Genomic DNA, 52,203 nt, shown 5'->3' with positions numbered 1-52,203 from the left:
AACCATCTCTCCCATGGCGCCGGGGGACGGAGCAGTCAGGAGACGGCGTGCGGGATATGACGGCGGGAAGTTGACCAGAATAAACGTTTCGGGGGGAGGGGGTACGGGGGAGGGGGACCTTTTCAAAGGTCACCTTCCCCCGCAAAACCCGGCCCCTTCCCCCTCCAGGGAGAGAAAAGACATATGCGTATCAAGTTTTGCGGCATGCGGCGTCAGGAGGATATAGAGGCGGCGGCCGGGCTGGGGGCGGACATGGTGGGTTTCGTTTTTCATGCGGCGAGCCCGCGCGGCTGCGGGCCGGAGCAGGCGGTGGCGTTATCTGCGCCGGGGCTTGCGCGGGTGGGCGTTTTTGTGGAACAGAAAGAGGAGGAGATAGCCCGCATCATGGCGGCGGCGCGGCTGGATGTGGCCCAGCTCCACGGGAGTCAGGACACGGCGGCCTGTGCGCGCCGGCTGGGGGCGGAGCGGCTGTGGCGGGTCGTCTGGCCGCAGCGGTATGCGGATATGGTGGCCTTGCAGGCGGAGCTGGAACGGGAGGCCCCGTATTGCGCGGCGTTTCTGGTGGATGCCGGCAAAGGGGGCGGCGGCAGCGGGCGCGTGCTGGACTGGGGAGCGTTGGGGCGTGTGCGCTGGCCGCGTCCGTGGTGGCTGGCCGGAGGGCTTGGGCCGGACAATGTGGCGGAGGCCCTGCGGCAGTGCGGGCCGGACGGAGTGGATGTCAATTCCGGTGTGGAAGACGCGCCGGGCGTGAAGAATCGGGAAAAGATGGCGGCGGTCGTGCAGGCCGTGCGTCAGGCGACGGCGGAGCCGTTGCGGGAGGAAGAATGAAAAAGGGCTATTTCGGCGAATTCGGCGGCTGCTTCGTGCCGGAGCTGCTCATGCCGCCGCTGCTGGAAGTGGAAGCGGCCATGCAGTCCATCCTGCCTACGGAGCGTTTTCAGGCGGAACTGCGGGATCTGCTGCACAATTTTGCCGGGCGTCCCACGCCGTTGACGTTCTGCCCGCGTCTTTCCGAGGAGCTGGGCATCGAGCTTTGGCTCAAGCGGGAGGACCTGCTGCATTCCGGGGCACACAAGATCAACAATACGCTGGGGCAGGCGCTGCTGGCCAGGTATATGGGCAAGACGGCGCTGGTGGCCGAGACCGGAGCCGGACAACACGGGGTGGCCACGGCCGTGGCGGCGGCCCGGCTGGGCATGCGCTGCACGGTGTACATGGGCGCGGAGGACGTGGAACGGCAGGCTCCCAATGTCATGCGCATGCGTTTGCTCGGGGCGACGGTCATCCCGGTGGAAAGCGGCACGCGTACGCTCAAGGACGCCATCAATGAGGCTCTGCGGGCCTGGATAGCCCAGCAGCAGACCACGCATTACTGTTTCGGCACGGCGGCCGGGCCGCATCCCTTCCCCACGCTGGTACGGATGTTCCAGCAGGTCATCGGGGAGGAGACGCGCGAGCAGATGCGGGAGCGGGCGGGCAAACTGCCGGATGCCGTGGTGGCCTGCGTGGGCGGCGGCTCCAATGCCATCGGCATGTTCCATCCTTTTCTGGACGAGCCGGGCGTGAAGCTCATCGGTGTGGAGGCCGCGGGCTCGGGCGAGCCGGGTTGCTTCAATTCCGCGCCGCTCAGTCTGGGGGTGCCGGGGGTGCTGCACGGCAGCCTGACCATGCTGCTCCAGAATGACGACGGGCAGATTGAGCCCTCCCAGTCCATTTCCGCCGGTCTGGATTATCCCGGCGTCGGGCCGGAACACGCCTATCTGCACAAGAGCGGCCGGGTGCGGTATGTGATGGTGCGGGATCAGCGCGCGCTGGCGGCCTTTGAACGGCTTTGCCGGGCCGAGGGCATTTTGCCCGCGCTGGAATCCTCGCATGCGCTGGCCTGGGCGCTGGACCATGCCGAGGAATTCGCGCCGGGCAGCAAGGTGGTGGTCAACTTGTCCGGACGGGGCGACAAGGATCTGGGCATCGTGCGCAAGGCGCTGGGCTTGCAGGCCGTGGGCGAGTTTTGCTGAAGGAGGGTGGAGTCATGCATATTTTGGAAGAGAAGATCCGCGCTGCGCGTGAGGCCGGACGAACGGCCCTTATCCCCTTTGTGACGGCCGGTTTCCCTGATGAGGGCAGCTTCTGGCCCGCCGTGCGGGAACTGGACGAGGGCGGCGCGGACATCATCGAGATCGGCATCCCGTTCTCCGACCCTGTGGCTGACGGGCCTGTGGTGGAAGAGGCTTCCCGCCGGGTGCTCAGCGACGGCATGAGCCTGGCTCGTCTGTTGAGCGAACTGGAAGCGCGCAAGGATTTTTTCCATTGCGGCATGGTGCTCATGGGCTATTACAATCCCATCATGCAGTACGGGCTGGAAAAGTTTGCCGAGGATGCGGCCCGTGCGGGCGTTCATGGCGTCATCGTGCCGGATCTGCCGTATGAGGAAGCCGGCGAGCTGCGTGCCCTGCTGGCTACGCGGGGGATCGCCCTGATCGCGCTGGTGGGGCCCAATACGGATGAAGAGCGCATGCGGCGTTACGCGGAAGTCAGTCTGGGATACGTCTATGTGGTCTCGACGATGGGCACCACGGGCCAGCGTTCGTTGCTCGTGCCGCAGGTGGCGGCCACCATGCGCCGGGCGCGTACGGTATTCTCCCTGCCGCTGGCGCTGGGCTTCGGCCTTTCCGAACCCGCGCAGATAGAGGACTTGCCGCCGGACGCCCGGCCTGATGCCGCGGTTTTCGGCAGCGCCCTGCTGCGCCATCTGGACGAAGGCGGCAGCGCCGCGACCTTTATCGCCCGCTGGAAATAGAGCGTTTCGCCTTTGAAAAAGGAGGGCCGCGAGGCGGCGGCACAGTGCCGCCGCCCGGCCGAAACCAAACGGAAAAAACCGCATTTTTTCCGCGAAACGACGGGCCGTATGGTGTGAAACGCGAAGCGTTTCGCACTGAAAATGATTTAGATCCTGGATACGGAAAAGAAGCGCAGGGGCTGCCGTGGCGTCACGGCAGCCCCTGCTTTTGTGAGAGGGTGGGGGGGAGTGCGGCGGCCTCAGACTGGCCGGGCCGCCGGGAGGTTGTGCTTAGATCTCGCTTTCAGCGATGCCGCAGGCTCGCGCCACGCCCGCGCCGTAGGCCGGGTCCGCCTTGGCGCAGTTGCGGATGTGGCGCAGCTTGATCTCCTTGGGGGCGTCACCAAGGGCGCGGGCCGTGTTGCCGAAGAGAGCTTCCTGCTGCTCGGGCGTCATGAGCCGGAAGAGGCGGCCGGGCTGCTCGAAGTAGTCGGCATCATCGCAGGGGTAGTCCCAGCGGGCCGCATCGCCGCTGATCTTCAGGGGCGGTTCCGTGAAGTCCGGCTGTTCCTTCCAGGCGCCTTCGCTGTTGGGCTCATAGCTCGTATAGCTGCCGTGGTTGCCGTCCACGCGCATCTGGCCGTCGCGATGGAAGCTGTGGAAGGGGCAGCGGGGCCGGTTGACCGGGATCAAGTGATGATTGACGCCGAGACGGTAACGCTGGGCGTCCCCGTAGGAGAACAGACGCCCTTGCAGCATCTTGTCAGGCGACACGCCGATACCGGGAACGAGGTTGGCGGGATTGAAGGCGGCCTGCTCCACTTCGGCAAAGTAGTTTTCCGGGTTGCGGTTCAGTTCCAGCACGCCCACCTCGATGAGCGGATAGTCGGAGTGGTACCAGACCTTGGTCAGGTCAAAGGGATGGTAGGGCAGCTTTTCGGCGTCCTCTTCGGGCATGACCTGGAAATAGAGCGTCCAGCGGGGATAGTCGCCCTTTTCGATGTGCTCATAGAGGTCGCGCTGATGGCTGTCGCGGTCGCGGCCGATGAGTTCCTGCGCTTCGGCGTCGGTCAGGTTCTTGATGCCCTGCTGGCTCTTGAAGTGGAACTTGACCCAGAAACGCTTGTTTTCCGCATTGATCAGGCTGTAGGTATGACTGCCGAAACCGTGCATGTGACGGTAAGTGGCCGGAATGCCGCGATCGCTCATGACCACGGTGATCTGGTGCAGCGCTTCGGGGAGCAGCGTCCAGAAATCCCAGTTGTCCTTGGCGCTGTGCATGTTGGTGCGCGGATTGCGCTTCACCACATGGTTCAGATCCGGGAATTTCAGCGGATCGCGCAGGAAGAACACCGGCGTATTGTTGCCCACCATGTCCCAGTTGCCCTGATCCGTGTAAAATTTGACGGCAAAACCGCGGATGTCACGCTCGGCATCCGCCGCGCCGCGCTCGCCCGCCACCGTGGAGAAGCGGACAAAAACATCGGTCTTCTTGCCGATCTCGGCAAAGAGCGAAGCCCGGGTGTAGGCGGTCACGTCGTGCGTGACCGTAAAGGTGCCGTAGGCCCCGGAACCCTTGGCGTGCATGCGGCGCTCGGGGATGACTTCGCGGTCGAAATGGGCAAGCTTCTCCTGAAACCAGACGTCCTGCATGAGCATGGGCCCGCGCGGTCCGGCGGTGAGGGCATGATTGTTGTTGGGGACGGGCGCGCCGGCGTTGGTGGTGAGAAGATCCTTGTTGTCTGCCATGATGTGCTCTCCTTGCGGGTTGATCGTTGAAGGGGAAGCGAACTAACGGCCTGTTGCGCCGTTGCTGAAGTCAACATGGCAAAGAACAGGTGAAAAGTAAATAGTAATAATTACTATTATCATTAAAAAGTACTTAACCCCCTAAGATTTCAGAAAATAAATTTCAAATTAGGCTTTTGTCAGCTGAAACCTGAAGGAAGGGTAAGTAAATGTGCATGAAAGTTCAGCGATGTCCCACGGAGAAAGCGCGCGGGGGAGGGGTAGGGGAGTTTGAGGGGGAGGGGGACCCCGCCCGCGCGAGGCGCGGGGTCCCCCTCTCCCTCAAAAAAGAGGCACGCCCGGCATATGTCAGGCCCGCAGGCGACGCAGCACAGGGACCAGCAGCGCAATGGACAGGCCCAGCGCGATGATGGGGCAGAAAGCCCAGCGCAGACTGCCTGCGGCGTGGGAGAGGAAGCCGATGAGTGGCGGGCAGCCCAGGAAGCCCAAAAAGCTCACGCTGGACACAAGGGAGATGCCTACGCGCGCGGGGACTCTGGTGGATTTGCCTGCGAGACTGTAGCAAAGCGGCACGACCGAGGCCATGCCGTAACCCACAAGCCCAAGGCCCAAGGTGGCCGGGACAAGAGAGGGGAAGAGAACAGCCAGACTCAGCCCCGCTGCGATGGAAAGCCCGCTCAGACGCAGCACCAGCGCAACGCCGAAACGATTGACCAGGCCGTCCGCGGTAAGGCGGCCCAGCACCATGCAGGCCATGCAGACCACATAGCCTACGCGGACGAGGGCCTCGCCGGGCTGAACGACATCGGCAAAATAGACCGAACTCCAGTCGTACATGGCGCCCTCCGTCGCCATGCTGCCCAGGGCGATGAATCCCAGTACCAGCAGGTAGGCGTCCATGCGGAAACGCCCGGAAGTTTTCGCTTTCTGGCGTCCACCGATGCGTACGGCACGCGGCAGCGTCCAGTGCCGCAGGCTGAACAGCGTGAGCAGCACCAGACAGAGGACGGCGCAGAAGTGCGGCAGCGGCGCGATGCCCTGCGGGGCGATGGCGGCTCCCAGGAGACCTCCCACAAGGCCGCCAAGGCTCCACATGCCGTGAAAGGTGGCCATGATGCTGCGGCTGTAGAGGATCTCCACATCGACCGCCTGCGTGTTGAGGGCGATATTGAGCATATTGTTGGCAAAGCCGAAGCAGAGCAGTGCGGCAAACAGCAGCGCGGGCGACGGGGCGAGGCCCAGCAGCACAAGACAGACGGGCATGAGCAGCAGGGCGCAGTCGATGCCGTGACGGCTGCCGATACGCCCAAGCAGCCAGGCGGTGGGCGCGATGGCCAGCATCTCGCCCAGGGGCGCGGCCAGCAGGATGCTGCCCAGGGCGGCATCCCCCAGCGAGAGGCGTGCCTTGATGTCGGGGATGCGGATGGCCCATGAGGCGAAGACGAGGCCCATGACAAAAAAGAAGGCCATGAGCGCGGTGCGGTAGTAGCGGCGTGGAGAGAAATGACCGGCGGCAGGAGAAGGCATGGCAAGGATCCAGGTAAGAGTTACAGGGGGAAGGCCGTAAGGCAGAAGCAGTCTGCACTGAAGCTCTTCAGGATGCAAGAGCTGACCGATATACTGTCTGCACAGTCTTGATCTGCGTGTCCAGGCGGCCAGCACCACCTTTTCCTTCCTCTGGCGGGAAGAAAACCGGCCGTACGCTGGCTGGTGCTTCCGCCATTTTTTTTGCATCCGCGTCGGTACGGCATGCCACACGGTTTAGGTGCAGGCGGTGGCGTTGCGCTTGGGCCGGCATGCGGCGGGACGGCCTCAGCGGGAGGAGGGCAATGAAAGAGGCCCTGACCGGGGGGATACCCGGCCGGGCCTCATGATGGCGTGTCCGGCCTGTCATGCAGGCTGGGGCAGACGTTGCGGCATGTCCGCTACTTTATCTGCTTGAGATAGGCATTGGTCGCGTACTTGCCGTCGGCGACCTTCTTGGCTTCATCCGCCGTGATGCGGCCAATGCTGCTGAAATACGCGGCGATGTCGGCCTGCCACTGCTGCACCTGACTCGGCCCCTTGCTGTCGTCAAAGAGGGCGAGCTGCTGTTGCAGATCGTAGACGGGATGGTACTGCAGGTCCTTGAGCGCCAGGGTCGCGTCATAATCCTTGCCCACGAATTCGCGGTGGAAACGCTGGTACTCGCCGACAAGCATCTCCGGAGTGGTTTCCTTGAACATCTTGACGGCGCGCAGATAGACGCTCAGGAAACGCGCCGTGACGTCAGGATTTTTTTCCGCATAGCGCGTGTCGGCCACCAGCACGATGGGATTGCCCTTGCCCAGCGTCTTCATGTCGGCGGCGAGAACGGCTCCCTTGTCCATGGCCACGAACATGTGCGGGGCCCAGAGGCCCACGCCGTCGCCGATGTTGTTTTCAAAGGCGGCAAGGGCCTGCGCCTGATCCATGTTCTTGATGGCGATGTCGCTGTCGGTCAGCCCAAGGGTCTCCAGCCAGGCGCTGAGGGCATAGTGGGCCGAGGAGACCGTGGTGACCAGAAAGGTCTTGCCGCGCACCGTCGCGGGGCTGCCCAGAACGGCGGGATGCTCCTTGTTCCAGCCCTTGACTTTGGCGATGGGGCTGTCAGGCCGCACCAGCACCGCATTGCAGCGGGATTCGTCATTGCCCAGGGCGATGATGGACGTGCCGTAGCGCAGGTTGCCCAGCATAGCCGGCACGGCCCCCATGCCGGCATACACCCATTTGCCGGAAGGAAGCGCGTTCAGGATATCCGCGCCCGAGCTGAAAAGCTGCATCTTGATCTTCAGCCCGGCCTCAACGTCCCAGCCCTTTTCCACCGCATACCACATGAGGAACGTCTCGTGCTCGTCAAGCCAGGCCGTGGGAACTTCCACAAGCTCGGCGGCCGATGCCGGACGGATGCCCGTGCTCAGCAGCATGAAGGCGGCAAGAGCCATACAAAGAAGTTTTTTCAGCATACACGTCTCTCCAAAAGATGTTGTCGGCAGGCAGGATGGTGGGGGATGTCCCCGGGGTGATGCTTCTGGCGGACAGTGCGTACCGTGCCGCCGTATTCTTTCAGCATACGCTGTCCTGACGCGGGCCGCAAGTGTACGAATGCCCTGAAAAAGCGGTAAATGCCGCAGGAGGCAAAAGTACGGTATGCGCTGAGGAGGAAAGAGGCGGCAGGCTGTCCAGGCGGAAAGACGGGATCGCTATCCCGGCGGGGGGAGACTGCCCGTCCGCAGGTAAAAAAAGCGCCCTCCGTTTGCACAGAGGGCGCTTGACGTTGCCGTCATACCGTCCGTTGCCTGCGAGCAGGCGGGACAGTGCGTGCCGAATGCTTACTTCAGCAGGTCGGCGGCGGGCACGTAGGGCAGACCGAAGGCGTCGGCCACACCCTTGAAGGTGCATTTGCCGTTGACGGTGTTCAGGCCGCGAGCCAGCGCGATGTTGTCGGCGCAAGCCTTCTTCCAGCCCTTGTCGGCCAGCTGCAGAGCGAAGGGCAGGGTGGCGTTGGTCAGGGCGTAGGTGGAGGCGATCGGCACAGCGCCGGGGATGTTGGCCACGGAGTAGTGGACGACGTCGTGCTTCACGAAGGTCGGGTTTTCGTGGGTGGTCGGATGGCCGGCGGTGGTTTCCACAGCGCCGCCCTGGTCAATGGCCACGTCCACCACGGCGGAACCGGGGCGCATGGTCTTGATCATTTCTTCGGTCACCAGCTGCGGGCACTTGGCGCCGGGGATGAGCACGGAACCGATCACGAGGTCGGCGTCCTTCACGGCGGCGGCGATGTTGTGGCTGTTGGAAGCCATGGTCTGCACGCGAGCGCCGAAGATGTCGTCGAGGTAACGCAGACGGTTCAGGTTGTTGTCGAGGATGGTCACTTCGGCGCCGAGACCGATGGCCATCTTGGCAGCGTTGGTACCCACGATACCGCCGCCCACGATCACGACTTTACCGCGCTGCACGCCAGGCACGCCACCCAGCAGCACGCCGCAACCGCCGGCATGCTTGGTCAGGATGTTGGCGCCCACCTGGATGGACATGCGGCCGGCCACTTCGGACATGGGGGCCAGCAGGGGCAGGGTGCGGTCTTCGGGCTGCACGGTTTCGTAGGCAAGGCCCACCACGCCGGAGTTCAGCAGGGCGTCGGTCTGGGGCTTGTCGGCGGCCAGGTGCAGGTAGGTGAAGAGCAGCAGGCCTTCACGGAAGTACTTGTATTCGCTCTGCAGAGGCTCCTTGACCTTCATGATCATGTCGGCCTTGGCCCACACGTCGGCCACGGGCAGCATGGTGGCGCCAGCGGCTTTGTATTCGTCGTCGGAGATGCGGCTGCCGAGACCGGCGCCCACTTCGATCATGACGTCGTGGCCGTGGTCTTTCAGAGCTTTGACGCCGGCAGGGGTGATACCCACGCGATGTTCATTGGCCTTGATTTCTTTAGTAACGCCGATAAGCATTTGAAGCCCTCCTGAAAGGCTGCAAGTGAATGATGAAAAATTCCGTACATGACGGACATACCCTTTCGCAAACGGACTTGGGGCAACCGTGCTGATCAGCCGAAACGGCCGGATCTTTCAGGTAGGGTATTGCTCCAAGGCTTGCGGCGCCTGCCGATGCGGTTGGGCCTTCGTGTCTCATCGGGGCACGTGCTCATTTCTGCATCATTGAACAGACAAACAGGTCCGCTCCGCAGCTCGCGAAAAGACCCTAGCCCTTTTCCGTTGCAACAGCAAGAGGATTGCACGGGGTTTTCACGAAAAAAAAATTTCTTTCACGAACTGGCCGGAGACGGCATCCGTCAGGCTGAGGTCGGCGCTTGCCGATCCCCCGGCAGAGCGGCAAGCGTCGACCTCAGCGGCAATTGCACAGCGTTCCCTGGCGCAGCGAAGGCAGACGGATGGCCTGGCGCTCGAGCTCACGGCGCAGTTCCGTCAGGCGGCTCGCAAGGCGAGGCGGCAGCTTGTTCCCTTCCCCTGCGGCGAAGCTGCGAAGGTCGGTGATGCCGACCCCCTTGTCCGCCAGCGTGTAGGTGACGATATCCCCGCCGCGGAAATTCCCCCGCACATGGCTGGAGACGATCTCGTAGACGGCGCGGTCTCCCTGCTTGAGGATGGAGGTGAGCACCTGGCCGGGGCGCAGCCTGTCCTGATCTTCGGCCATTCCTATGGCCAGCGCCTGCTGGCCGGCCAGCACGTCCAGCGCGGCAAGTCCCGCGCTGCCTGCCGCCAGCACCACGATATCCGCGCCTTCCGCGAGCAGTTCGCGACAGCCGGCCTGTGCCCGCTGCGTGTCCTCGAAAGAGTCAAGGCTGCGGTGGACGATGCGTATCTCCGGGTCGATCAGCCGGGCGCCTTCCAGAAAGCCGTTGAGCATGGTGACGATGGGGCCGGTCTCCTTGCCGGAGAGCCAGCCCAGGGTCTTCTGCGGGTTCATGCCCCGGCTGTCCGAGACCGTCAGCATGGCGGCAGCCGCCCCGGCCAGAAAGGCCGCCTGCTCGTCGGCAAAGGTGACGGACATGATATTGGCGGCCCGGACCCCGGTATCTATGCAGCCGAAATGCACCTTGCGGAAGTTGCCTGCATTGTTGCGGAGCACTTCGTGCAGACTGTCGTCGGCAACGAGCACAAGGTCGGACCGGGCGGCCTCCTCTCGGAAAATGGCCTGCTGATCGCTGTCCGCCGGGGCGGCGACCACCCGGGCCGTGATGCCGAAATCTTTTTCGGCGCGGGCAAGGCCGGCCCGGAGCTGATCGTGCCAGCCCTTGTCGGGCGTCAGACTTTCCAGCAGCAGACAGACCGTGCCTGCCGTGGCGGGCTGCGCCGCGTGGACAGGCAGCGAGGACAGACACAGAAAAAGACAGAGCGCCAGACAGGCGAGCGTGCCCGGCAGGCGGCGGGACAGGGGCCGGGACAAAGTACGGCACAGGGACGGGGACGGGAAACGGCGCGGCGGCATGGGCATGGCGAGGTCTCGCGAGGGAAGGGGAATAAAAAGACGGGGCCAGTCCGGCGGCAGCCCCATGGGACAAAAAAAGGGGGGCCGAAGCCCCCCTTGTCGTCAGTGTGCGTGCCGATTAGGCAGACACCTTGGCCAGAGCCTTGTCGATGGCATTGACCAGTTCGTCAATGTCGGCCTGAGTGGAGATCAGGGCCGGGCTGAGGCAGATGGTGTTGTTGAACTCGCGGAAGCTGCGCGAGGTCTTGCCGATGATGACGCCCTGCTTGAAGCAGTCGCCCACCACGGCGCCGGCCACGGATTCGTCCACCGGTTCCTTGGTGGTGCGGTCCTTGACCAGTTCCAGACCGGCGAAGAGGCCCTTGCCGCGCACGTCGCCGATGATCTGGTACTTGTCCTTCAGCTCGAGCAGGCGGCCCATGAGGTATTCGCCCTGTTTCACGACGTTGTCGAGCAGGTGTTCTTCTTCGATGATTTCCATGTTGGCGATAGCCGCGGCGGGGCCGGAGGTGCAGCCGCCGAAGGTGGAAATATCGCGGAAGTAGGCGTCGCGGTCATTGGGATCGTTGATGAAGTCCTGGAAGACTTCTTCCGTGGTCACGGTGCAGGAGATGGGCGCGTAGCCGCTGGCCACACCCTTGGCCATGGTGACGATGTCGGGCTTCACGCCGAAGTGCTGGTAGCCGAACCACTTGCCGGTACGACCAAGGCCGCACACCACTTCGTCGATGATCAGGAGCACGCCGTACTTCTTGCAGATTTCCTGCACGGTCTCGAAGTAGCCGTCCGGGGGCACGATGACGCCGCCGCCGGCGGTGATGGGCTCGAGGATCAGGCCGCCCACGGTATCAGGATCTTCCTTCTGGATGACTTCTTCGATCTGCTTGGCGAATTTCTTGCCGAGATCGGCGCAATCACCGAAGGGCGAACGATACGCGCAGCAGTGGGGCACTTCCACGAAACCAGGGGTGAAGGGGCCGAACTGGTTGCGGCGCTCGTACTGACCGCAGGCGCTCAGCGTGGTGATGGTGGTGCCGTGGTAGTCACGGTCACGGTACAGGATCTTGCTCTTTTTGCCGCCGTGCTTCAGAGCGGAGATCTGGCGGACGATCTTGAAGGCCTTTTCGTTGGCTTCGGAACCGGAGTTGGAGATGTACACGCGGCTCATGCCGGGCATCTTCTCAATGAGCTTCTTGGAGAATTCGATGGTCGGGATGTTGCCGTAGGAGTTGGCGAAGTAGCACAGCTTCATCAGCTGATCGGCCACAGCCTTGACGATCTTTTCACGACCGAAGCCCACGTTGACGGTCCACACGCCACCGGACACGGCATCAAGATATTCCTTGCCGTTGATGTCCTTCACGCGGTTGCCCTTGGCTTCCACGAAGACGGTCGGGTCGGCATGTTCATACACTTTGTGCTGGGTCAGATGGTGCCACACATATTTCTTGTCGGTGGCGATCAGATCGGCGGGATTGCACTGAGCCATGGTAGCCTCCAAAATCATTTAGGTGTCTAGGGCTCATTTCTACGGTGGCGCCGCACGCGCCGTCGCAAGCCAGGGCCCTTTCGGAACGTGGTTCACATTGGCTAACAGGACAAATAGGAGTTTTAAAAACCCTTGTCAACCGCAAGCGATTTTTTTTCGTATTCACCTGGAATGAAACATAAAAAAATGCCTCCTCCCTGCTTTTTTTCTTGAGGTCGGGCGCTTTTCCGGCACGGGAGCGCCTCGGAGCCGTCCCCAAGGGCAAAAAAAGGCGCTTTTTCGTATCATTACTGTTTTAACTTTTTATTTTAGATGGTTATTGCATATTATGCCGGTATGGCCGCAAAGGGGGCAGGCCGGAGGCTGTGAAAAAAATCTCTCGCTTTTCGACCGTCCCGCTGCTATGGTCGATGATGTGCCCCGCAGGGTAAGCCGGGGCCGCCATGCGTGCATGTCGGCCCTTCCGGCCAGACCCGGGCCGAGTCCGGAACGTCTTTAGCTCATTAGCTCATTTGAGGAAGAAATCATGCCGAATTTTACCCTCCCGTCCTGGCTGGATGTGCGTGCCATCGAGGAAGCGCTGGCCTGTGCCGTGGCGCCCGATGCCTCCCGGCTGAAAGGCATTCTTGACAAGTCCCGCGCACTTCGTCCCCTGACGCTGGCGGAAACGGCGACGCTCATGTGCGTGACCTCGCCGGACGGCCTGCTGGCCATCATGCGGACTGCCGACGAGGTGAAGCAGAAGGTCTACGGGGACCGCATCGTCCTTTCGGCGCCGCTGCACCTCACCAATCACTGCGGCAGCGAATGTCTCTACTGCGCCAACCGCAAGGGCAACGACATGGTGCAGCGCAAGTACATGACCTCGCCCGAGATCAGCGAAGCCGGCCGCAAGCTCATCCGGCAGGGGCACAAGCGCGTCTTTCTGGTCAGCGGGCAGCTGCCCAACGCCGATGTGGAATACCTGGCGGAAGCGGTGAGCATCCTCTATACGCTGTATGAAGGCGATGGCGAGATCCGCCGGGTCAACGTGAACGTGGGGCCGCTGGCCGCCGATCAGTACGATGTCCTGCGTGCGGCCGACGTGGGCTCCGTCCTCCTGTATCAGGACACCTACCATCCCGAGCACTATCAGGCCGTGCACAAGGCCGGCCCCAAGGCCAATTACGAGCGGCGCGTCAACGCCGCCGACGAGGCCCTGAGCGCGGGCATGGGGGATGTGGGCCTGGGCCTGCTGCTGGGGCTTGCCCCGTGGCAGTTCGATGTGCTGGCCCTGAGCCTGCATGCCGCGCATCTGGCCAGCGTCTACGGCACGGGCGGGCACACGGTGAGCATGCACCGCATGCGCCCCGCACCCGGCGGCCTGACGCAGGCTCCCTTCCCTGTGAGCGATCAGGACTTCCTGCGCTGCGTGGCCATCACGCGTCTGGCCATCCCTTACACGGGCATCATCCTCAGTTCCCGCGAGCCGTCCGGCCTGTGGCGCGACGGCTGCGGCGTGGGCTGTTCGCAGCTGCTGACCGGCAGTGTGGCCAATCCCTATGAAGACTGGAGCCCGCTGCCCGGCCCCGGCGGCGTGCCCTTCCCCATCGGCGAGAACTGCCATGTGGACGATGTGGTGAGCTTCCTTCTGGAGGAGGCCCGCCATCTGCCATCCTTCTGTACGGCCTGTCCTCGTCTGGGCCGCAGCGGCGTGGAGTTCCTCTCCATGGTGCGCGAGTGCGGCATGAAGGGCCAGTGCGGGCCCAACTCCATCGCCTCGTTCCTGGAGTTCCTGCTCCATTACGCCACGCCCGCCACCCGCCGCCTCGGGGAAGCGCTCATTGAAGAGAAGCTGGCGGCCATGCCGGAGCCGGACAAGGGAGCGTCCGTGCGTCTGCTGCAGAAGGTCAGGGCCGGGCGCGTGGACGAATTCATCTGAGGCCGGCAGGACCGGCAGACGGCAAAGATCCCCTGTTTCTTCTCTGCGGAGGTCGCCCCTGCGGGCGGCCTTCCGCTTTACGGGCCCATTTTATCAGCATCCGGAGACATCGGAGGTGCGTCGCCTCATGCAGCGCAGACATCGTTTCAGCCCCTATTTCGACAAGCAGGACAAGGACATCAGGACGCTGGTCAACCGCATCCTCGACGCGCCCGACAGTGCGCCGGCCACGCTTTCCGACGACCTGGCCGATCCTGAGCTGCATCCTCACGGCATAAAGGAGATGGTGGCCTCCCAGGCTTCGCGCATGGCGTACGCCACGGTGAACCTGCTGCGCAATCTGGAGGTCGGCGGCTCCAACTCCCGCGACAGGCTGTGTGCGCTGCAGAGTCTTTTCGATGAAGTGCTGGCCAGCGCGCATTCCCCCCTGCGCCGCAATACGGCGCGCGTCCTGCTGCAGATCATGAAGGATATGGTGCGCCTGCAGGGCGACCGTACGGAGCAGCTCAAGCTGGCGCATGACTTCCGCAAGGCCGCTCTGGGCACGCCGCGTGTGGTGCGGCGCATGCTCGCGCGCTACCATCTGCCGGAAATGCCGGAGGAGTGGAACCAGATCGCCTTTGACGACCATGTGTACGACGTCAACACCAAGGGCCGGAAGACGCCGACGCATCTCATCATGGATGCCTGGATCAAGGGCCTGCGATCCCTGACGGTGCTTTACGACAACTGCATCGAGCTGGATGCCGCGGAAGAGCTGCTGGATGCGGCGGGCATAACCGGGATGACCGTCCGGGTGGGGATCGAGTATCAGGTGCCGTTCCACGGGCGGTTCGTCAGTTTTTTGTGGGTGCCGCGCGGCTTCGTCTCCCGCCAGGGTTTTCTGGACTTCATGCACAGTGCGCCGGTGGAAAAGATGCAGGAGCGGGGCAGGGCGGTGCTGCACTGGTGGCGCGAACGGGCCCTGAAGGCGCTCGATCTCTGGAACGAGCGGCAACGCCCGCAGCTGCAGGCAAAATGGGGCGTGTCCGTTTCGCCTGCGGATTCCGACGATTTCCTGGATTTTCTGGGCAGACGGCATTCCGTCATGCTGCGGCTGGCCGAATACCTGCATCAGCTCATCCTGCCGAGCCTGCGCCTGCGGGCCCGCCAGCTGGAAGGGCGGGCCGCGGAGGGCGATGAGGCCGCCCGGCAGGAGATCCGGGAGCTGGAACAGATCTCCGTCGATGTGGTCTATCATGAATGGTTCGCCGCCCTGCTTGACGGCGAGCTGCCCGATGCGGGTATGCCCGGCAGCGCGCCGGATGAGCCGGAATTGCGCCGCCTGCCCGCCGCCGAGCTGACCCGACAGCTGCGGGAGCTCATGCCCGGCTATCAGCTGACGCTCTGTACGGAAAACCTGACCGCCGAGGACGTCATCGAATTGCTCTGGGATTGTCAGGGCGGCATCACCCATCTGGAGATATTCAATACCAAGAGCTGGATGCTGGGCAAACTGGGCGGCATGGCGTCCATCAGTCAGCTCTTGCAGGTGCTCAATCACGGGCACGGGCCGCGCATGAAGCAGATGATCCGCCAGATCATACGGCGCATGGCGCAGGAGGGGGACAGCGAGCGCCTGGCCAAGTTCCAGGAGATCCTGCGCAATGTGCCCAAGCTCTGGGAGACCTACCGGCGCAGCCCGCTGCGGACGCAGCTCGGCAGCAATGCGGCAACGCGGTTGCGATCCTTCGGCATGGGCTTCGCCATCATGGAGACGCTGCCGCCGCGCGGCGTGGCGGCCCTGCGCCGGGACGGCTCGCCCTGCATCCCCATTCATGTGCCTGTGGAGGAAAAGCTCGTCTTTGCCGAGCCCGAGCATGCCGGCTGGCTGCAGCGGCTGTTTGGCCGCTGCCGCTCCCTGCCCCTGCTGGAACGGCTGGGCAAGGAAAGGCGGCAGGAATGGATATCCGCCAGCGAGGACTGCCGCTACAGCGAGCAGGGAAATATCCACACGCTGGGCGGACACAACATCCCCGCGCCCAATGAACTCCTGGAAAAGGAAAAGGCCCCGGACGGCGCGCCCGGCTTCCGCTATCTCAATACGGGACTGAGCCTGTGGGCCAAGGTGCTGGTGGGCTTCATCCCCGCCTTCTTCACCTTCCAGGCCACCCAGCAATGGTGGGTGCTCGCGTGGTTCGGCAGCTTCATCTGGTTCGGCATCACGGGGGTACGCAACGTCCTGCAAATGGTCATGGCGGCGCAGGGGGCCACGCGCGGCACGCTGACGCACTGGAAGGAACACGTCAGCATGAACCGCCTGTGCGACTCCCTCATGTATACCGGCATCTCCGTATTGCTGCTTGAGGGCATCATACGGGCCGGCCTGCTGCAGGACCTGTGCGGCGTGACGGTGGAGGACAGACCGCTGCTCGTCTTTGCGGTGCTCAACGTCATCAACGGCTTCTATATCTTTGCCCACAACATCTACCGCGGCTTCCCCCGGCAGGCGGCCATCGGCAACCTGTTCCGCAGCGTCCTGGCCATCCCCATCTCCTCTCTCTACAATACGGGGCTCTGGGCCCTGCTGCTGAGCGTGGGCGTGACGGATCCGCTGGCCTATCTGGCCCCGAGCGCGGCCATCATTTCCAAGACCGCCTCGGATACCGTGGCGGCGCTCATCGAGGGGGTGGCCGACAGCAAGGTCAACATGCGCATGCGCCGTCGGGACTATGAGGGGAAACTGCGCCGCGCCTTTGATTACTATACCCGGCTGGAGATGCTCTTCCCGCGGGAGGACGCCCTCATCAAGCTTGCCCGGCCCGGCGGCCTGGGCGAACGGGGAGGGCGCGAGGCCCGCAAGCTCGAGCGGGCGCTCATCATCGCCGCTCTGGACCTCATGTACTTCTGGTTTTATCTGCCGCGGGCCCAGGAAGCCTGCCGGCAGATCATCCGGGGCATGTCGACGGCCGACAGAAGGGTGTTCTTTCGTTCTCAATTGGTGCTTTTGCGCGAACGGGAGATCTGTCAGCTCATGGTGGACGGTCTGATTGGACACAACTTTGCAAAACCGCTTGCTTTTTTCCTTGACAAGCACGGCGAATACCTGCGGGCCATGACGCAATTGTGCCGGAGCAACGTACGGAAAGGGACGACTGCGCAGAATGGCGCGGAAGCGATGGACAGCCTGTAGCGGGGTTGCATCTGGCTTGCGGCATGGCGGTTTGCCGCCCCTGGCGCGATGTTTTTCCTATTGTGTTGTGCGCTCAAACAGCCTTGTGATTTTTGGAGCTGTCACTCGTCTTTATGCAAAAAAGAGCTTGTCATAAGTCCGTGAGTGCCGTAATCTGACTCCTAACCATCACAAAACACGCCGCAGAGCCCTTTGCGGTAGAAAAAAAGGAGTCGTTATGAGCACGGACGTGAAGAGCATGCACATGGGTCAGATCACCTCTTTCTTCATCCCCAACGTGACGCTGGTGGGTGAAAATTGTTGCTCCGAAATTCCCCGGCGTCTGAAAAATATCGGCGGTAAGCGTCCGCTCATCGTGACCGACAAGGGGATCGCCGCCTGCGGCATCCTCAAGCACATTACCGACATCCTGGACAAGGCCCGCATGAAGTACGTGGTGTATGACGGCACGGTGCCGAACCCCACGGACAAGAACGTGGCCGAAGCCACGGAGATGTACAAGGAAAACAAGTGCGACAGCCTCATCACCCTGGGCGGCGGCAGCTCGCATGACTGCGGCAAGGGCGTGGGCTTCGTGGTCAGCAACGGCGGCACCATCCATGACTATGAAGGCGTGGACAAGTCCTCCAAGCCCTTCCCGCCGTATGTGGCGGTCAACACCACCGCCGGTACGGCGTCGGAAATGACCCGCTTCTGCATCATCACCGATACCTCCCGCAAGGTGAAGATGGCCATCGTGGACTGGCGCTGCACGCCCAGCGTGGCCATTGACGACCCCGTCCTCATGATGAACATGCCCGCTTCCCTGACGGCGGCCACGGGCATGGACGCCCTGACCCACGCCATCGAAGCGTACGTGTCCACCGCGGCCACGCCCATGACCGATGCCTGTGCCGAAAAAGCCATGGAATACATCAACCGTTACCTGCGGCGTTCCGTGGCCTGCGGCGCCAAGGACAAGGAAGCCCGCGAAGGCATGTGCTACGCCCAGTACCTTGCCGGCATGGCCTTCAACAATGCCAGCCTGGGCCATGTGCACGCCATGGCGCACCAGCTGGGCGGCTTCTACGACCTGCCGCACGGCGAGTGCAACGCCATTCTGCTGCCCCATGTCTGCGAATACAACCTTATCGCCTGCCGCCGCCGCTTCGGCCGTGTGGCCAAGCTGCTGGGCGAGCGTGTGGACCATCTGAGCGCCAGCGATGCGTCGCATCGCGCCATCGAGGCCATCAACATCCTTTCCCGTGACGTGAACATCCCCGCGGGCCTCATCGCCCTGGGCAAGAAATACGGCAAGGAAGTGCGTGAGGAGGACATCCCCACCATGACCGCCAATGCTCAGAAGGACGCCTGCGGCCTGACCAACCCCCGCATCATGACGGATGCCGCTGTGGCCGCCATTTACAAGGCCGCCCTCTAAGCCGTTCGTTCGCCGGCCGGTGAGCCTTGGCCGGCGCGTCCGCTGACTGACGAGCCCCCCGCTCCCGCGAGCGGGGGGCTTTTGCCAGCCTCCCCACCCATCTTCGCCCCCTTGCCCAAAGCGCCCGTCCCCCGTCGAAAATTTTTCGTTTGAAACACCCGGCGTTTCAAATCATACGGTCTGGTCTTACGCGGAAGAAGCGCGGCTTTTCGCTGGGGTTGGGCCGAACGGCGCTGTGCCGCCGCCTCGCATTTTGCCTATGGCGAAGGTAAAATGTTCTCGGGGAGCGCGCCTCGCGGCGGCATCCTCCATGCGGGGATAATGTTACATTATGAAATTTAATGCTTTCAGGCCATTAAACGGAGCTCTTGCTATCAGGAAATATTCCTTGGTATTTTGCCTAAAGGGCAGCCTGTATCCGACGATAAGCTAAGAAACTTCGTAGAGGAGCGATTTATGGGTATTGTTCTGCATGCCATTCTCCTGGTGCTGGCAGCCATCCTTGCCGTTGCGGGGACGACCGGTCTGGCCGGAACCCTTCTGCTTGTCCTGCTCATTGCCGGCTGTCTTGCGGGTATCGGATTCTCCGTCCTTGCCGAACGGGAGAAAAAGCGCATGCGGGAAGTGCTGGGCGGCGGCGCCGGCAGTCTTGCCGAGCAGGCGGCGGCCCTGCTGCAGCGGGAGCGCGCGCAGGGGGCGGCCCGCATCAGCGAGCTGGAGAGCAAGCTTGCCGCTGCGGAAGAAGAGCGTGCGGCGGCCCGCAGCGATCTGGACAAGGCCAATGCCGGGCTGAAAGAGCTTACGGAGCAGGTGGAAGCCCGCAGGAAGCTGCTGGCCAAGGCCAATGGCGTATGTCTTGGTCTTTCGCGCGAGACGCGCAGCATCTCGCAGGTGGTGGCCAACGTGAACCACGGAGTGGAAGTGCAGCGCTATCAGCTCGAGGAGACCAGCTCCGCCATGACGCAGATCAGCGACGCCGCCGTGGAGTCGGCCCGGCGGGTGCAGGATCTGTCCGACAGCGCCGAGACCTCGCGCAGCAAGGCCAGCGTGGGCGAGCAGGATGTGCGCAGCGCCGTGGCGTCCATCGACTCGGTCAAGGAGACCATCCTGCACCTCAAGGGGGCCATGGACAAGCTGGGCCAGCGGGCCAGCAGCATCGGGCAGGTGATGAGCGTCATCAATGAAGTGGCCGACCAGACCAACCTGCTGGCCCTCAATGCCGCCATCGAAGCGGCGCGGGCCGGCGAGGCCGGGCGAGGCTTCGCGGTGGTGGCCGACGAAGTGCGCAAGCTGGCCGAAAAGACCATGACCGCCACCAAGGAAGTGGAGGACGCCGTCCGCGCCATCCAGGACGAGACGCACAACAACGTGCAGGCCGTGGAAGCCGCGGCGCAGCTGACGGTGGAAGGGGCGGAGCGCGCCGGTCGCGCGGGCGAATTCATGGGAGAGATCATCAACTGCATGGAAGAGACGGCCGACCATCTCAAGGTCATTGCCGCCGCCGTGGCGGAGCAGTCCGGTCAGAGCAGCCAGACAAGCTCCTCGCTGGCGGCCATCCATCAGGTCGCCGAGGAAAACGCGGACAATATGGAGAGCTTCACGGGCTCCATCCTTTCCCTCAAGAGCGGTATTGAAGATCTTGGCATGATCGTCAACGCGCTGTTCAGCGGCAATCTGGAAATGGCTTCCTCCAGCGACAAGTTCGTGCAGTGGACGGACAAGCTCAACCTCGGCGTGCAGCTGGTCGACGAACAGCACCGCATGCTGTGCAGCTATATCAATGATCTGTACAGTGCCATGAAGAACAATTCCGCCAAGGATGAGCTGGCGACCATCATGCAGCATCTGCGCGAATACACGGCCTCGCACTTCAGTACGGAAGAGCAGCTTTTCGAACATTCGGCCTACCCGCATACCCGCGAGCACAAGGATGTGCACCGCCGCTTTGTGGCCAAGCTGGAAGAGTTCGAGTCGCAGATCAAGAACGGCACCACCACGGTCAGCATGGACCTGCTGGCCTTCCTCAAGGACTGGCTCATCAACCATATCCAGGGGACCGACCCGGGCTACGTCTCCTATCTCAAGGGGCACGGCAGAAGCCGCTAGGCGGCCGCCGTCCCGTTTGGGAAAGAAAAAGGCGCCCGGTGGAGAGCCGGGTGCCTTTTTTGTTGCCGCTGCGTGGGCGAAAAAAAAGCGCCCGGGCGCTGTTATAGATCAGACTGAGGATCAGGCGGACAGCATGCGCAGGAAGGCGGCATGCAGCCGGGTATCTGGCGTCAGTTCAGGATGGAAGGAGGTGGCAAGGATGTTCCCCTGCCGGACGGCCACGATCCGCTCCCCTTCGCCGCCATGCGCCGTCATGTCCACGCGGGCCAGCACGTCCACGTCCGGGCCCACCGCCGTAATGAGCGGCGCGCGGATGAAGACGGCCCGCAGGGGAGCGTCCAACCCCTTGACGGCAAGATCCGTCTCAAAGCTGTCCACCTGCCGGCCAAAGGCGTTGCGGCGCACCGAAGCATGCAGCAGGCCGATGCGCGGCTGCGTCGAGTCCTCGATGGTCTCGCACAACAGGATGAGCCCGGCGCAGCTGCCGTACACGGGCATGCCCGCGGCGATGCGCTCGCGGACGGGCTCGAGCATGTCGAGCTCCGTCAGCAGCTTGCCCATGACGGTGCTTTCGCCGCCGGGAAGGATGAGGGCGTCGATGCCGTCCAGATGCCTGCGCTGGCGCAGTTCCCGCACATCCGCTCCCAGCCGGGAGACGGCCGCCGCATGTTCCCTGAATGCCCCCTGCAGGGCAAGAACGCCAACCAGCGCCATATTACCAGCCCCGTTCCTGCATGCGCTCGGCAGCGGGGATGTTGGATATCTCGATGCCGACCATGGGTTCGCCCAGATCCTTGGAGATCTCGGCCAGCAGCTTGTAGTCATTATAGTTCGTCACGGCCTGCACGATGGCCCGGGCACGCTTGGCCGGGTCGCCGGACTTGAAGATGCCGGAACCCACAAAGACGCCGTCGCAGCCAAGCTGCATCATCAGGGCCGCATCGGCGGGGGTGGCGATGCCGCCGGCGGCAAAGTTCACCACCGGCAGGCGGCCCTCCTTGCGGACCAGCAGGCAGATCTCCAGCGGCGCGCCGATCTCCTTGGCGTAATTGGCCACTTCATCCTCAGGCAGGACGCAAAGACGCCGGATGTCGTCCAGCACCTGGCGGCAGTGGCGGACGGCCTCGATGACGTTGCCGGTCCCGGGTTCGCCCTTGGTGCGGATCATGGCCGCTCCTTCGGCGATGCGGCGCAGGGCTTCGCCCAGATTGCGGCAGCCGCAGACAAAGGGGACGGTGAAGTCCCGCTTGTTGATGTGATACTTGTCGTCGGCGGGAGTAAGCACCTCGCTTTCGTCGATGTAATCCACGCCCAGTGCTTCCAGGATGCGCGCTTCCACAAAGTGGCCGATGCGCGCCTTGGCCATGACGGGAATGCTCACGGCCTTCATGATGCGTTCCACGATGGTAGGATCGGCCATCCGGGCGACTCCCCCGGCGGCGCGGATGTCCGCAGGCACGCGCTCCAACGCCATGACGGCGCAGGCCCCGGCGTCCTGGGCAATTTTCGCCTGTTCGGGAGTGGTCACGTCCATGATGACGCCCCCCTTGAGCATCTCAGCGAGGCCCGTCTTGAGGCGAAGGGTACCCTGTTCCATAGTGTTGTTCTCCTTTTTGTACCGGAATTCCGGAAAAAAGGGGAATGAACGCCGCACGAATACGGCAAGGATTCCCAATTTAGACGATTCGGCCGGGCATGCAAGCATTTTTTTTGCCGTATGGCGCAGGATGCGGGGCTCGGGAGAAGAACTTGCTTTTCCGTCTGGAGCGGTCTACTAATCAATTTTTTGTGAGAAGGAATATGAGCGGAATATATGTACGTTTGCCTGTGGTGCGCGGGCCGCTGGCCGGGGAGGAGACACCGTCCCCGCTTGCCGGGCTGCCCCGTCTGTGGCCGGGACTGCCCCGGGAAGATGAGACGCTCCGGCAAGGGGCGAGCGGCGCACCCGCGCCGCAGGGGCCGTGGTTCCATCCCGGGAATTTCCCGCTGACGCCGCAACAGGCGCTGGCCTGTCTGCAGGATCTGCAGCGCATGACCGATGCGGCGCTGAGCGGGACGCCGTTGCGCGCCTGGCAGGGCCGGCAGCGCGACTCCCTGCGGGGGCAGGCCGAAAGCGCGGCGCGTGCGGCCTTTGCCGCCGGGGCGGGCGACGAGACGGCCGCGCTGGCGGCGGCCGAGGCGGCCGAGGCGCGGGAACGCCTTTGCCGGGCGCAGCGGCTTTTGCTGCTCTGCTGGCTGCAGGAGGAGCGTCTTGCCGAGATGGCCGCCCTGCACCGGCGCTATGCCGGAGGCCGGGCCCACCTGGCTGCCGCGCTGGACGGCGAGAACGCGGACGCCGCCTCGTCGGATCTTCCGGACGACATCCTGCGGGGAGTGATGCCCGAACAGCCGGAGGAGGCCGCCGCTCTGGCGTCCATGCTGCCGCCGTGGCGGCGGGTGCTGGACGCGGCCTGTCACTTCCTGCCCGAAGGGGCATGCATCGTGGCGGAAGCCGGCCTGCGCGAGGCCCTGCTGGAACGTGGCGACATGCTCCCGGCCCCGGCGGAGCTGCGGACGGAGCTCGCCTGCGAGGACGGCCCCCCCCTTCTTGTCCTTGAGGCGCCGCTCTGGCAGGTGCTGCAGCGCCCGCGCTGCCCGGGCTGCCAACCGCATTGGGAACGTCCTCTTATCTTGCTGACGTGGGGGAACTGACGATGGGCGAACTGTTTCCACAGGGACTTGGCGGAGTCATCTTTGACTGTGACGGCGTCATCATCGACTCTCGCTCCGCCAACGGCATCTACTACAACCGGGTGCTCGAGCACTTTGGTCTGCCGTCCATGACCCCGGAGCAGGAGCGCTTCTCCTTCATGGCCACGGCAAGACAGGCGCTGGAGCATATCCTGCCGGAGGAACTGCATCCGCAGATAGATTACGTCACCCGAGAGGTGGTGAACTACCGGCGGGACATCCTGCCCCTGCTGCGTCTGTGCGACGGCTTCCGTGAGACGGTGGACTGGCTGCACGCCCACGGCGTGCGCATGGCGGTGGACACCAACAGGACGGGCATCGGCGTGCAAACGGTTCTGGACATTTTCGGCATGCCTCCCTATTTTAATCCTGTGGTTGCCGCGGATACTCCCGGCATTCTGCCCAAGCCCAGCCCGCAGGGCGCGCAGTACATCCTGTCGGCCTGGGGCCTGCCGCCGGAGCGTGTACTCTTTGTGGGAGACAGTTCTCACGACGGCAGGGCGGCGGGCGCGGCGGGCATCCCGTTCGCTTCCTTCGGCAATGAGGAGCTGGCGGGGGATGTGGTGGTCATGGACTATGCCGCTCTTCGGGCGGCTCTTACTGACAGCGTGGAGCGACAAGCGTGTTCGTGATTCAAAATGTTCTTATGGCCGTGGTGAGCGTGCTCAGCACGCTGCTCAATCTCTATTTCTGGATCGTCATCGTTGCGGCGGTCATCACCTGGGTGCGGCCGGATCCCTACAATCCCATCGTGCGCGCTCTGCGCATGATGACGGAACCGGCTTTCTACTATGTCCGCAAATGGATGCCCTTCACCTACCGCGCGGGGATCGACTTCTCTCCCGTGGTAGTGCTGCTGGCCATCCAGCTCGTCGATCAGATCGTCGTGCGTTCCCTCGCGCAGTACGCCGCCTCGATATAGACCGTTCCGCTGCGGCGGGCGGACGGCGGCCCGGGACCGGGACGCGCCGGGGCGCGATCCCCGTGCAGGCCGGCTACGGCATGGCCGCCGAGCCTGTCCCGGCATCACCTGTAATCATGCCCAGCCGGGCTTCAACCCCTAACACTGGAGATTTCTTATGGATCAGCATGAAATTGAACTTCTGGAAAAGTTGGCCCCCACTGATCCGGAGCTGAAATCCCTCTGGGAAGACCATGTGCTCTATGAAAAGCAGGTGGAAAAGCTGGAAGCCAAGACCTTCCGCACCCCCACCGAGGAGCAGACCCTCAAGCAGCTGAAGAAGCAGAAGCTGGAAGGCAAAACCAGACTGATGGAATTGTTGGATAAATATCGCGCCGAAGGCAAGTAACGGCGCAGGAGCCTTATCGTCATGGAACTCACAGGTGCACAGATTCTCCTTGAATCCCTGAAAAAGGAAGGGGTGGACGTGCTGTTCGGCTATCCGGGCGGCGCGGTCCTTGATATTTATGATGAACTGCCGCGCCATCCCGAGCTGAAGCATATCCTGGTTCGGCACGAGCAAGGGGCTGTGCACGCGGCCGACGGCTATGCCCGCGCTTCCGGCAAGGTGGGCGTCTGTCTGGTGACTTCCGGTCCCGGCGCCACCAATACGGTCACGGGCATAGCCACGGCCTACTGTGACTCCATTCCTCTTGTGGTCTTTACCGGACAGGTGCCCACGAAACTCATCGGCAACGATGCTTTCCAGGAAGTGGACATCGTGGGCATCACCCGGCCCTGCACCAAGCATAATTTTCTGGTCAAGGACATCCGCAAGCTGGCCAAGACCATCCGGCAGGCCTTCTATCTCGCCCGCTCCGGGCGGCCCGGCCCCGTGCTCGTGGACCTGCCCAAGGACGTGATGCAGGCCCATGCGGAATTCGTCTGGCCTGAAGACATCTACATGCGCAGCTACAACCCCACCTACAAGCCCAACCTCAATCAGTTGCGGCGTGCGGTGGAAGTGCTGGCGCAGGCCCGCCGTCCCATGATCCTGGCCGGCGGCGGCGTCATCATGTCCGATGCGGCGGCGACCCTCAGGGAGCTGGCCCATGCCCTGCATCTGCCCGTATCCTGCACGCTCATGGGGCTTGGCGCTTTCCCGGCCACGGACGACCTCTGGCTGGGCATGGTGGGCATGCACGGGGCCTATGCCGCCAATATGGCCATCAACAATGCCGACGTGCTCGTCTGCGTGGGCGCGCGCTTCGACGACCGCGTAACGGGCAAGATCTCCGCTTTCGCCTCGCACGCGCGCATCATCCACATCGACATCGACCCCACGTCCATCCGCAAGAACGTGGAAGTGGACGTGCCGGTGGTGGGGGACTGCAAGCTGGCGCTCTCCGGCATGCTGGACATCGCCGCGGGCAAGATGGCGCACGTGGACTGGCGGGGCGATCATGAGGCCTGGTTGGAGACCGTGGCCCAGTGGAAGCAGAGCAAGCCCCTCGGCTACATCCGCAATGACCACATCAAGCCGCAGCACGTCATCGAGGAAGTGTACGCGCTCACCAGCGGCGAGGCCATCATCACCACCGAAGTGGGCCAGAACCAGATGTGGGCGGCTCAGTTCTATCCCTTCACCCGGCCCCGTACCCTGCTGACCAGCGGCGGGCTCGGCACCATGGGCTACGGCTTCCCGGCCTCCATCGGGGCGCAGTGCGCCTTCCCGGACAAGAAGGTCGTGGCCGTGGCCGGTGACGGCTCCATCCAGATGAACATCCAGGAGCTGGCCACCGTGGTGCAGTACCGTCTGCCCATCAAGGTCATCATCCTCAACAACCGGCATCTGGGCATGGTGCGGCAGTGGCAGGAACTGTTCTATGACCGCAACTACAGCTTCACCAACATGGAGGCGCAGCCCGATTTCGTGAAGCTGGCCGAGGCCTACGGCGCCGAGGGCTACCGCATCTCCCGGCCCGAGGAGCTGCGCCCGGTGCTGGAGGCCGCGCTGTCCTCGCCCAATCCGGCCATCGTGGACGTGACCGTGGAACGTGAGGAAAACGTCTATCCCATGGTGCCCGCCGGGGCTGCCCTGGACGAGATGCTCTTGGTGTAGGAGGGGCGGCATGGAACGACATGTGCTTTCTGTTCTGGTGGAGAATGAGCCCGGCGTGCTCTCCCGTGTGGCGGGGCTCTTCAGCGGCCGCGGCTTCAACATCGACTCGCTCAATGTGGCCCCCACGCTGGAAGAGGGCGTTTCCCACATGACCATCACCACGTATGGCGACAGCCAGATCCTGGAGCAGATCATGAAGCAGCTCCACAAGATCGTGTCCGTCATCAAGGTGGTGGACTTTGCCGAAATCCCCGCCGTGGAGCGGGAGATGATGTTCGTCAAGGTGCAGGCCGAAGGGGCCATGCGCGGCGAGATCCTGCGCACGGTGGAGATCTTCCGCTGCAAGGTCGTGGACGTGAGCGCCACGGAAATGACCATCGAGGCCACCGGGGATCACGGCAAGCTGGAGGCCATCATCAGCCTGCTGCACCGCTTCGGCATCAAGGAGCTGGCGCGTACCGGCTCCGTGGCCATGCGCCGCTCCAAAAAGCTGGCGGAGTGAGCCCCGCCGGGGCTTGACTTTTGCGGCGAAGCGGCACAACAATTTTCCTCCCGCCCTGTGCGGGAGGATTTGTGTATCATAACGACAGAGGGATACGAATATGAAAGTGTACTATGATCAGGATGCGGACATCAACGCGCTCAAGGGCAAGACGGTCGCCATCATCGGCTATGGCAGCCAGGGCCATGCCCATGCCCAGAACCTTCGTGATTCCGGCGTCAACGTCGTGGTGGGTCAGCGTCCCGGCGGCGCCAATTACGAACTTGCCAGGGAACACGGCTTCAGCCCCGTGAGCGCCGCCGAAGCGGCCGCCCAGGCCGACCTGATCATGATTCTGCTGCCCGACGAAGTGCAGGCCGCCGTCTATGCGAACGACATCAAGCCCAACCTCAAGGCGGGCAAGGCGCTGCTCTTCGCGCACGGCTTCAACATCCACTTCAGCCAGATCATCCCGCCCAAGGATGTGGACGTGTACCTCATCGCGCCCAAGGGCCCCGGCCACCTCGTGCGTCGCACCTTCACCGAAGGCGGCGGCGTGCCCTGCCTGGTGGCCATCCATCAGGACGCCTCCGGCAACGCCCTCAAGAACGCGCTGGCCTATGCCAAGGGCATCGGCGGCACCCGTTCCGGCGTCATCGAGACCTCCTTCCGTGAAGAGACCGAGACCGACCTCTTCGGCGAACAGGCCGTGCTCTGCGGCGGCGTGTCCGCCCTGATCAAGGCCGGCTTCGAGACGCTGGTGGAAGCCGGCTACCAGCCGGAAATGGCCTACTTCGAGTGCATGCACGAAATGAAGCTCATCGTCGACCTCATGTACGAGGGCGGCCTGTCCCGCATGCGCTACTCCATCAGCAACACCGCCGAATACGGCGACTATGTGACCGGCCCGCGTCTCATCACCGAAGAGACCAAGAAGGAAATGAAGAACGTGCTCAAGGACATCCAGAGCGGCAAGTTCGCCCGCGACTTCATCCTTGAAGCCCGCGCCAAGTATCCCATGTTCCTTGCCACCCGCCGCAACGAAGCCAACCACCAGATCGAAAAGGTGGGCAGCGAGCTGCGCGGCATGATGAGCTGGCTCAAGAAGGACAAGAAGGCCTAGTCCTTCCTTTCCGAACGCACCGCCGGGAGCGGGAAGCCTTTCCACCGGGAGGGGCTTTCCGCTCCCTTCGTTTTTTCGGCCCGCCGCGCTGCATCGGCAAGTCGCTTTTACTCCGTAAACGCCGCATACGCTTGCTGCGTGTTAGGGCCTGCGAGTGCTATCAGCTACTTGTTTGGGGGAAGGGGAACCCCTCCGCCAGCGCGAGAGGGGTTCTCCTGCCCCCCAAAATAAGCCACCAGCCGCGTGCACGTCCCGGTCAGCGGGACGGCGTGCGAGCCATGACCAGCAGGGTGATCGATGCGGCCCCGGCCTCGCGCAGCGCCGAGCAGGCGGCGCGGGCCGTGCTGCCGGTGGTCATGACGTCATCGAGCAGCCAGCAGTGCGCGCCCGCAAGCTGGTGTGGGGAGGCGGAAAAGCTGTTGCGCACATTGGCGACCCGGCGGGCGGCATCAAGGCCTGCCTGCGGCTGGACACGTCGTGTCCGGTGCAACAGGTCATGCCGCAACGGGAGGCGCAGTTCCCGGCAGAGGGCCGCCGCCAGTTCGTGCGCCTGATTGTAGCCGCGTTCCCGCAAATGGTCGGGATGCTGCGGCACGGCCAGAACGCAGTCAGGGGCGGGGCATGGCGGAGGGCAGGCCTGCAGGCGCTGCGCCAGCAGACCGCCCAGCGGCGCGGCCAGCGCCAGTTCTCCCGAGAACTTCAGGCGCAGCAGGCAGTCACGCAAAGCGCCCTGGTACAGGCCGTAGACCTGTATGCTCTCCCAGGGCGGCGGGTCGGCCAGGCAGTGCCCGCACGGGACGCTGGGCGCGTCCGTGTCGCCCGGACTCGCCGGCGGCAGGCCGCAGCGCGGACAAGCCGTGCCCTGATAGGGAGCAAGCAGGGGCAGGCAATGCGGGCAAAAGGCTTCGCCGTGAAGAGGCGTGAACGGGGTAAGGCAGTGGGCGCAACGGCGTTCCAGCAGCCCCAGACGCCGCAGCAGGCGTAGCGGCGGGCGAAGGAAGCCCCGAGCGCTCATGGGCTGCCGGAGGCAAACGAGGCTGGGGGCGTGGGGGCTGAAAGCGCGTCGGCGGCCTGCCGCCGTCCCCAGTCGCGCATGGCGGCCTGCAGTTCGGGGGAAATGTCCGACGGCGTTTCGATGCCGCGCACGGCCTGCCGCTCGGTGAGTTCGCGCCCGAGGGCCCGCAGAAAATAGGACAGGCAGAGCTCGCTGCCCGTGAAGAGCTGTTCCCCTCGCGGCCGGCCGGCCACCAGCAGCGACAGGCTCACGCCGGGACTGCCGTCCCCCGCGGTGCCGTCCTGCCGGGCCATCCAGCGGCTCTGGGCGCGATCCACAAGACACTTGAGCTGACCGGGCAGCGCGTAGAAGTAGATGGGGGCGGCCAGCAGCAAAAACGGCGTCCGCTCAAGGGCCTGCAGCAGGCGCTCGCCGTCGTCGCCCTCCGCGAGGACGCAGCGATGCGGCGGCCGCCGGCAGCCGCCGCAATGCGTACAGGGGCGTACCCGGCACTCCCGCAGCGGCAGGGGTTCCAGCATCAGCCCCTGCTCCGCGGCCCCTTCCATGAAGCAGCGGGCCAGGCTGTCGCTGCTGCCGTCGCGCCGGGGACTGCCCAGCAGGACGATCCCGTGCCGCATCAGCAGAGATCCCCGCAAAAGGCGTTCTGGCGGCGTTCGTCGCCGATGGTCGTGGCGGGGCCATGTCCGGGATACGCGTCGGTGTCCTCGGGCAGCGTGAAGAGCTGTTCGCGGATGGAGCGCAGCAGCAGGGCCTGATCGCCGCCGGGGAAGTCCGTGCGCCCGATGGAGCGGAAGAACAGGGCGTCGCCGGTAAAGACGGCATTCTCGGCGGGATAGTAGAGCGAGATGCCGCCGGGAGTGTGGCCGGGCGTATCCAGCACCGTGAAGACAAGATCGCCGAAGCGGCGTTCTCCGGCCGGGAGGTCTTCCGTGGTGTAGGGCGGCACGGGGGGGAATCCCCAGATGCCGCCACGGACGGATTCCGTATCGTCGAGGCAGGCCTCATGGCGGGAGGCGTAGACGGGTGCGCCCGTGGCCGCGGCCAGGGCGGCGACGCCATAGGCATGGTCGAAATGCTTGTGGGTCAGGCAGACGGCGAGCAGCTTCAGACCGCGCTGGGCAAGGTATTCCTGCATGGGCGCGGGATCGCCGCCGACGTCGATGATGACGGCTTCCCTGTCGTTGCTGACGACGTAGCAGTTTGTTTCCAGCGGGCCGAGAGCGAACTTGGCAATGGGCATAGCGGTTCCTTTGCGGTAAATTTTTTTGCAGGATACGTTGCCCGGCGGGGAACGGCAAGCGAAGATGCGGCGTGTCCGCTGCGAACGTCCGGTCACGGACGCCGTATGGCGTCGTATAACAGGAAAAGTCGTGAATTTTTCTAGACATGGAGCCGTGCCGCATCATACCATAGGCGGATGAATACGGAAAAATCCACATCGAGTCTGACCCGCGGCGATCTCATGGAGATGGATGCCCAGCTCTTTGCCGAGCTGCGGCGCGTGATCCCCTGTACGGGCTGCGCCCTGTACTTCCCCACGGAAGCGCCGTCACGGCAGGCCGAGCTGCTGGCCGGGGAACGGCGTCTGCTGCTGCCGCTCTGGCGGGGGGAAACGCCGCTGGCCGTGGCCATGCTGCACGGCGTGCGCGTGCGCGAGACGCGCCAGGCCCTGCCGCTGCTGCCCGCCGTGGCCGACATCTGTCTGGATCTGCTGGAGCGTACCCGAGGGGAGCGTACCGATGCCGTGACCGGGCTGGCCACGGAGAACCTGCTCTATGCCCGTATGGAGGAAGAAGCGACACGCGTGCGCGAGCAGCTTGCCGACCCCACGGCCGAGGATTCGCACGGCGCTTCCCTGCACAGGCTCTGTATGGGGCTCGTCCTCGTGCGCATGAGCAACGGCAGGGAACTGGCCGAGACATACGGCTATGCCTTTACCGACGGCCTGCTGCGGCAGGTGGCGGACGCCCTGCGGGCGGATCTGCCGGGCAACGTCATGGCGGCGCGCGTGGGGCGCTTCGGCATGGCGCTGCTCATGCCCAGCAGCAGCGGCCGCAAGGCCTGTCAGCGTCTGGCGCAGGAGGCGCTCCGCCGCATGGCCGGGGTGGAACAGCGCTGCGGGGTGACGCGCAAGATGGTGCGTCCCCGCCTGTGCGCGGGGCATGCCGTCTATCCGCAGGACATGGAAGGGCCGGAATTTGCCCTGTCCATGTACGAGCAGGCGCGGCGCTTCATGGAGCGGGCCCGTCTGGCCGCCAGAGAGGCGGTGCGGAGCCGTGTCCCCGGACGCATCATGTCCTTTGCGCGCATCCTGCAGGAGGGCGGCGTCATCGAGGAATGCCTCGGCATGGGACGGGTGCGCATCAGCCTCGGCCTGCGCGCCAAGGCCCGCGAGGGCCAGCGCTTCGCCGTCTGGGAGCCGGACGCGGAAGGACGCCGGCGACTGCGGGGCGAGGTGGTGTTGCTGCTGGTGCGCGAACAGGATGCCGTGGCCGAGACCCTGCAGCTGACCGATGCGGCGCGCCCGCTGGCCGTGGGCCAGCGCCTGGCCCTGCTGGACGAGGCGGCGGCTTTTGAGGAAGAGGGCATCCTGGCCGAGGACGGGCGGCTGCCGCGCGATGAGGCTGGCGGGGAGCCCGCCGTCGACACGGCCGTCGAGGGCGCGGAACCGGCGGCCGCGCCGGACGAAACGGCACAGCCCGCAGCCTGCGGGGCCGGCGACGGCCTTGAGGGCTTTCTCGGGCATGGCGAGTTCATGCGTGCCCTGCGCCGGCATGCGGAGGATCTCAATCATTTTTCGCTGGCGCTGCTGCGCCTGGACCTGGGAACGTCGCCGGAAGAGGGCGTGTCGCCCTGCGCGGCGCTGGGACAGGCGGCGGGGCTGTGGCGGCAATGCCTCGCCGGACAGGACGAAGCGGCGGGAGAGGCCGCTGTGCGCGGACTTTACGGAGGCAACAGCCTTGTGTTCCACCATCCCGAGACGGACGGACAGCGCCTGCTGCCGCTGTACGAATCGGTCTGCCGGGCGCTGGACGAGCGGGGCGTACGCGCCGCCTGCGGTCTGGCGACCTACCCCTTCCTGCAGTTCCGCAAGGGCGAGATGCTGGAATGCACCCTGAAGGCGCTGGAATACGCGCTCCTGCTGCCCGCGCCGCATGTGGGCATCTGCAACTCGCTGGCCCTCAACATCAGTGCGGACAGGCGCTACAGCCAGGGCGACATCTTCGGCGCGGTGGAAGAGTACAAGCTGTCCCTGCTGGCCGATGAGGACAATGTGCTGGCGCGCAACTCGCTGGGCGTCTGCATGGCCGCGCTCGGCCGGCACCATGAGGCCCGACGGCATTTCCTCGAGGCGCTGCGCCGCTGTTCCGACCCCGGGCAGACGGCTCAGACCCGCTACAATCTGGGCACGGTATGTCAGCAACTGGGCGAACGCCGCACGGCGGCCCGCTATTACCGGCAATGTCTGGCCGCGGAACCGGAACATCTGTACGCCCACCTGCGGCTCGGGCAGCTGTGCGAGGAGGGCGGGCGGCGCAACGAGGCTCGCCGCTTCTATGAGGAGGCGGCCCGCATCGAGGACAGCCTGCGCGAAGGCAAACAGGACGGCGGGCCCAGCCTCGCCCGGCGCTATCTGGCGCGGGTGGCGGCACGGCAGCGGCGTGGGGGCGAGGCGCGCGAGCTGCTGCATGAGGCGCTGTTGCGCGACCCCAACGACGCGGCCTCCATGTTGCTCATGGCCCGTCTTTATCTGGACGGCAACGAGGATCCCTCCGTGGCCGAGCTGCTGGCGCGCAAGAGCGTGCGCCTGCACGATACGGCGGAGGGCTGGCAGGTGCTTGCCCGGGCCCTGCGCGCCCAGGACCGGGAAGATGAAGCCCGTCTGGCGGAGGCGCGCATCCCTTCGGCCTGAGACGCAAACCGGAACGGCGCCCCCGTGCGCCATGCATAAGGAGAGATCATGACGCAGACTCTTGTTCCCGGACAGAATTGTCCCGTCCCCGCATCCCTGCTTTCCGTCAGCATCAGGGCCGGAGCCGCGGCCGACTTTTCCGCGTTTCGTCTCTTTGCCGGCGGCAAGACGCGCCGGGACGAGGACTTCGTGTTCTACGGGCAGAAAAGGAATGATGACGGCACCATCTCGCTCAGCCACGACGCCTGCTCCGGCGTGTTCAGCGTGGATCTGGCCCGGCTTGCGCCGGATGTGGAAAAGGTGGCCCTTGCCGTCACCTCGGACTTCCCCACCGTCGCGCGCCTGTCGTCCCTGACGCTGGAGGCCGCGCAGGGGGCGGAGTGCCTGCTGCGCTGTTCGGTCGAGGTGGCGCGTCATGATGAGGCTGCCCTGATCCTGGGCGAGTTCTACCGGCGCAACGGGCAGTGGAAATTTCGCTTCGTGGCGCAGGGCTTCCGGGGCGGTCTCAAACCGCTTGCCGAATTCTACGGCGTGGATGTGGCGGACGATGCCCCAGCGCCCGCGCCGTCCCCCGCGCCAGGGCCCGCGCCGTCCCCCGTCCCTCCTCGTCCGGCCTCTTCCGGTCCCGCGCATCCCGGCCCTGCGGCGTCCCGTCCGGCTCCTGCCGGCGCATCCGCGCCGTCCCCCGTTCCAGCGCCGTCCCGGGCCGTCAATTTGGGCAAGATCGTGCTCACCAAGGCCTCTCCGCGCATCGACCTGACCAAGCATACTCTTGCCGGGGGCATGTACCGCGTCAATCTCAACTGGAACCGCGCCTTCACGAGCCGGCCGAGCGGCCTTGCCGGGCTGTTCAACCCCAATCGGGGCATCGATCTGGATCTGGCCGCCTATGTCCTTCTGAAAAACGGGGATCAGACCATCGTCCAGGCCCTTGGGGAGCGGTTCGGCTCGCTGGAGCAGCCGCCCTTCGTCAAGCTGATGGGCGACGACCGCACGGGAAGTCAGGCCGACGGCGAATGGATCCACATCAACGGCGACCGCATCGACGAGCTGGCGGAGATCATCATCTTTACCTTCATCTATGCCGGCGCTCCCAACTGGAACGCCACGGATGCCGTGGTGCGCGTGGACATCCCGGGCCAGCCCAAGATCGAGACGCGGCTTGCCGACGGCAATGAGCCGCTGCCCATGTGCGCCATCGCGCGCATCACCAATAGCGGCGGCAAGCTGAGCATCGAGCGCCTTGAGCGGTATTTTCGCGGCCATGAGGAGATGGATCGCTTTTTCGGCTGGGGGTTCAAATGGCGGGCGGGCTGGAAGTGACGCCGCGGGGCGGCGTGTGCTGGCTTGCGGAAGGCTACGCGTCCCAACGGGACATGGCGCTGGCCATCAAGGCGGCCTGCCCCGACGTGCGGCTGCTTGTTTCGCATCGGGACGACCGGCGGGAAATACTGGGCTGCGGGGACATCGCCCTGCGCGAACCTCGTGACGAGGAGGAGCGTGCCGCCTTCATCGAGGAGGTCATCCGGCGTCATGCCGTGACGGTCCTCCATGCCGGGCGGCGCGGCCGTTGGTTCGAAGGCCGGCGCGCACGTCTGGAATCGCTGGGGGTGCGGCTTTCGACAGGAGCCTGCCGGGAAGCGGACTTTGCGCTGGCCGACAACAAGCTCCAGTTTTCGACGCGGATGCGGGAGGCCGGGCTGCCTGTGGTGCCGGCCCTGTCCATAGAACGGGCCGAGGACCTGCGCGAAGCGCTGCGTACGTCGCCCTTCGGAGCTGTCCGCTTGTGCGTCAAGCCGGTGCAGGGCGTTTACGGGCAGGGTTTCCGCATTCTCGACGACAGCGTCGGCCTGCGCGACGTGCTGGCGGATACGGCGGGACGGCGCGTGCCGTCCGCCTGGTATCTCCGCCTGCTGGAGGAATCGCCCGAGCCGTTGCTGCTCATGCCCTATTGCGGCGGGGACGAGTATTCCGTGGACATGCTCGTACGGCAGGGCCGTGCGCTCTGCTCCGTGCAGCGGCGCAAGCACGGGCCCCTGCAGGACCTGGAAGCGCCCGGCAAGGCGACGGAGCTCGCGTACGAATGCGCCCGCCTGCTGGGATGCGACGGACTGGTCAATATCCAGCTCATCGAGGCGGAAAAGGGACACCCTCTCCTGCTGGAAGCCAATTTGCGGCCTTCCGGCGGCATCGGCTACGGCCTTGCCGCGGGATGCAACCTGCCCGCCCTGTGGGCGGGACTCATGCTGGGCAGGCTGGACCCGGACGAGATCGCACGACGCGCCGTGCGGGATTTCCGGCCGCTGACCATCCGGCCGCTGACGGTGGCTGTCCCCCTTCCTCCGGCAGGCGGGGAGGGATAAGGAGGGGCGGACGCCGACGTATCCGGCGGCAAAGACAGGGAAGACCGCACAGGCACGGGAGCCCCGGCATGTCTTGCCGGGAGCTGACATAATTTGTAACATAAATGTAACAGAAAAATCACCACACCGGCGTGGTTTGTGATAAACTAAAAAAATAAACAGAAAGACCGGTCGCGCTGCGGACAGGCTGCCGCCGGGCAAACACGCGTCATCCTGGAGGAAACGCATGGAACGGCTTTCCCCCTATGCTGTGGGGACGACTCTCTACGTGCCTTCGACCGCCTGGAAGTACATGGAAAACATCCTCGCGGGAAAATATGGCGTTCTCCCTTCCGTCACGCTCTGTCTCGAGGACTCCATCGACAGCAGCGAAGTGGCGCGGGGCATGGAGTGCATCGGGCGCTTCCTTGCGGCGGCGCGGCAGCGTGACGGCCTGCCGCATATCTTCATCCGGCCGCGTGACGGCGGCAATCTTTCCGCCCTGCTGGACAGGGGCGGCCTTGAGGGCATCGCCGGATTCGTCCTGCCGAAATTCCGGCTTGCCGATCTGCCTGACTGGGAGCGGCGTCTGCAGGGTATGCCGTACCTCTGGATGCCGACTCTGGAGACGGCGGACGCGTTCGATCCCGCCGCCATGCGGGAACTGGCTGATGCGCTGCTGGCCGGGCCGGGCCGGGAGCGCATCGTGGCGTTGCGGATAGGCGGAAACGACCTGCAGCAGCAGCTCGGGGTACGGCGCAGCGGGCGGCATACGGTGTACGAGGGGCCGTTGGGCTATGTCCTCGGCATGCTGGCCACCATATTTTTGCCGCGCGGCTTCGCGCTGACGGCTCCGGTCTTCGAGCTGCTGGATGATGAAAGGCTGCTGGCCGCCGAGCTTGAGCGCGATATCCTGCACGGCTTTTGCGGCAAGACCGCCATCCACCCCTCACAACTGGGCCATATCCAGGCCGCCTTCAGGGTCACCCCGGAAGAGGCGGCTTCCGCGCGCGCCATACTGGAAAAGGAGAAGGCCGTCTTCCGTTTTGACGGCAGAATGTGCGAACCGGCCACGCATTCCCACTGGGCCCGGAAGATCCTGGAGCGCAGGGAGGTTTTTGGGGAGAGCGGGCCGCAGGCTGAGCCGGACGGCGGGAGCGCCGCTGGCCTTCCGTGAGAAGGACTTTGCGCGTCAGGCGCTTGATGTAAACTTTACGGTAGTTCCAGAGGGGAAAAGGCTTGCCCCGCATGCTTGCGGAAAAGGCGCTCCCCGTATCCAAATAGAGTATGGTTGGTTTGAAACGCTTGGCGCTCCAAACCATACGGCCTGCCATTTCGCGGAAAACGCGGTTTTTCCGCTTGGTTTTGGCCGGGCGGCGCTGTGCCGCCGCCTCGCGTTTCGCCTTTTCCAAAGGCAAAACGCTCCCAAAGCACATAGTGTTTACAGGCCCGCGATGAGACGTCATGTGCGCCGCAAGGGGCGACGGGCGGGAGGCGCGGCAGGGCTTTGCCCGGGCCGCTTCCCCCGGCGGACGATGTGCCGGGGATGATTTCCGTCCGTCCGTAGGGCGGCGCGGCAACATTAGTAAAGAAGGAGCATCCTATGGGTTTTCTGGACAATCTGAAGCAGAAGCTTGCCGAGGGACGCGGCAAGCTCGCCACGGAGGTCAGCCGTTTTCGCAATGCCACCTTCCTTGAAGGGGTCGTGGCGGGGGCCGTGATCATTTCCTTCGCCGACGGCGCGGCCACCTCGGAAGAGAAAAAGAAGCTCTGCGACTACATCAAGGTTTCCGAAGACTTGAAGTGCTTTGACACGGATGAGGTGGTGGCCGCCTTCAAAAAGATCGCGGACGCCTTCGACTTTGATATGGGCATCGGCAAGGCGGAGGCCCTGAAAAAAATCGGCAAGCTGCGCGGCAAGGATGAGCAGGCCCGCCTGCTCGTCCGTGTGGCCATCGTCATCGCCAAGAGCGACGGCAACTTTGACGACAGCGAGAAACGGGCTGTCCGCGAGATCTGCGCGGAACTGAATGTGCCCGTTGAAGACTTTGACTGTTGAATGGATGATGCGAAGTGCCGCGGCGCGGAATGGAGGGACACGCCGCGGCAGGCGGCAGCGGTGCGGCCGGCGGATGCCGGCGGCCGTGCGGCAGAAACGACCTCCTCAAAGGAAAGAACCATGTCTGTATCTCTGGTGAAAGGCGGCAATGTTTCTCTGACCAAGGAAGCCCCCGGGCTGGAAAACGTGGTCGTGGGGCTGGGCTGGGATGTGCGCGCGACCGATGGCGAAGCCTTCGACCTCGACGCGAGCTGCTTCCTGCTCAACGGCGAGGGTAAGGTGCGTTCCGACGCTGATTTCATTTTCTACAACAACAAGGCCTCGGCCTGCGGGTCCGTGCAGCATCTGGGCGATAATCTGACCGGCGAGGGCGACGGCGACGACGAGAAGGTCATGGTCAAGCTGGCCGCCATGCCCGCCGACGTGATGAAGCTGGCCTTTGCCGTCACCATCCACGAGGCGGAGCAGCGCCGTCAGAACTTCGGCATGGTGTCCAATGCCTTTATCCGCGTCGTCAACGAAAAGGACGGCACGGAGATCGCCCGCTTCGACCTGAGCGAGGACGCCAGCACCAATACCAGTCTCATTTTCGGGGAGCTTTACCGTCACAATGACGAATGGAAGTTCCGCGCCGTGGGGCAGGGCTTCGACGGCGGGCTGGGAGCGCTGGCCCGCAACTATGGCGTGAACATCTAAGCCGCTTCGGCAGCGGACGGCCGCGCCGCAGGTGGCGCGGCCGTCCGCGCAGACAGGAAAAAGGGTTTTTTGCCCTGCGTGGCCAGCGTCTCTTGCAGGCGCTGTCCACGAGCATTTTCCGTTTGGAACGCTGTGCGCTCCAAACCATACGGCCGGTCGTTTCGCGGAAAAACGCGGTTTTTCCGCTTACGTTTGGCCGGGCGGCGCTGTGCCGCCGCCTCGCGTTTTGCCGTTTTCAACGGCAAAACGCTTGTGTGTTGACAGGTGTTGCTCCGGCAGCGGGCAGGCCTGCCGCATTGGGACGTTACGACTTTCCCGCCGCGACGGTGCGGAAGGGGGCGTCCAGAAGGGCGGCGGCATCTTCCCCGTACCGGCGTGACGCCATGCCCCGGATATGACGGGCGCTCCCGACCCGCGTGTGCGGCGGGGAGCGCCAGCGTGGGGCAGGAGGGCGGGAGGTGCGGTTGCGTCATGACGGCCGCGTGCTGACGGCACGGCATGGGCGAGGCGCGTTATCCTGCGGCAAACCGGCAACAGCCACAAGGTAATCAATCATGGAACATCTGGGTTTTCCCACGGAAACGGTCGTCATTTTTGCCGTGACCGTCATCCTCTCTCTCTTTCTTGACCTTTTCGCGCACAAACGCGATGCCGACGTGACGCTGAAAAGCGCCTGCCTCTGGACCATTTTCTGGATCGCGGTCTCCATCGCTTTCGGCATCTATCTCTACATCCACCACGGCAGCGACATGGCGAGCCTGTTCTTCACCGGTTATGTGCTGGAAAAGGTGCTGTCGGTGGATAACCTTTTCGTCATCATGGCCATTTTTTCCTGGTTCTCCATCCCCAACGAGTTCCGCCACCGCGTGCTCTACTGGGGGGTGCTGGGGGCCATCGTCTTTCGCGCCATCTTCGTGGCCATCGGCACGGGCCTGCTTTCCTTCGGCCCGTATGTGGAGCTGCTCTTTGCCGCCATGGTGGCCTACACCGGCTTTGTCATGCTCAAAAAGGGCGATCAGGAAGAAGAGATCGAGGACTATTCCTCCCATATCGCCTACAAGGGCGTGAAGCGCATCTTCCCCATGTGGCCGCGCCTGCACGGGCATGACTTCTTCATCACCCGCAAGCATGCGACGGAAGAAGCTTCCCGGTTGGGCATCACGGTGGAGGGACTGGGCCACAAGATCCCCTTCGTGGCGACACCGCTCTTCCTCTGCCTCGCGGTCATCGAGGTCAGCGACGTCATGTTCGCCTTTGACTCGGTGCCGGCCGTCATCGCCGTCAGCCGTGAACCGCTGATCATCTACTCGGCCATGATCTTCGCCATCCTCGGTCTGCGAAGCCTTTATTTTGTGCTGGAAGCCATGAGCCGTTATCTGGTACACTTGGAAAAGGCCGTCATCGTGCTGCTCTTCTTCATCGCGGCAAAGTTGCTGCTCTCCGCACTCAAGCACGGTTTCGGCATCGGCTTCGAGCTGTCGCCCCACTTCTCGCTGGTGGTGGTGCTGGCGGTTCTGGCCGTCGGCATCATTGCCTCCATCATCAGCGCAACACAAAAGAAAAACCAGGAGTAGCACATGAGCGTCAGTCTTATCAAAGGGCAGAAGATCTCCCTCGACAAAGAGTCGGGGAAGACCCTGAACAAGGTCTTCATGGGGCTGGGCTGGGATGCCGTCAAGAAAGGCGGCTTTCTGGGACGTTTGGTCGGTGGCGGCGACATCGACCTTGACGCCTCCTGCGTGCTGTTTTCCGCGGACAAGCAGCCGCTGGACGTCGTCTACTTCGGCCAGCTCAAGAGCAAGGACGGCAGCATCATCCATTCCGGCGACAATCTGACCGGCGACGGAGAGGGGGACGACGAGGTCATCAACGTCACGCTGGCCAACGTCCCCGCCGAGGTGAACTATCTCGTCTTTACCGTCAGCAGCTACCGCGGACAGACTTTCAATGAGGTGGCCAACGCCTATTGCCGTCTGGTGGACGACAGCGGGAAGGAAGTCGCCCGCTACACCATCAGCGGCGGCGGCGACTATACGGCCATGATCATGGCCAAGCTCTACCGCCACAACGGCGAATGGAAAATGCAGGCCGTGGGCGAATCCATGCGCGGCAAGACCGTTGCCGACATGATCGGCCCCATCAGCGCGATCCTCTAACGACAGGAGCACTCCCATGTCCGTATCTCTCGTCAAAGGCGGCAACGTTTCGCTTTCCAAGGAAGAACCGGGTATCGAGTCCATCATGGTCGGCCTGGGCTGGGACGCCCGCAGCACCGACGGCAACGATTTCGACCTTGACGCCTCCTGCTTCCTCCTGAACGCCTCGGGCAAGGTCCGCAGCGACAGCGATTTCATCTTCTACAACAACCTCAAGTCCGCCTGCGGCGCCGTGGAGCACACCGGCGACAACCGCACCGGCGTCGGCGACGGCGATGACGAAGCCATCAACGTCGAACTGTCGCGCATCCCCGCCGACGTGAGCAAACTGGCCTTCACGGTGACCATCCATGAGGCCGACCAGCGCCGCCAGAACTTCGGCATGGTGTCCAACGCCTTCATCCGCATCGTCAACCGCAAGACCGGCCGCGAGGTGGCCCGCTTCGACCTGAGCGAAGATGCCAGCACCAATACGGCCATCATCTTTGGCGAAGTCTACCGGCACAACAACGAATGGAAGTTCCGGGCCGTGGGGCAGGGCTATGATGGCGGGCTTGGCCCCCTTGCCCGCAACTACGGCGTCAACGTCTAACTGTTTGGGCCGGGCCGGGAGCGGCGCACGTCGGCCGTTCCCGGCACGCCGGCACAGGCCGCCGCATGGCGGGGCCTGCGGCCCTGCCCGGAGCGGAGGCATGCCCCGCGGCGGAAGAAGGGCGGGGCGGCAAGCGGCTGCCGGAAGGAGCAAGGGGATGGAGAAACTCGTGCAGACCTACGCCGCCGGACGGCTCGAACTGGAGATCGCCCGGGCCGACCTGCCGGCGGAGGCGCTGTTCGACTTTGCCGAACGGCAGAACCCTCGCCGGGTCTTTCTTTTCGTCAGCAAGGTGCTGGGGCGGCATATCCCCGTGGCGCCGTCCGTCATGCGGGACGTGCAGCAGCGCCTTGCCGACGGCATCACGCTGCCGCCGGACATGCAGACTCTCTTCGTCGGCATGGCGGAGACCGCTGTGGGGCTTGGGGCCGGGGTATTTCGCCGCTGCCGGGAAACGTGTCCGGACAGCTGCTATCTGGCCTCCACCCGCCATGCCTTTGCCGCGCCCCGTCTGGCGGAATTCGACGAAGCCCACAGCCATGCCATGCGGCATATCCTCTACCGGCCGCGCGGCGTCACCCTCGGGGAGAAGCCCTTGCATCTCGTGGCCGTCGACGACGAGATGACGACGGGAGACACCTTCCTGCATCTTTGCGAGGCCCTGCACGGCGCGGGCCTGCCGTTGCGGCGCGTGACCCGCGTGGTCATCGTGGACTGGAGCCCGGCGGCGGCCAAGGCGGCCCTGCCCTGGCCCGGCGAAGTGGTGAGCCTGCTGCAGGGAACGTGGCACTGGACGCCGACGCCCGGCTATCCGCCGACGCCCTTCCCCGCGCGGGTGGAGCAGGGCGCGGGCGGCGAGCCGGTGAGCCGGCGGCAGGACTGGGGCCGCTTCGGCATGCTGGAGCCCGACCTGCGGCCGTGGCCGGAAGTACGGGAGCAGCCGGGAAGGCGCGTGCTCGTGCTGGGCACCGGCGAATTCGTCTGGCCGCCCTTCCTGCTGGCCGAGCGGCTGGAGCGGGAGGGAGCCGACGTGCGCTTCGGCGCGACGACGCGTTCGCCCATCAAACCGGGGCTGGCCATCCGTCACCGACTGGAGCACGGCGACAATTACGGTTTCGGCATCAGCAACTACCTGTACAACGTCGATCCCGAGGCCTACGACAGCATCTATCTCTGCTGCGAGACGGGAGCCGGGACCCTCGACAGGGAGTTGCTGCGCCATCTGCGCAAGGCGGTCGTGCTGGAGTATGACCATGCCTGAGTCCGCGTTCGTGTCCCTGGGGAGGGGACCGCTCTTCTTTCTCGATCTGGACGACACCCTGTTCCAGACGGCGCGCAAGATGAGCGAGGCCCAGCGGGAGCGGGCCGTCGTGGCGGCCGTGGACAGGCAGGGCAGGCCCAGCTCCTTCATGAGCGAGACGCAGCGGAATTTTCTGGACTGGCTCAATGAGCACGCCTGCCTCATCCCCGTGACAGGCCGCGGGACCGAGGAGCTGGGACGGGTGCGCATCGCCTTCCGTTCCTGGAAGATCGCCACCCACGGGGCCGTCATCCTCACCCCGGACGGCAGCGAGGATGCCGTCTGGCGGGAGCGCATCCTCGGCATCGTGCGGCCGCTGCAAGACGAGCTGCGCCATATCGCCCAGTGCTGCACGGACTATTTCGCCCGGCGGGGCTACGATGCCTTTGCCCGCATCAATCAGGAATACGGCACGGACATCTACCTCGTCATGAAGCATCGGGACAACAGCCGTCTGGCGGAACTGTACGCCGTCGTGGATGACGTTCTTTCCGGGCTGGACCTCTCGCGTTTCGTCCTGTCCAGCAACGACAACAACATCAGCCTGCTGCCGCGCGGCATCGACAAGGCCGCCGCTCTCCGCCATCTGCTGGGCACGCTGGATGCGGAAGGCGGCGCGCGGCCCACCGTCGGGCTTGGCGACAGCCTGAGCGACATGCCCTTTCTTGCCCTGTGCGACTGGTGGGGCATGCCCCGCCGCAGTCAGCTGGCGGGCGCAGTGGGGCGTATCGTGGGGGAGGAGGGACGGTGATGGAGGCAGGACAGTTCTTTTCCGGCTCCTACGCGCCGGAGGACATCACCTTTCTGCTGCGCAAGACCGTTATCGAGCTGACGCCGGTGGCGGAAAAGGAAGTCTGGCTCCAGAGCGGCCAGCGCCACTACTCGGAGATGCTCAGCGAAGAGAGCGTCCCCACGCCGGAACATATGGCCATCTACGCGCAAGCCCTGCAGGACGGCAAGGCGCGGCTGGCACGCGAGACGCTCGCCCTCGCTGCCGCCATCGCCGCCCAGCCGGACGCGGGCGGGCCCATCGGGCTGGTCAGTCTGGTGCGTGCCGGCTGTCCGCTGGGCGTGTTGCTGCGGCGGGCCCTGACACGCATGGGGAGGGACGTCCGGCATTTCGGCGTCAGCATCATCCGGGACAGGGGGCTGGATCATGCCGCGCTCTCACTGGTGGAGCGGGAATGCCCCCCGGAAAACATCTATTTCGTGGACGGCTGGACCGGCAAGGGGGCCATCAGCGGCGAGCTGACGCGGACGCTGGCCACACGCCCCGGTTATGCGCAGCGGCCGCCGCGTCTGACGGTGCTGGCCGACCTCTGCGGCACAAGCTGGCTGGCCGCCTCCTGCGAGGACTGGCTGATCCCCTTCAGCCTGCTGGGCGCGCCGGTGGCCGGGCTCATCTCCCGTTCCCTGTGGGCGGATGACGGCCTGCATAAATGCATGCTCTGGGAGTCCCTGCGGCATGTGGATCAGACGCGCGCATTCGTCGATACGGTCTCCGCGCTCTGGACGGACGACATGCTGGCCGAGGCGCAGCGCCACCCCGCCGTTGCCGATCCCGCGCAGTACGCCGCCCTGCGGCGGCAGTCCGGGGAACTGGTGGCGCGTCTCATGCGGCGGTTCGCCATCGACGCCGCCAACCGGATCAAACCCGGCATAGCGGAAGCGACGCGGGCGCTCTTGCGCCGGGTGCCGGAACATGTGCTCGTCAGCCGGCGCGCGGACCCCGATGTGCGCCTGCTGCTGGGGCTGGCGGCACGGCACGGCATCCCCGTGGAGGAAGGCGGCGACGCCATCCTGCCGTACAAGGCCGTGACCATCATCCGCAAAGTGCGGTAAGACGTGGGCGTATCACGCTTTCGGGGGGAGCCTCCCCCGTTGATCCGTCGTCGATGTCCGTAAGGCTCCTGCATCGCTAGGGGCCTTCTAACACTGTCTGCTGCTTAGAGCAATTTGCCTTTGAAAAGGCAAAACGCGAGGCGGGGGCACAGCGCCGTCCGGCCCACCGTGAACGGAAAAACTGTGTTTTTCCCGCGAACCACCAAGCCGTATAAAATGCTCTAAACTGGCCCTTACAGGCTGTGTTCTTCCAGTCCGCCGGGAGTGGCGGCGCCGTTTTTTCCGGCTGCGGGCGGTTCCGTGACCTGCTGCAGGCCCGGGACGGAATCCTGCACCGGGGTGGCGGGCTCGCTGCTGTCGTTGCCCTCGCCGCGCAGCACGAGCGCCTGATTGACGTACATGGTGCAGGCCAGTCCGTAGCATTCGTACAGCGCGGCCACGCTGGCCTTGAGGGGCTGTCCCTTGCGGGACGGCGGCGGCACCAGCAGATAGTAGGTGCGCACGCGCGAGCCGCGCAGGGGCTCCACCCGGCAGGAGACGAGCCATTCGTCCGTGCCGTTGTCGTCCCAGTCCAGTTCCCCCAGCATGGAGACGCTGACGGTCTGGGTGGGGTGGCGGAGCGTAAAGCCGTTCTGACGGAGGCTTGCCCGACTGGAGGGCGTGCGCGTGGCCCGGAAGGTCTCGCCAAGGTAGACGTGCCCGCCGGTATCGTCGAAGAGGAAGTCCGGCGACAGGGTGGCGTAGAGGATATCTCCGTACGGCCGGGAGGCGGCGGGACGGGAATAGTAGTCGCCTTCCGGCGTGAGCAGTTTGCGGGCGCGCATCTCGTCCGGCATGCGGCGGCTCATCTCCGCAAAGCCCTTGTCGTCGATGACGGCTACCGTACGGGCTCCGCAGCCCGCCAGCAGGAATGCACAGCACAGCAGTGCGGCGAAACGTGCAGGCATGGAATATCTCCCAGAAAAAAATTTTGGCCGGGTCGGCAGGGAAAGGCTTCTTGTAAGCAGCCTTGTGCCTGTTGTAAAGTGAAGGCAACGAAAGGACGCCCGGGCCGGAAAGCCCTGTGTCCTCATCATGAATGTTCGTCAGCCGATGACGGGAGGTTGCATGTCCGAACCGATGTATCTGGAAATGCCGTCGGGCGAGGCTCCCCAGGAGCCGCCGCGGCCGGGAACGGGGGAGAGCGGACGTCCGGGGCGCTGCCGTAAATGGTTGCGCTGGTTGCCTTTGACGGTGGTGCTGGCCGCCCTGCTGCTGGTGCTGGCGCTCTGGTGGCTTTCCGACGGCGGGCGGGAAAGCCGCTGGGCCGTGCTGGACGCCAACATGGTTCCCGTCGTGACGGAATACAGCGCGCCCCTGCGTCAGGTCATGGCGCAGCCCGGCATGCATGTGGACGCCAACCAGGTGGTGGCCCGGCTCGATGTGAGCGCCTATGCGCGCCAGCTTGCCCGCGCCAGCCAGGAACTGGCCGGTCTTGCGCCCGGCCTGCAGGAGGCGGCGCAGCGCATGCAGCAGGCGCAGGAAGCCGAGCTGGATATGGTCACCCGTTTGGCCACGGCGCGCAATGAGGAGGCCGTGAGCCTTGAGGAAAGGGACCGTAGCGTCACGGCGCATGTGCAGGCGCAGATAGCCTTGCGCGGCATCCAGCCCTATCAGGGCAAGGCTGCCTATGAGCGGGCGCGTCAGGCGGAAGCGGCGGCGCGCACGCGGATGGAGCAGGCCCGCGAGGCCTACGAGAAGGCCAGCCGGGCGCGGGCGGCGCTTGATCAGGAATTGCAGCGCATCCGTACCGAGGTGCAACTTGCCCGCACCCGGCAGGGACAGCCGCCTGTCCGGGCCAGTCAGCCGGCCCAGCTGCCGACGCCGGATGAGAATCTTTACGCGCCGGTAAGCGGGACCGTGACGCAGGTCCTGCAGAGCGCCGGGCAGACCCCGCAGCCGGGCAATCCCGTGCTGCTCATCGCGCCCGATGACTCGGCCGCCTGGTGGGTCATGGCCTACTATCCGGCCGACGAGGCCGAAGGGATCAGCGCCGGGCAGGCTGTCCGCATCACCCTTGCCCAGGGCGCCACGGCTTCCGCCGCGCCCCGCTCGACGGCGGGGACGGTCTGGAAGGGCAAGGTGGAAGAGGTCTATCCCCCGCAGATGATGACCCTTCCCGGCACGAACGGCGGTACGGGCGACGGCGGTTCCGCCTCGCTTGTGGCCGTGCGCATTTCCCTTGACGACGGCGCGGCGCTGGCACAGGCGGCGTCCGCCGGGGCACGACTGAACTGCGATATCCGCACCCGCAACCTGCTGGGCTTCACGGGGCTTTAGAGCCGTGAGGCGGCGGCACAGCGCCGCCTCACATATCGCCTTTTCAAAGGAAAAATGTTTCAGGGGCTGTTACACAAATTTTGTAAACAATTTCAATGGATAAGCAAAAGTAAGCTGTGCATGCCCCATGTGCCTTTTGGGGCGGGCTTGCCTCGTGTTTCGACTCTTCCCATGGCAAAAGCGCGCTGGGGAAGGGATGGGGGCTTGGGGGAAGGGGAACCCCTCCCGCGCCGGCGGCGACCGAAAGGCGGCCCAAAGGGCCGTGTCCGTTAGGCGACAAAGGAGCCTTACGGACATCGACAGCAGAGCGAGGGGTTCCCCTTCCCCCAAACGAGCAGCAAATATGTTAACAGGCCCTGGTCGGAGCGAGAACAGCCCGAAGGAAGGTCAGTCGCTGCCCCGTGGTGGGCTTTTGCAAGGCGGCCTGCGGGGTGATGGAGGAACAGAGGCGTAACGCCTGATGGGAAGCGTCCATGCAAGGAGGGAGCCTGCTTCGCGCAGACTCCCTCCTTTTTTGCCTGCCCGTACACGAACAGACAACGAAACGGCAACAGCGAGCCGGGTGGAGTGCCGGACGGTTTGTTCAAGCGTCCCGTGCCGCTGGAATGGACAAACGCGAGGCGGCGGCACAGCGCAACCCGACTCACGGCGAGCGGAAAAAACGCGTTTTTCCCGCGATGTGACAGGTTATGGTTTGCGGCGCGAAAACGGCGCAAACGGAAAATGCTCCAGAGGGTTAGGGCTGGGCCAGTTCCTCGTAGGGGATGAGCTCCTTGTCGGGCAGGCCCTTTCCGGCGGTATCGCCCAGAGAGAGCCAGGGGTTGACCCGCTTCAGTTTGCTGGTGTCCCAGCGGGGGAGCAGATGAGGCTGGATGTTCTTCAGCTCAAATTCGCGGACAAACTTGTCCATATCCGTATCCGGGTGAACACCGGCCTTGAAAAGAGCTTTGCCAAACAGGCCATGCAGGAATTCGGGCAGTCCGTCGCGCCGGTGGTTCAGGAGGGCCTCGGCGTCATCCACATCCGGTGCGTAGAGGCGTGCGTGGGTCTGCGCCAGCCATTGCTTGTAGTCGGGACGGAAGGGGTTGTCCAGAAAGAGCGAGGGATAGTAGTCATACGAAGCGTCTTTCGCTCTTTCCAGACAGGAAAGCATATAGGAGGCTGACGTTGCGGGACGGTGTACCCTGTTGACGTACTCGATCCCCGCTTCAGCCACACGAACGCGGAACGGGATGTCCAGAACGGCCCGCCGGATCTGTTCCTTCAAATTGTTCCTGTCGATGGGGATGACGGGCCGGTGGAAGGGGATCGGCGACATGTCCGCGTTATTGCCGCCCAGGACGGCGCAACCGCAGGCCATGCTTTCGTTGGCAAGGATGCCATGACCGCCGCAAGCCAGCTGATCGATGACGATATCCGCCAGTTGAAGTGTTTTTTGGAGTTGCTTGCTGGGGACTTTCGGTGGCCTGATGTAATCAAAGTCCAGCCCTTCTTCCCGCAGTTCATTGAGGCAGGCCTCGATAACGCTTGTTCCCTTGAATGCCTCCCTGCTTGGGGCGTGGAGGATGACAGGTGTCTTTCGGGCCGGGATCATTGGCGAGCAGCCGTCGGGATCGAAGGTATTGACCGCGGCAAAAAAAGGAGAAAAACCCAGTGAGCTATGGGCTGAACAATTGGCGATGACATCGGCGTACAAGGCGCTCATGCACTCTTTATACAGCTTTGGCGCAAGATGGTAGACGTAGACGAGTCCAGACATGTAGGCGGCAGGCTTGCGCCAGTCGCGGCTGGGGCGGGCAAGTTCCAGCAGTTCTGGAAGAGCTATGTTGAAAGGTGCGCCAGCGTAATTCCAGGCTAGGGAGCTGGGATAGATAAAGCGTGTGCAGGAACCTGTATTGCGGATGATGACCTTTTTCCCCATCTCATGCAAGATCGGCAGGTCGTACATGCCTGGGAGCAGCGTTTGCCCAGAGATGAAGATAAAGAGATCGAAATTTTCTATGAACGAAAAAAATTCTTTTGAAGGTTCAAGCGAAGTGTTGTTTTGTCCTTGTACAAAAGTATTTGGGGCAAATACAAATGAGAAATTATGATCATAAAATTCATTGCTGGAAAAGGCAGCCGTTTTTACATCATGGCCAAGTTCTGAAAAACCTCTGCCAAAATTATAGATAAAGCCCGCAGTATTTATACCTGAAATCAAAATTTTCATGGCATTTTCCTTGTTGAAAAATACTTTGACCGTCAGTTGCTTTCTTGCTTAGGCAAACTGGCGCGAAAGCATCGCTGAGTAAAGCGTTTTCCTGTTGTCGTACCATGAATCGAAAAAAACTCTGGCATCCAGACCGCTGGTGAGCTTGCCGTCTTCGCAGTGGTGAAAAACCTTTTCGCCCGCTTTGATGAAACAAAAATCCCCGATGCTGACCCCGTCCGAAAAGATGGCGCCCGTCCCCACGAAGCTGTTGGCGCCGATATGGACGAAGCCCGGGATGTTGACGCCCTGGCAGATATAGGCATTGTCTGCAAGCGAACTGTCATGCCCGATGATCGCCCCCGGCAGGATGGTGACCGCGCTGCCTATGCGTACGTCCGCGTCAATGATGGCTCCCGGGCCGACATAGCAGTTTGCGCCGATCTGGGCGGAGTCGTCGACGATGGCCTGTCCGCTGATCACGGAAATGGGCTGCAGGCCTTTGGCCAGCATTTTTTGTACGCATCCCGCACGGTTTTGATTGAAGTTGCCGTAGCCGATGGCACAAAAAAAGTGTTCCGCGCCCAAGTTTTCATGGGTTTCCAGCAGGGAAAAGGGGAGGCAGGGCCTCCCCATGAACTGACGCTCCTGATGGCAGTGGTCATCAACGACATATCCGGCGATATCAAACCGCGGACTCAGCTGAACGGATACCTGCCGGGCGAAGTTGCCCACTCCCCATATCACGCAGCGCGGCTTCATGATCACAGATCCGTTTTCTTCACCTTGATGTCAGGGCTGTCCGGCAGGGCCATGAACAACTTCTCAGCCGAGGCATTGGAGATGTGATACTTGCTGATCATGAACTCATGGAGCGTGGTGCCATGCTGGTTCAGGCAGGCTTCCCAGGCATCGATGCCAGCGCGCATCTCAAACACATGTTCGCAGTATTCTTTCCATTCCCGCGCCAGGTTGCGCACTTCTTCATTCTTCCCGCCCATCGCCACGATGATGAATGACTTCAGAGCGTCGGAAATATCCCCGTGGATATAGGAGCGCAGCCCGAACTCCAGCATCTCATCGGTGGTCGAACACTGGCTGTTCGCAAAGAAGATGTGCGGATCCTTGATCTCTCTGCGGTTGGCGATGCAGAGGTTTTCAGTGGAGTGCGTCTTGAGCGAAAGCAGCCAGCTGCAGTTTTTGCACAGATATTTTTCCTTATCAAGCTGGGCGAAGTTTGCGTCTGACATCAGCTTGCGATAGCGCTTATACTTCTCGCCGTTCCAGATCTCCATGATGCTCTGCTTGCTGACGTCCCCCATGATGTTTGTTTCAAAGGGGTCGGCAATGCACGAAACCACCTTGCCATCCCACGTTATGGGCATGATGGAATAGGGGATGATGCATCGGGGAAGCTTTTTTTCTTCGATCTGATCGAAGAACTCAAATTCAATGCCGTCGACGGCATTGTAGAAATTGAACAAGCCGTTGATGCTGATATTGAATGCGGGATAACGCTTGCTGAAAAAGTCAAAGACTTCTTCATCCGCATAGTGTTTGTTGGCCTCGCATCTGACCATGTAGATGAATATCTTTTTTGTTTCTTTTCTCCGTACATATTCACTGTGGAGATAGTCCACATTCTTCAGGACAAGATCAAAATAGTCCCTCCGATGTGCCATCTTGTAGTGTTCCCTGTCGATAGCGAAGATGGAGATACCGACATAGTCTGCGTAATCAAGAAGACCATCGGCTATGGTCGTGTTCATGCGCGCGGCGTTGGTATTCAGCGCGACTTCATAGTCGGGGCGCTTCTCCTTAAGATAGGCCATCATATCAATAAAGCGGGGATGGAGCAGAGCCTCGCCCGTCTTGTAAAGATATACACGGCGAGGGGCTTCCGGAAGCTCGTTGACGATTTTTTCAAAGAGTTCCCACTTCATGATGCCGCGCTGCGGATTGCCTTCGGCGTCCTTTCCCTTGCGCATCTTGTCGATGGCGCACGTTATGCATCTGTTGTTGCAGACGTTTGTTGGGCAAATATAGACGGCGTTGGGGAATTCCACTTCACCGTCGGTCTGGTTCGACCATGCGAAGAGCGCACTTTTTTTGGCACGGCTGACCAATTCTTCAATTTTCGTATCCATCGGATTCTCCTTACCTGTCTTGTCAGGCGGCATTCCATGCTGAGCAGCGCAAAATATCGCGTCGTCAGCCAGGGATCCTTTCATATTGGCCGGATGGGAACTTTGTTAACAACGTGTAAAGTTGCCGGCAGCCGGCAGCCAGGGATATCCTGGGGGCAAAACCCAGTTCATTTTTTGCCTTGCTGATGTCAAAAAACCAGCTGATATCTTCTGAGCGGGAAGCTTCATACCGGATGGGCGTGCCTTTTTTGCCGGAGATGCCAATGAACAGGCGGGCGAGATCCGTGGTGGAGATGCTCCGCTCCCCGGCGATCAGGAATACGCCCTCTCCCTGGCGCAGTCCGCAGTGGCAGGCCCTGACGATGTCCTGCACATGGATGAAGTTCTGGCATCGCTCGCCTGTGCCCCAGATGACAAAAGGCTTGCCGTCGAGCGCATTGCGCAAAAATATGCCCATCAAAGTCGTCTGCGGCATCCCCACGCCATAGGGCGAGGCGATGCGGTAGGTCAGGATGCGCATCGGCGTCGTGCCGCGACAGGCATCACAGACGTCTTCCGCAGCAAGCTTCGAGATATGGTACGCGGTTTGCGGTTCTGCCGGCGTGGCCTCGTTCTGTGGGCCGCCAGCGCACGAGCCGGTGACATAGGCGCTTGACATGTTGATGAATGCCCGACAGCGACGCGCAAGAGCGACGGCCAGCACATTCCGGGTCCCCTGCACGTTGACCCTGGCATAGTCCTCACTGGAATGCTGTGCCCCCGGCAGCAGTGCCGCCAGATGGATGCAGGCGTCGATCTGACGGGGGAGGATGTCCTCCCAGCTGTCTGGGGATTGGATATCTCCCGGGAAATATTCTATATTCGGATGCGCTGGCGGCAGGCTTTTCCTGTAAGGCGCATAGACCCTGATCCCTCGCTTTGCCAGCGAAAGGCTGATATGGCGGCCGATGAACCCTCCTGCGCCGGTTACCAAGCAGCTTTGCATATTCATCCGAAAAAGGGTTGCGCCCGTTGTGTTAGGGAAGGATCGTCTCTTCCAGCCGTCTGCCGATGTACACTGTCTTGGTGTAGGCTTCGGGCAGCGTCCGCTCGCCAAGGATCTGCCGCCTGAGCAGCATCTCCGGCTCATTCCAGCCGCCAAGCGCCCGCAGAGAAGTCGTCCCCGAAAAGCGGGGATTGATCTCGAGCAGGCAAAGCTTCCCCCCGGTAAAGCGGCACTGGATGTTCATGGGGCCACGCCCTCCGAGCGCCAGGGCGACCTCGGCACACGGCGCGCAGACGTGAGGATAGGCCGCCAGCGTGCCCTGCGAGATCCCGCTGCTTATGACCAGATGTTCCCCCAGCTCCTTGCGGCCGGTCGTATTCTTGACGCGCTGCCGGCGGCTGATGGACACGTTCAGGTTGCGATGCAGACCAATGGTTCCCATCAAGGTGCCCTCCGTATCCTGCAGGACGCCGACAGTGAATTCGTCCTCAGCCGTTCCCACATACTCCTGCGCGACAAATTCGCCGTGCTGCTCCAGGAGGTAGCTGGCAAAAAAGTGCAGCTCCTTGTCGTTTCTGACAATGAAGACATCGGTCGATCCGCCGGATTGTTTAGGGTCAGGACTCATTATTTCCATACGCTTCAAAAAAGAGTAGGTATGGAGACGGAGGTTACCATGTCTACTCTTT

General features: G+C 63.5%; 44 protein-coding genes. 27 read left to right on the top strand and 17 right to left on the bottom strand.

Annotation, left to right across the window (positions count from 1 at the left end):
• The first annotated feature begins 183 nt into the window (after positions 1-183).
• Genes Q0K12_RS06420 through trpA form a run of 3 tightly spaced genes read left to right on the top strand, consistent with a single transcriptional unit; the run spans position 184 to position 2,797 of the window.
• Positions 184-828 (top strand): phosphoribosylanthranilate isomerase, encoded by a 645-nt coding sequence (locus Q0K12_RS06420; RefSeq protein WP_297261168.1) that lies wholly within the window; start codon positions 184-186, stop codon positions 826-828.
• On the top strand, positions 825-2,015 hold the full coding sequence (gene trpB / locus Q0K12_RS06415) for a tryptophan synthase subunit beta (protein ID WP_297261166.1): 1,191 nt from the start codon (positions 825-827) through the stop codon (positions 2,013-2,015). Before Q0K12_RS06420 ends, trpB begins: the two co-directional genes overlap by 4 nt.
• A 14-nt stretch (positions 2,016-2,029) precedes the next feature.
• Positions 2,030-2,797: a tryptophan synthase subunit alpha gene (gene trpA, locus Q0K12_RS06410; RefSeq protein WP_297261165.1), complete on the top strand. Its 768-nt coding sequence runs from the start codon at positions 2,030-2,032 to the stop codon at positions 2,795-2,797.
• A 270-nt stretch (positions 2,798-3,067) separates the two neighbouring features.
• Here the strand turns inward: trpA and Q0K12_RS06405 are convergent, their stop codons facing one another.
• From Q0K12_RS06405 to Q0K12_RS06380, 6 genes are all read right to left on the bottom strand, one after another.
• The gene (locus Q0K12_RS06405) at positions 3,068-4,525 is read right to left on the bottom strand and encodes a catalase (RefSeq protein ID WP_297261162.1); all 1,458 of its coding nucleotides are present in this window, start codon (positions 4,523-4,525) and stop codon (positions 3,068-3,070) included.
• A 348-nt stretch (positions 4,526-4,873) separates the two neighbouring features.
• The gene (locus Q0K12_RS06400; RefSeq protein WP_297261160.1) at positions 4,874-6,052 is read right to left on the bottom strand and encodes an MFS transporter; all 1,179 of its coding nucleotides are present in this window, start codon (positions 6,050-6,052) and stop codon (positions 4,874-4,876) included.
• Positions 6,053-6,450: 398 nt separating this feature from the next.
• A complete protein-coding gene (locus Q0K12_RS06395; RefSeq protein WP_297261157.1) occupies positions 6,451-7,509 on the bottom strand; it encodes an ABC transporter substrate-binding protein in 1,059 nt (352 codons plus the stop codon).
• 366 nt (positions 7,510-7,875) lie between these two features.
• Complete coding sequence (gene ald / locus Q0K12_RS06390) at positions 7,876-8,994, bottom strand: alanine dehydrogenase (protein WP_297261155.1); 1,119 nt, start codon at positions 8,992-8,994, stop codon at positions 7,876-7,878.
• Between the two features lie 394 nt (positions 8,995-9,388).
• Positions 9,389-10,498, bottom strand: a complete 1,110-nt coding sequence (locus tag Q0K12_RS06385; RefSeq protein WP_297261152.1) for a BMP family ABC transporter substrate-binding protein — start codon at positions 10,496-10,498, stop codon at positions 9,389-9,391.
• Positions 10,499-10,610: 112 nt separating this feature from the next.
• On the bottom strand, positions 10,611-11,981 hold the full coding sequence (locus Q0K12_RS06380; RefSeq protein WP_297261150.1) for an aminotransferase class III-fold pyridoxal phosphate-dependent enzyme: 1,371 nt from the start codon (positions 11,979-11,981) through the stop codon (positions 10,611-10,613).
• A gap of 526 nt (positions 11,982-12,507) precedes the next feature.
• On the opposite strand from Q0K12_RS06380, the gene hydG reads away from it, so the two are divergent.
• The 4 genes from hydG to Q0K12_RS06360 all read left to right on the top strand — a co-directional run bounded on the left by hydG (position 12,508) and on the right by Q0K12_RS06360 (position 20,600).
• A complete protein-coding gene (hydG, locus tag Q0K12_RS06375; RefSeq protein ID WP_297261148.1) occupies positions 12,508-13,902 on the top strand; it encodes a [FeFe] hydrogenase H-cluster radical SAM maturase HydG in 1,395 nt (464 codons plus the stop codon).
• Positions 13,903-14,029: 127 nt separating this feature from the next.
• A complete protein-coding gene (locus Q0K12_RS06370) occupies positions 14,030-17,074 on the top strand; it encodes a hypothetical protein (RefSeq protein WP_297261146.1) in 3,045 nt (1,014 codons plus the stop codon).
• A gap of 217 nt (positions 17,075-17,291) precedes the next feature.
• The gene (locus Q0K12_RS06365) at positions 17,292-18,494 is read left to right on the top strand and encodes an iron-containing alcohol dehydrogenase (RefSeq protein WP_297261144.1); all 1,203 of its coding nucleotides are present in this window, start codon (positions 17,292-17,294) and stop codon (positions 18,492-18,494) included.
• A gap of 456 nt (positions 18,495-18,950) precedes the next feature.
• Entirely contained in the window at positions 18,951-20,600 is a 1,650-nt protein-coding gene (locus Q0K12_RS06360; RefSeq protein WP_297261143.1) for a bacteriohemerythrin, read from the top strand.
• A 120-nt stretch (positions 20,601-20,720) separates the two neighbouring features.
• Here Q0K12_RS06360 and pdxT read toward each other — a convergent pair whose 3' ends face one another.
• Positions 20,721-21,314 carry a pyridoxal 5'-phosphate synthase glutaminase subunit PdxT gene (gene pdxT / locus Q0K12_RS06355; RefSeq protein WP_297261141.1) on the bottom strand — a complete coding sequence of 198 codons (594 nt, stop codon included), beginning with the start codon at positions 21,312-21,314 and terminating at the stop codon, positions 20,721-20,723.
• A 1-nt stretch (position 21,315) separates the two neighbouring features.
• The gene (pdxS, locus tag Q0K12_RS06350) at positions 21,316-22,197 is read right to left on the bottom strand and encodes a pyridoxal 5'-phosphate synthase lyase subunit PdxS (RefSeq protein ID WP_297261139.1); all 882 of its coding nucleotides are present in this window, start codon (positions 22,195-22,197) and stop codon (positions 21,316-21,318) included.
• A 203-nt stretch (positions 22,198-22,400) separates the two neighbouring features.
• Here pdxS and Q0K12_RS06345 point away from each other — a divergent pair, with 203 nt between their 5' ends.
• From Q0K12_RS06345 to ilvC, 7 genes are all read left to right on the top strand, one after another.
• Entirely contained in the window at positions 22,401-23,291 is an 891-nt protein-coding gene (locus tag Q0K12_RS06345; protein WP_297261137.1) for a hypothetical protein, read from the top strand.
• A 2-nt stretch (positions 23,292-23,293) separates the two neighbouring features.
• Complete coding sequence (locus Q0K12_RS06340; protein ID WP_297261134.1) at positions 23,294-23,962, top strand: HAD family hydrolase; 669 nt, start codon at positions 23,294-23,296, stop codon at positions 23,960-23,962.
• Complete coding sequence (locus tag Q0K12_RS06335; protein WP_297261132.1) at positions 23,953-24,252, top strand: YggT family protein; 300 nt, start codon at positions 23,953-23,955, stop codon at positions 24,250-24,252. Before Q0K12_RS06340 ends, Q0K12_RS06335 begins: the two co-directional genes overlap by 10 nt.
• Before the next feature lie 157 nt (positions 24,253-24,409).
• The gene (locus Q0K12_RS06330; protein ID WP_297228341.1) at positions 24,410-24,640 is read left to right on the top strand and encodes a DUF465 domain-containing protein; all 231 of its coding nucleotides are present in this window, start codon (positions 24,410-24,412) and stop codon (positions 24,638-24,640) included.
• Positions 24,641-24,661: 21 nt separating this feature from the next.
• Positions 24,662-26,353, top strand: a complete 1,692-nt coding sequence (gene ilvB, locus Q0K12_RS06325) for a biosynthetic-type acetolactate synthase large subunit (protein WP_297261130.1) — start codon at positions 24,662-24,664, stop codon at positions 26,351-26,353.
• A gap of 10 nt (positions 26,354-26,363) precedes the next feature.
• Entirely contained in the window at positions 26,364-26,855 is a 492-nt protein-coding gene (ilvN, locus tag Q0K12_RS06320) for an acetolactate synthase small subunit (RefSeq protein WP_297228343.1), read from the top strand.
• A gap of 100 nt (positions 26,856-26,955) precedes the next feature.
• Positions 26,956-27,957, top strand: coding sequence for a ketol-acid reductoisomerase (gene ilvC / locus Q0K12_RS06315; protein WP_297261128.1), 1,002 nt, complete (start codon positions 26,956-26,958; stop codon positions 27,955-27,957).
• A gap of 256 nt (positions 27,958-28,213) precedes the next feature.
• Here ilvC and Q0K12_RS06310 read toward each other — a convergent pair whose 3' ends face one another.
• Genes Q0K12_RS06310 through Q0K12_RS06300 form a run of 3 tightly spaced genes read right to left on the bottom strand, consistent with a single transcriptional unit; the run spans position 28,214 to position 30,212 of the window.
• Entirely contained in the window at positions 28,214-28,972 is a 759-nt protein-coding gene (locus Q0K12_RS06310; protein ID WP_297261126.1) for a ComF family protein, read from the bottom strand.
• Complete coding sequence (locus Q0K12_RS06305) at positions 28,969-29,589, bottom strand: NAD(P)H-dependent oxidoreductase (protein ID WP_297261124.1); 621 nt, start codon at positions 29,587-29,589, stop codon at positions 28,969-28,971. The genes Q0K12_RS06310 and Q0K12_RS06305 overlap by 4 nt, the downstream gene beginning before the upstream one ends.
• Complete coding sequence (locus Q0K12_RS06300; protein ID WP_297261122.1) at positions 29,589-30,212, bottom strand: MBL fold metallo-hydrolase; 624 nt, start codon at positions 30,210-30,212, stop codon at positions 29,589-29,591. Before Q0K12_RS06300 ends, Q0K12_RS06305 begins: the two co-directional genes overlap by 1 nt.
• 177 nt (positions 30,213-30,389) lie before the next feature.
• Between Q0K12_RS06300 and Q0K12_RS06295 the strand changes: the two genes are divergently transcribed.
• The 12 genes from Q0K12_RS06295 to Q0K12_RS06240 all read left to right on the top strand — a co-directional run bounded on the left by Q0K12_RS06295 (position 30,390) and on the right by Q0K12_RS06240 (position 43,872).
• Positions 30,390-32,885 carry a tetratricopeptide repeat protein gene (locus tag Q0K12_RS06295; RefSeq protein ID WP_297261120.1) on the top strand — a complete coding sequence of 832 codons (2,496 nt, stop codon included), beginning with the start codon at positions 30,390-30,392 and terminating at the stop codon, positions 32,883-32,885.
• Positions 32,886-32,933: 48 nt separating this feature from the next.
• Positions 32,934-34,208, top strand: coding sequence for a TerD family protein (locus tag Q0K12_RS06290; protein WP_297261118.1), 1,275 nt, complete (start codon positions 32,934-32,936; stop codon positions 34,206-34,208).
• Positions 34,187-35,248 carry an ATP-grasp domain-containing protein gene (locus tag Q0K12_RS06285; protein ID WP_297261116.1) on the top strand — a complete coding sequence of 354 codons (1,062 nt, stop codon included), beginning with the start codon at positions 34,187-34,189 and terminating at the stop codon, positions 35,246-35,248. Before Q0K12_RS06290 ends, Q0K12_RS06285 begins: the two co-directional genes overlap by 22 nt.
• A gap of 226 nt (positions 35,249-35,474) precedes the next feature.
• On the top strand, positions 35,475-36,404 hold the full coding sequence (locus Q0K12_RS06280; RefSeq protein ID WP_297261113.1) for an HpcH/HpaI aldolase/citrate lyase family protein: 930 nt from the start codon (positions 35,475-35,477) through the stop codon (positions 36,402-36,404).
• 426 nt (positions 36,405-36,830) lie between these two features.
• The gene (locus Q0K12_RS06275; protein ID WP_297261111.1) at positions 36,831-37,286 is read left to right on the top strand and encodes a tellurite resistance TerB family protein; all 456 of its coding nucleotides are present in this window, start codon (positions 36,831-36,833) and stop codon (positions 37,284-37,286) included.
• Positions 37,287-37,406: 120 nt separating this feature from the next.
• A complete protein-coding gene (locus Q0K12_RS06270) occupies positions 37,407-37,982 on the top strand; it encodes a TerD family protein (RefSeq protein WP_297261109.1) in 576 nt (191 codons plus the stop codon).
• Between the two features lie 554 nt (positions 37,983-38,536).
• On the top strand, positions 38,537-39,556 hold the full coding sequence (locus Q0K12_RS06265) for a TerC/Alx family metal homeostasis membrane protein (protein WP_297261107.1): 1,020 nt from the start codon (positions 38,537-38,539) through the stop codon (positions 39,554-39,556).
• Between the two features lie 3 nt (positions 39,557-39,559).
• The gene (locus Q0K12_RS06260; RefSeq protein ID WP_297261104.1) at positions 39,560-40,138 is read left to right on the top strand and encodes a TerD family protein; all 579 of its coding nucleotides are present in this window, start codon (positions 39,560-39,562) and stop codon (positions 40,136-40,138) included.
• Positions 40,139-40,154: 16 nt separating this feature from the next.
• On the top strand, positions 40,155-40,730 hold the full coding sequence (locus Q0K12_RS06255; protein ID WP_296303877.1) for a TerD family protein: 576 nt from the start codon (positions 40,155-40,157) through the stop codon (positions 40,728-40,730).
• A gap of 157 nt (positions 40,731-40,887) precedes the next feature.
• The gene (locus Q0K12_RS06250) at positions 40,888-41,991 is read left to right on the top strand and encodes a phosphoribosyltransferase domain-containing protein (RefSeq protein WP_297261101.1); all 1,104 of its coding nucleotides are present in this window, start codon (positions 40,888-40,890) and stop codon (positions 41,989-41,991) included.
• On the top strand, positions 41,984-42,781 hold the full coding sequence (locus tag Q0K12_RS06245; protein ID WP_297261099.1) for a hypothetical protein: 798 nt from the start codon (positions 41,984-41,986) through the stop codon (positions 42,779-42,781). Before Q0K12_RS06250 ends, Q0K12_RS06245 begins: the two co-directional genes overlap by 8 nt.
• The gene (locus Q0K12_RS06240; protein ID WP_297261171.1) at positions 42,781-43,872 is read left to right on the top strand and encodes a cysteine protease StiP family protein; all 1,092 of its coding nucleotides are present in this window, start codon (positions 42,781-42,783) and stop codon (positions 43,870-43,872) included. The genes Q0K12_RS06245 and Q0K12_RS06240 overlap by 1 nt, the downstream gene beginning before the upstream one ends.
• 233 nt (positions 43,873-44,105) lie before the next feature.
• Here the strand turns inward: Q0K12_RS06240 and Q0K12_RS06235 are convergent, their stop codons facing one another.
• Entirely contained in the window at positions 44,106-44,819 is a 714-nt protein-coding gene (locus Q0K12_RS06235; RefSeq protein ID WP_297261097.1) for a hypothetical protein, read from the bottom strand.
• A 160-nt stretch (positions 44,820-44,979) separates the two neighbouring features.
• Here Q0K12_RS06235 and Q0K12_RS06230 point away from each other — a divergent pair, with 160 nt between their 5' ends.
• Complete coding sequence (locus tag Q0K12_RS06230) at positions 44,980-46,191, top strand: HlyD family efflux transporter periplasmic adaptor subunit (protein WP_297261095.1); 1,212 nt, start codon at positions 44,980-44,982, stop codon at positions 46,189-46,191.
• 736 nt (positions 46,192-46,927) lie between these two features.
• On the opposite strand, the gene Q0K12_RS06225 is transcribed toward Q0K12_RS06230, so the two are convergent.
• The 5 genes from Q0K12_RS06225 to Q0K12_RS06205 all read right to left on the bottom strand — a co-directional run bounded on the left by Q0K12_RS06225 (position 46,928) and on the right by Q0K12_RS06205 (position 52,142).
• Complete coding sequence (locus Q0K12_RS06225; RefSeq protein WP_297261093.1) at positions 46,928-48,403, bottom strand: hypothetical protein; 1,476 nt, start codon at positions 48,401-48,403, stop codon at positions 46,928-46,930.
• Between the two features lie 48 nt (positions 48,404-48,451).
• Positions 48,452-49,144 carry an acetyltransferase gene (locus Q0K12_RS06220; protein WP_297261091.1) on the bottom strand — a complete coding sequence of 231 codons (693 nt, stop codon included), beginning with the start codon at positions 49,142-49,144 and terminating at the stop codon, positions 48,452-48,454.
• A gap of 2 nt (positions 49,145-49,146) precedes the next feature.
• Positions 49,147-50,529: a radical SAM protein gene (locus Q0K12_RS06215; RefSeq protein WP_297261089.1), complete on the bottom strand. Its 1,383-nt coding sequence runs from the start codon at positions 50,527-50,529 to the stop codon at positions 49,147-49,149.
• A gap of 64 nt (positions 50,530-50,593) precedes the next feature.
• Complete coding sequence (locus Q0K12_RS06210; RefSeq protein ID WP_297261087.1) at positions 50,594-51,514, bottom strand: NAD(P)-dependent oxidoreductase; 921 nt, start codon at positions 51,512-51,514, stop codon at positions 50,594-50,596.
• A gap of 31 nt (positions 51,515-51,545) precedes the next feature.
• A complete protein-coding gene (locus Q0K12_RS06205; protein WP_297261085.1) occupies positions 51,546-52,142 on the bottom strand; it encodes an ATP-grasp domain-containing protein in 597 nt (198 codons plus the stop codon).
• Between the last annotated feature and the right edge of the window lie 61 nt (positions 52,143-52,203).

The organism is uncultured Desulfovibrio sp., assembly GCF_944324525.1.
In the GTDB taxonomy this organism is placed as follows: Bacteria; Desulfobacterota; Desulfovibrionia; order Desulfovibrionales; family Desulfovibrionaceae; genus Desulfovibrio.
This window is presented reverse-complemented; position numbering and strand designations above follow the sequence as displayed.

Excerpts from the sequence above, each read along its gene's own strand:
- Q0K12_RS06420 (WP_297261168.1), top strand. The coding sequence starts at position 184 with ATGCGTATCAAGTTTTGCGGCATGCGGCGTCAGGAGGATATAGAGGCG.
- trpB (WP_297261166.1), top strand. The coding sequence starts at position 825 with ATGAAAAAGGGCTATTTCGGCGAATTCGGCGGCTGCTTCGTGCCGGAG.
- trpA (WP_297261165.1), top strand. The coding sequence starts at position 2,030 with ATGCATATTTTGGAAGAGAAGATCCGCGCTGCGCGTGAGGCCGGACGA.
- Q0K12_RS06405 (WP_297261162.1), bottom strand. The coding sequence starts at position 4,525 with ATGGCAGACAACAAGGATCTTCTCACCACCAACGCCGGCGCGCCCGTC.
- Q0K12_RS06400 (WP_297261160.1), bottom strand. The coding sequence starts at position 6,052 with ATGCCTTCTCCTGCCGCCGGTCATTTCTCTCCACGCCGCTACTACCGC.
- Q0K12_RS06395 (WP_297261157.1), bottom strand. The coding sequence starts at position 7,509 with ATGCTGAAAAAACTTCTTTGTATGGCTCTTGCCGCCTTCATGCTGCTG.
- ald (WP_297261155.1), bottom strand. The coding sequence starts at position 8,994 with ATGCTTATCGGCGTTACTAAAGAAATCAAGGCCAATGAACATCGCGTG.
- Q0K12_RS06385 (WP_297261152.1), bottom strand. The coding sequence starts at position 10,498 with ATGCCCATGCCGCCGCGCCGTTTCCCGTCCCCGTCCCTGTGCCGTACT.
- Q0K12_RS06380 (WP_297261150.1), bottom strand. The coding sequence starts at position 11,981 with ATGGCTCAGTGCAATCCCGCCGATCTGATCGCCACCGACAAGAAATAT.
- hydG (WP_297261148.1), top strand. The coding sequence starts at position 12,508 with ATGCCGAATTTTACCCTCCCGTCCTGGCTGGATGTGCGTGCCATCGAG.
- Q0K12_RS06370 (WP_297261146.1), top strand. The coding sequence starts at position 14,030 with ATGCAGCGCAGACATCGTTTCAGCCCCTATTTCGACAAGCAGGACAAG.
- Q0K12_RS06365 (WP_297261144.1), top strand. The coding sequence starts at position 17,292 with ATGAGCACGGACGTGAAGAGCATGCACATGGGTCAGATCACCTCTTTC.
- Q0K12_RS06360 (WP_297261143.1), top strand. The coding sequence starts at position 18,951 with ATGGGTATTGTTCTGCATGCCATTCTCCTGGTGCTGGCAGCCATCCTT.
- pdxT (WP_297261141.1), bottom strand. The coding sequence starts at position 21,314 with ATGGCGCTGGTTGGCGTTCTTGCCCTGCAGGGGGCATTCAGGGAACAT.
- pdxS (WP_297261139.1), bottom strand. The coding sequence starts at position 22,197 with ATGGAACAGGGTACCCTTCGCCTCAAGACGGGCCTCGCTGAGATGCTC.
- Q0K12_RS06345 (WP_297261137.1), top strand. The coding sequence starts at position 22,401 with ATGAGCGGAATATATGTACGTTTGCCTGTGGTGCGCGGGCCGCTGGCC.
- Q0K12_RS06340 (WP_297261134.1), top strand. The coding sequence starts at position 23,294 with ATGGGCGAACTGTTTCCACAGGGACTTGGCGGAGTCATCTTTGACTGT.
- Q0K12_RS06330 (WP_297228341.1), top strand. The coding sequence starts at position 24,410 with ATGGATCAGCATGAAATTGAACTTCTGGAAAAGTTGGCCCCCACTGAT.
- ilvB (WP_297261130.1), top strand. The coding sequence starts at position 24,662 with ATGGAACTCACAGGTGCACAGATTCTCCTTGAATCCCTGAAAAAGGAA.
- ilvN (WP_297228343.1), top strand. The coding sequence starts at position 26,364 with ATGGAACGACATGTGCTTTCTGTTCTGGTGGAGAATGAGCCCGGCGTG.
- ilvC (WP_297261128.1), top strand. The coding sequence starts at position 26,956 with ATGAAAGTGTACTATGATCAGGATGCGGACATCAACGCGCTCAAGGGC.
- Q0K12_RS06310 (WP_297261126.1), bottom strand. The coding sequence starts at position 28,972 with ATGAGCGCTCGGGGCTTCCTTCGCCCGCCGCTACGCCTGCTGCGGCGT.
- Q0K12_RS06305 (WP_297261124.1), bottom strand. The coding sequence starts at position 29,589 with ATGCGGCACGGGATCGTCCTGCTGGGCAGTCCCCGGCGCGACGGCAGC.
- Q0K12_RS06300 (WP_297261122.1), bottom strand. The coding sequence starts at position 30,212 with ATGCCCATTGCCAAGTTCGCTCTCGGCCCGCTGGAAACAAACTGCTAC.
- Q0K12_RS06295 (WP_297261120.1), top strand. The coding sequence starts at position 30,390 with ATGAATACGGAAAAATCCACATCGAGTCTGACCCGCGGCGATCTCATG.
- Q0K12_RS06290 (WP_297261118.1), top strand. The coding sequence starts at position 32,934 with ATGACGCAGACTCTTGTTCCCGGACAGAATTGTCCCGTCCCCGCATCC.
- Q0K12_RS06285 (WP_297261116.1), top strand. The coding sequence starts at position 34,187 with ATGGCGGGCGGGCTGGAAGTGACGCCGCGGGGCGGCGTGTGCTGGCTT.
- Q0K12_RS06280 (WP_297261113.1), top strand. The coding sequence starts at position 35,475 with ATGGAACGGCTTTCCCCCTATGCTGTGGGGACGACTCTCTACGTGCCT.
- Q0K12_RS06275 (WP_297261111.1), top strand. The coding sequence starts at position 36,831 with ATGGGTTTTCTGGACAATCTGAAGCAGAAGCTTGCCGAGGGACGCGGC.
- Q0K12_RS06270 (WP_297261109.1), top strand. The coding sequence starts at position 37,407 with ATGTCTGTATCTCTGGTGAAAGGCGGCAATGTTTCTCTGACCAAGGAA.
- Q0K12_RS06265 (WP_297261107.1), top strand. The coding sequence starts at position 38,537 with ATGGAACATCTGGGTTTTCCCACGGAAACGGTCGTCATTTTTGCCGTG.
- Q0K12_RS06260 (WP_297261104.1), top strand. The coding sequence starts at position 39,560 with ATGAGCGTCAGTCTTATCAAAGGGCAGAAGATCTCCCTCGACAAAGAG.
- Q0K12_RS06255 (WP_296303877.1), top strand. The coding sequence starts at position 40,155 with ATGTCCGTATCTCTCGTCAAAGGCGGCAACGTTTCGCTTTCCAAGGAA.
- Q0K12_RS06250 (WP_297261101.1), top strand. The coding sequence starts at position 40,888 with ATGGAGAAACTCGTGCAGACCTACGCCGCCGGACGGCTCGAACTGGAG.
- Q0K12_RS06245 (WP_297261099.1), top strand. The coding sequence starts at position 41,984 with ATGCCTGAGTCCGCGTTCGTGTCCCTGGGGAGGGGACCGCTCTTCTTT.
- Q0K12_RS06240 (WP_297261171.1), top strand. The coding sequence starts at position 42,781 with ATGGAGGCAGGACAGTTCTTTTCCGGCTCCTACGCGCCGGAGGACATC.
- Q0K12_RS06235 (WP_297261097.1), bottom strand. The coding sequence starts at position 44,819 with ATGCCTGCACGTTTCGCCGCACTGCTGTGCTGTGCATTCCTGCTGGCG.
- Q0K12_RS06230 (WP_297261095.1), top strand. The coding sequence starts at position 44,980 with ATGTCCGAACCGATGTATCTGGAAATGCCGTCGGGCGAGGCTCCCCAG.
- Q0K12_RS06225 (WP_297261093.1), bottom strand. The coding sequence starts at position 48,403 with ATGAAAATTTTGATTTCAGGTATAAATACTGCGGGCTTTATCTATAAT.
- Q0K12_RS06220 (WP_297261091.1), bottom strand. The coding sequence starts at position 49,144 with ATGAAGCCGCGCTGCGTGATATGGGGAGTGGGCAACTTCGCCCGGCAG.
- Q0K12_RS06215 (WP_297261089.1), bottom strand. The coding sequence starts at position 50,529 with ATGGATACGAAAATTGAAGAATTGGTCAGCCGTGCCAAAAAAAGTGCG.
- Q0K12_RS06210 (WP_297261087.1), bottom strand. The coding sequence starts at position 51,514 with ATGCAAAGCTGCTTGGTAACCGGCGCAGGAGGGTTCATCGGCCGCCAT.
- Q0K12_RS06205 (WP_297261085.1), bottom strand. The coding sequence starts at position 52,142 with ATGAGTCCTGACCCTAAACAATCCGGCGGATCGACCGATGTCTTCATT.